48 protein-coding genes and 1 pseudogene are annotated in these 46,440 nt (G+C 70.6%); 35 read left to right on the plus strand and 14 right to left on the minus strand.

Annotation, left to right across the window (positions count from 1 at the left end):
* Nucleotides 1-112: 112 nt before the first annotated feature.
* From sufC to AB5T46_RS08075, 6 genes and pseudogenes are all read left to right on the plus strand, one after another.
* Nucleotides 113-862 (plus strand): annotated as a pseudogene (gene sufC, locus AB5T46_RS08050) (Fe-S cluster assembly ATPase SufC); the annotation flags it as partial.
* A gap of 163 nt (nucleotides 863-1,025) precedes the next feature.
* The gene (gene sufD / locus AB5T46_RS08055) at nucleotides 1,026-2,285 is read left to right on the plus strand and encodes a Fe-S cluster assembly protein SufD (protein WP_370563365.1); all 1,260 of its coding nucleotides are present in this window, start codon (nucleotides 1,026-1,028) and stop codon (nucleotides 2,283-2,285) included.
* Nucleotides 2,282-3,550 (plus strand): cysteine desulfurase, encoded by a 1,269-nt coding sequence (locus AB5T46_RS08060; protein WP_370563366.1) that lies wholly within the window; start codon nucleotides 2,282-2,284, stop codon nucleotides 3,548-3,550. Before sufD ends, AB5T46_RS08060 begins: the two co-directional genes overlap by 4 nt.
* A gap of 172 nt (nucleotides 3,551-3,722) precedes the next feature.
* On the plus strand, nucleotides 3,723-4,262 hold the full coding sequence (locus AB5T46_RS08065; protein ID WP_370563367.1) for a GNAT family N-acetyltransferase: 540 nt from the start codon (nucleotides 3,723-3,725) through the stop codon (nucleotides 4,260-4,262).
* Between the two features lie 118 nt (nucleotides 4,263-4,380).
* Nucleotides 4,381-4,650, plus strand: coding sequence for a hypothetical protein (locus AB5T46_RS08070; protein WP_370563368.1), 270 nt, complete (start codon nucleotides 4,381-4,383; stop codon nucleotides 4,648-4,650).
* Nucleotides 4,651-4,710: 60 nt separating this feature from the next.
* Nucleotides 4,711-5,040: a non-heme iron oxygenase ferredoxin subunit gene (locus AB5T46_RS08075; RefSeq protein ID WP_370563369.1), complete on the plus strand. Its 330-nt coding sequence runs from the start codon at nucleotides 4,711-4,713 to the stop codon at nucleotides 5,038-5,040.
* Nucleotides 5,041-5,400: 360 nt separating this feature from the next.
* Here the strand turns inward: AB5T46_RS08075 and AB5T46_RS08080 are convergent, their stop codons facing one another.
* Nucleotides 5,401-5,994, minus strand: a complete 594-nt coding sequence (locus AB5T46_RS08080; protein WP_370563370.1) for a HutD/Ves family protein — start codon at nucleotides 5,992-5,994, stop codon at nucleotides 5,401-5,403.
* 239 nt (nucleotides 5,995-6,233) lie between these two features.
* Nucleotides 6,234-6,575: a ComEA family DNA-binding protein gene (locus AB5T46_RS08085; RefSeq protein ID WP_370563371.1), complete on the minus strand. Its 342-nt coding sequence runs from the start codon at nucleotides 6,573-6,575 to the stop codon at nucleotides 6,234-6,236.
* 213 nt (nucleotides 6,576-6,788) lie between these two features.
* Here AB5T46_RS08085 and AB5T46_RS08090 point away from each other — a divergent pair, with 213 nt between their 5' ends.
* The 6 genes from AB5T46_RS08090 (at nucleotide 6,789) to AB5T46_RS08115 (ending at nucleotide 13,688) form a co-directional block, all read left to right on the plus strand.
* Entirely contained in the window at nucleotides 6,789-8,282 is a 1,494-nt protein-coding gene (locus AB5T46_RS08090; protein WP_370563372.1) for a M20 family metallopeptidase, read from the plus strand.
* Between the two features lie 23 nt (nucleotides 8,283-8,305).
* Nucleotides 8,306-8,665 carry a DUF6404 family protein gene (locus AB5T46_RS08095; protein ID WP_370563373.1) on the plus strand — a complete coding sequence of 120 codons (360 nt, stop codon included), beginning with the start codon at nucleotides 8,306-8,308 and terminating at the stop codon, nucleotides 8,663-8,665.
* 71 nt (nucleotides 8,666-8,736) lie between these two features.
* On the plus strand, nucleotides 8,737-9,003 hold the full coding sequence (locus AB5T46_RS08100) for a GlsB/YeaQ/YmgE family stress response membrane protein (RefSeq protein WP_370563374.1): 267 nt from the start codon (nucleotides 8,737-8,739) through the stop codon (nucleotides 9,001-9,003).
* A gap of 222 nt (nucleotides 9,004-9,225) precedes the next feature.
* Nucleotides 9,226-11,061 carry an assimilatory sulfite reductase (NADPH) flavoprotein subunit gene (locus tag AB5T46_RS08105; protein ID WP_370563375.1) on the plus strand — a complete coding sequence of 612 codons (1,836 nt, stop codon included), beginning with the start codon at nucleotides 9,226-9,228 and terminating at the stop codon, nucleotides 11,059-11,061.
* Between the two features lie 141 nt (nucleotides 11,062-11,202).
* Nucleotides 11,203-12,954 (plus strand): assimilatory sulfite reductase (NADPH) hemoprotein subunit, encoded by a 1,752-nt coding sequence (cysI, locus tag AB5T46_RS08110; protein ID WP_370563376.1) that lies wholly within the window; start codon nucleotides 11,203-11,205, stop codon nucleotides 12,952-12,954.
* On the plus strand, nucleotides 12,951-13,688 hold the full coding sequence (locus tag AB5T46_RS08115; RefSeq protein WP_370563377.1) for a phosphoadenylyl-sulfate reductase: 738 nt from the start codon (nucleotides 12,951-12,953) through the stop codon (nucleotides 13,686-13,688). Before cysI ends, AB5T46_RS08115 begins: the two co-directional genes overlap by 4 nt.
* Before the next feature lie 208 nt (nucleotides 13,689-13,896).
* Here the strand turns inward: AB5T46_RS08115 and AB5T46_RS08120 are convergent, their stop codons facing one another.
* On the minus strand, nucleotides 13,897-14,886 hold the full coding sequence (locus tag AB5T46_RS08120) for a LysR family transcriptional regulator (RefSeq protein ID WP_370563378.1): 990 nt from the start codon (nucleotides 14,884-14,886) through the stop codon (nucleotides 13,897-13,899).
* 250 nt (nucleotides 14,887-15,136) lie between these two features.
* Between AB5T46_RS08120 and cysG the strand changes: the two genes are divergently transcribed.
* Both cysG and cysK read left to right on the plus strand, forming a co-directional pair.
* Nucleotides 15,137-16,603 (plus strand): siroheme synthase CysG, encoded by a 1,467-nt coding sequence (gene cysG, locus AB5T46_RS08125; protein WP_370563379.1) that lies wholly within the window; start codon nucleotides 15,137-15,139, stop codon nucleotides 16,601-16,603.
* A gap of 221 nt (nucleotides 16,604-16,824) precedes the next feature.
* The gene (gene cysK, locus AB5T46_RS08130) at nucleotides 16,825-17,808 is read left to right on the plus strand and encodes a cysteine synthase A (RefSeq protein ID WP_370563380.1); all 984 of its coding nucleotides are present in this window, start codon (nucleotides 16,825-16,827) and stop codon (nucleotides 17,806-17,808) included.
* Between the two features lie 301 nt (nucleotides 17,809-18,109).
* On the opposite strand, the gene AB5T46_RS08135 is transcribed toward cysK, so the two are convergent.
* Complete coding sequence (locus AB5T46_RS08135) at nucleotides 18,110-19,510, minus strand: mannose-1-phosphate guanylyltransferase/mannose-6-phosphate isomerase (protein ID WP_370563381.1); 1,401 nt, start codon at nucleotides 19,508-19,510, stop codon at nucleotides 18,110-18,112.
* Between the two features lie 205 nt (nucleotides 19,511-19,715).
* Between AB5T46_RS08135 and murU the strand changes: the two genes are divergently transcribed.
* Nucleotides 19,716-20,462, plus strand: coding sequence for an N-acetylmuramate alpha-1-phosphate uridylyltransferase MurU (gene murU / locus AB5T46_RS08140; RefSeq protein WP_370563382.1), 747 nt, complete (start codon nucleotides 19,716-19,718; stop codon nucleotides 20,460-20,462).
* A 151-nt stretch (nucleotides 20,463-20,613) separates the two neighbouring features.
* Here murU and hda read toward each other — a convergent pair whose 3' ends face one another.
* The 3 genes from hda to AB5T46_RS08155 are packed head-to-tail and all read right to left on the minus strand — an operon-like array spanning nucleotide 20,614 to nucleotide 23,649.
* Nucleotides 20,614-21,375, minus strand: a complete 762-nt coding sequence (hda, locus tag AB5T46_RS08145) for a DnaA regulatory inactivator Hda (RefSeq protein WP_370563383.1) — start codon at nucleotides 21,373-21,375, stop codon at nucleotides 20,614-20,616.
* Complete coding sequence (locus AB5T46_RS08150; protein ID WP_370563384.1) at nucleotides 21,372-22,541, minus strand: AI-2E family transporter; 1,170 nt, start codon at nucleotides 22,539-22,541, stop codon at nucleotides 21,372-21,374. Before AB5T46_RS08150 ends, hda begins: the two co-directional genes overlap by 4 nt.
* A gap of 7 nt (nucleotides 22,542-22,548) precedes the next feature.
* Complete coding sequence (locus tag AB5T46_RS08155; RefSeq protein WP_370563385.1) at nucleotides 22,549-23,649, minus strand: DUF2066 domain-containing protein; 1,101 nt, start codon at nucleotides 23,647-23,649, stop codon at nucleotides 22,549-22,551.
* A 184-nt stretch (nucleotides 23,650-23,833) separates the two neighbouring features.
* Here AB5T46_RS08155 and purM point away from each other — a divergent pair, with 184 nt between their 5' ends.
* The 4 genes from purM to AB5T46_RS08175 are packed head-to-tail and all read left to right on the plus strand — an operon-like array spanning nucleotide 23,834 to nucleotide 27,051.
* A complete protein-coding gene (gene purM / locus AB5T46_RS08160; RefSeq protein WP_370563386.1) occupies nucleotides 23,834-24,874 on the plus strand; it encodes a phosphoribosylformylglycinamidine cyclo-ligase in 1,041 nt (346 codons plus the stop codon).
* A gap of 8 nt (nucleotides 24,875-24,882) precedes the next feature.
* Nucleotides 24,883-25,566: a phosphoribosylglycinamide formyltransferase gene (gene purN / locus AB5T46_RS08165; RefSeq protein WP_370563387.1), complete on the plus strand. Its 684-nt coding sequence runs from the start codon at nucleotides 24,883-24,885 to the stop codon at nucleotides 25,564-25,566.
* Complete coding sequence (locus tag AB5T46_RS08170) at nucleotides 25,490-26,326, plus strand: DUF3108 domain-containing protein (protein WP_370563388.1); 837 nt, start codon at nucleotides 25,490-25,492, stop codon at nucleotides 26,324-26,326. The genes purN and AB5T46_RS08170 overlap by 77 nt, the downstream gene beginning before the upstream one ends.
* A 2-nt stretch (nucleotides 26,327-26,328) precedes the next feature.
* Nucleotides 26,329-27,051, plus strand: coding sequence for a DUF3108 domain-containing protein (locus tag AB5T46_RS08175; RefSeq protein WP_370563389.1), 723 nt, complete (start codon nucleotides 26,329-26,331; stop codon nucleotides 27,049-27,051).
* Between the two features lie 62 nt (nucleotides 27,052-27,113).
* Here AB5T46_RS08175 and murA read toward each other — a convergent pair whose 3' ends face one another.
* Together murA and AB5T46_RS08185 are read right to left on the minus strand one after the other, a co-directional pair.
* Nucleotides 27,114-28,382: a UDP-N-acetylglucosamine 1-carboxyvinyltransferase gene (gene murA, locus AB5T46_RS08180; RefSeq protein ID WP_370563390.1), complete on the minus strand. Its 1,269-nt coding sequence runs from the start codon at nucleotides 28,380-28,382 to the stop codon at nucleotides 27,114-27,116.
* 69 nt (nucleotides 28,383-28,451) lie between these two features.
* Nucleotides 28,452-28,682 carry a BolA family protein gene (locus tag AB5T46_RS08185; RefSeq protein WP_370563391.1) on the minus strand — a complete coding sequence of 77 codons (231 nt, stop codon included), beginning with the start codon at nucleotides 28,680-28,682 and terminating at the stop codon, nucleotides 28,452-28,454.
* A gap of 125 nt (nucleotides 28,683-28,807) precedes the next feature.
* Between AB5T46_RS08185 and AB5T46_RS08190 the strand changes: the two genes are divergently transcribed.
* From AB5T46_RS08190 to AB5T46_RS08265, 16 genes are all read left to right on the plus strand, one after another.
* Nucleotides 28,808-29,806 (plus strand): KpsF/GutQ family sugar-phosphate isomerase, encoded by a 999-nt coding sequence (locus AB5T46_RS08190; RefSeq protein ID WP_370563392.1) that lies wholly within the window; start codon nucleotides 28,808-28,810, stop codon nucleotides 29,804-29,806.
* A gap of 42 nt (nucleotides 29,807-29,848) precedes the next feature.
* A complete protein-coding gene (locus AB5T46_RS08195; RefSeq protein WP_370563393.1) occupies nucleotides 29,849-30,394 on the plus strand; it encodes a KdsC family phosphatase in 546 nt (181 codons plus the stop codon).
* Nucleotides 30,391-30,951: an LPS export ABC transporter periplasmic protein LptC gene (gene lptC, locus AB5T46_RS08200; RefSeq protein ID WP_370563394.1), complete on the plus strand. Its 561-nt coding sequence runs from the start codon at nucleotides 30,391-30,393 to the stop codon at nucleotides 30,949-30,951. The genes AB5T46_RS08195 and lptC overlap by 4 nt, the downstream gene beginning before the upstream one ends.
* Nucleotides 30,932-31,450, plus strand: a complete 519-nt coding sequence (gene lptA, locus AB5T46_RS08205; protein ID WP_370563395.1) for a lipopolysaccharide transport periplasmic protein LptA — start codon at nucleotides 30,932-30,934, stop codon at nucleotides 31,448-31,450. The genes lptC and lptA overlap by 20 nt, the downstream gene beginning before the upstream one ends.
* The gene (lptB, locus tag AB5T46_RS08210; protein ID WP_370563396.1) at nucleotides 31,450-32,169 is read left to right on the plus strand and encodes an LPS export ABC transporter ATP-binding protein; all 720 of its coding nucleotides are present in this window, start codon (nucleotides 31,450-31,452) and stop codon (nucleotides 32,167-32,169) included. The genes lptA and lptB overlap by 1 nt, the downstream gene beginning before the upstream one ends.
* A gap of 93 nt (nucleotides 32,170-32,262) precedes the next feature.
* Nucleotides 32,263-33,675 (plus strand): RNA polymerase factor sigma-54, encoded by a 1,413-nt coding sequence (locus AB5T46_RS08215; RefSeq protein WP_370563397.1) that lies wholly within the window; start codon nucleotides 32,263-32,265, stop codon nucleotides 33,673-33,675.
* A gap of 135 nt (nucleotides 33,676-33,810) precedes the next feature.
* Nucleotides 33,811-34,137, plus strand: a complete 327-nt coding sequence (gene hpf, locus AB5T46_RS08220; RefSeq protein WP_370563398.1) for a ribosome hibernation-promoting factor, HPF/YfiA family — start codon at nucleotides 33,811-33,813, stop codon at nucleotides 34,135-34,137.
* Nucleotides 34,138-34,172: 35 nt separating this feature from the next.
* Nucleotides 34,173-34,631: a PTS sugar transporter subunit IIA gene (locus AB5T46_RS08225; protein ID WP_370563399.1), complete on the plus strand. Its 459-nt coding sequence runs from the start codon at nucleotides 34,173-34,175 to the stop codon at nucleotides 34,629-34,631.
* A gap of 28 nt (nucleotides 34,632-34,659) precedes the next feature.
* Nucleotides 34,660-35,619 (plus strand): HPr(Ser) kinase/phosphatase, encoded by a 960-nt coding sequence (gene hprK, locus AB5T46_RS08230; RefSeq protein ID WP_370563400.1) that lies wholly within the window; start codon nucleotides 34,660-34,662, stop codon nucleotides 35,617-35,619.
* A complete protein-coding gene (gene rapZ, locus AB5T46_RS08235) occupies nucleotides 35,616-36,491 on the plus strand; it encodes an RNase adapter RapZ (RefSeq protein ID WP_370563401.1) in 876 nt (291 codons plus the stop codon). The genes hprK and rapZ overlap by 4 nt, the downstream gene beginning before the upstream one ends.
* Before the next feature lie 139 nt (nucleotides 36,492-36,630).
* The gene (locus AB5T46_RS08240) at nucleotides 36,631-37,023 is read left to right on the plus strand and encodes a PTS sugar transporter subunit IIA (RefSeq protein ID WP_370563402.1); all 393 of its coding nucleotides are present in this window, start codon (nucleotides 36,631-36,633) and stop codon (nucleotides 37,021-37,023) included.
* A gap of 81 nt (nucleotides 37,024-37,104) precedes the next feature.
* Nucleotides 37,105-37,374, plus strand: a complete 270-nt coding sequence (locus tag AB5T46_RS08245; RefSeq protein WP_370563403.1) for an HPr family phosphocarrier protein — start codon at nucleotides 37,105-37,107, stop codon at nucleotides 37,372-37,374.
* Between the two features lie 290 nt (nucleotides 37,375-37,664).
* The gene (ptsP, locus tag AB5T46_RS08250) at nucleotides 37,665-39,383 is read left to right on the plus strand and encodes a phosphoenolpyruvate--protein phosphotransferase (RefSeq protein ID WP_370563404.1); all 1,719 of its coding nucleotides are present in this window, start codon (nucleotides 37,665-37,667) and stop codon (nucleotides 39,381-39,383) included.
* A 460-nt stretch (nucleotides 39,384-39,843) separates the two neighbouring features.
* The gene (gene mgtE, locus AB5T46_RS08255) at nucleotides 39,844-41,205 is read left to right on the plus strand and encodes a magnesium transporter (RefSeq protein WP_370563405.1); all 1,362 of its coding nucleotides are present in this window, start codon (nucleotides 39,844-39,846) and stop codon (nucleotides 41,203-41,205) included.
* 114 nt (nucleotides 41,206-41,319) lie between these two features.
* Nucleotides 41,320-42,141, plus strand: coding sequence for a carboxylesterase family protein (locus tag AB5T46_RS08260; RefSeq protein WP_370563406.1), 822 nt, complete (start codon nucleotides 41,320-41,322; stop codon nucleotides 42,139-42,141).
* A 114-nt stretch (nucleotides 42,142-42,255) separates the two neighbouring features.
* Nucleotides 42,256-42,387 (plus strand): hypothetical protein, encoded by a 132-nt coding sequence (locus AB5T46_RS08265; protein ID WP_370563407.1) that lies wholly within the window; start codon nucleotides 42,256-42,258, stop codon nucleotides 42,385-42,387.
* A 204-nt stretch (nucleotides 42,388-42,591) separates the two neighbouring features.
* On the opposite strand, the gene AB5T46_RS08270 is transcribed toward AB5T46_RS08265, so the two are convergent.
* From AB5T46_RS08270 to AB5T46_RS08290, 5 genes are all read right to left on the minus strand, one after another.
* Complete coding sequence (locus tag AB5T46_RS08270) at nucleotides 42,592-43,545, minus strand: aspartate carbamoyltransferase catalytic subunit (RefSeq protein ID WP_370563408.1); 954 nt, start codon at nucleotides 43,543-43,545, stop codon at nucleotides 42,592-42,594.
* Nucleotides 43,546-43,683: 138 nt separating this feature from the next.
* Nucleotides 43,684-44,142, minus strand: a complete 459-nt coding sequence (gene ruvX, locus AB5T46_RS08275; protein ID WP_370563409.1) for a Holliday junction resolvase RuvX — start codon at nucleotides 44,140-44,142, stop codon at nucleotides 43,684-43,686.
* The gene (locus AB5T46_RS08280; protein WP_370563410.1) at nucleotides 44,139-44,705 is read right to left on the minus strand and encodes a YqgE/AlgH family protein; all 567 of its coding nucleotides are present in this window, start codon (nucleotides 44,703-44,705) and stop codon (nucleotides 44,139-44,141) included. Before AB5T46_RS08280 ends, ruvX begins: the two co-directional genes overlap by 4 nt.
* 215 nt (nucleotides 44,706-44,920) lie before the next feature.
* A complete protein-coding gene (locus AB5T46_RS08285) occupies nucleotides 44,921-45,709 on the minus strand; it encodes a sterol desaturase family protein (RefSeq protein WP_370563411.1) in 789 nt (262 codons plus the stop codon).
* A 14-nt stretch (nucleotides 45,710-45,723) separates the two neighbouring features.
* Nucleotides 45,724-46,182 (minus strand): FKBP-type peptidyl-prolyl cis-trans isomerase, encoded by a 459-nt coding sequence (locus tag AB5T46_RS08290; protein ID WP_370563412.1) that lies wholly within the window; start codon nucleotides 46,180-46,182, stop codon nucleotides 45,724-45,726.
* Nucleotides 46,183-46,440 lie beyond the last annotated feature (258 nt).

Consider the following 46,440-nt stretch of genomic DNA (forward strand, 5'->3'; position numbering starts at 1 on the left):
TGCTCCTGCTTTTACTCACTCCTCACTCCTCTTCACTCACTCCTCGCTCCTCACCAGCCGCCACCAAAGCCCCCTTACACGCCCGAACACCAACCCTGAATCCCGAATCCCCATGCTCAAAATCGAAAACCTCCACGTCCGCGTCGGCGACAACGACATCCTCAAGGGCCTCTCGCTGGAAGTGCAGCCGGGCCAGGTGCACGCCATCATGGGGCCGAACGGCGCCGGCAAGTCCACGCTCGGCAACGTGCTGGCCGGGCGCGGCGGCTACGACATCGTCGAAGGCTCGGTGACCTACGACGGCCGGGACCTGCTGGCGCTGGAGCCGGAGGAACGCGCCGCCGCCGGCGTGTTCCTCGCCTTCCAGTACCCGGTGGAGATTCCGGGCGTGAACAACACCTATTTCCTGCGCAGCGCGCTCAACGCGCAGCGCAAGGTGCGCGGCGAGGACGAGCTGGACTCGATGCAGTTCCTCAAGCTGGTGCGCGAGAAGCTCGGCACCCTGCACCTCGACGACAGCCTGCTGCACCGCGGCGTCAACGAGGGTTTCTCGGGCGGCGAGAAGAAGCGCAACGAGATCTTCCAGCTTGCGGTGCTGGAGCCGAAGCTGGCGATCCTGGACGAAACCGACTCCGGACTCGACATCGACGCCCTGAAGAACGTCGCCGAGGGCGTCAACGCGCTGCGCTCCCCCGAGCGTGCGTTCCTGCTGATCACGCACTACCAGCGCCTGCTCGACTACATCCGGCCCGACATGGTGCACGTGCTCGCCGACGGCCGCATCGTCGAGAGCGGCGGGCCGGAGCTGGCACTGCAGCTGGAGGAGCACGGCTACGCCTGGGTCAAGGACCGCATCGCGCCGGGTGAGAAAGCGCGTTTGCAGACCACTGGTCTGCCCGCTGACGAACGCCCGACGGCTATGCCGGCGGGCCGGGGTGCGGCATGAACCTGCAGTCGCTCCCGTTTCACCCCGTGCTCCACCCCATCCCCGCGGGCGTTCCGTACCGGCATCCCGGAGTCGCGGCATGAGCACGCTGCTCGACTCGCTCGCCGCCGGGTTCGACGGCGACGCACGTCGTCGCGCAGCGCTCGACGCCGCGCTGCGCGACGGGCTGCCCGGCCCGCGCAGCGAAGCCTGGAAGTACACGCCGCTGCGGGCGCTCGAGCGGCGCGCGTTCGTCGCCGCCGAGGCCGTGCCGGACATCGATCCGGCGCTGCTGGCCGGAATTCCGTCGCCGCGGCTGGTGTTCGTCAACGGTCGTCACGCCGAAACGCTCTCCGATCTGGACGCACTGCCGGACGGACTGACACTGCGCCCCCGAGCCGGCGGGGCCGAGCCCGGCTCCAGCTTCGGCGATGCGTCCCGCTACGACCGCAGCGACGCCGTGTTCGCGCGGCTCGCCGTGGCCCTCGCCGATGACGGCGTCGCGCTGCGGGCCGCGGCCGGCGCGCGGATCGACGCGCCGATACACCTGGTCTTCATCGGCGCGCCGCAGGCGGATCGGGAGCTGGCCTGGCACCTGCGGCACGCGATCACGATCGGCGACGGCGCCTCGCTGCAGCTGGTCGAGCACCACCTCGCCGCCGGTGCGCACCGCCACCTCGACAATGCGCTGGTGGAAATCGACATCGGCGACGGCGGCCACCTGCTGCATGCACGCGTGCAGTCCGGGGCCGACGGCGCCACCGCGTTCCTGCGCACCGAGGCCACGCTGGCGGCATCGGCACGCTACGAGCGCGTCGACCTGGAACTGGGCGGCGCGCTGTCGCGGCACGAACTCAACGTGCGCCTGCAGGGCGCCGGCGCGCAGCTGACCGCCAACGGCGTGCTGCTGGCCACCGGCCGCCGCCACCTCGACACCCGGCTCGGCATCGAGCATCTGGCCCGCGACACCACCTGCGGACTGCTGTGGCGCGGCATCGGCGCCGGTCGCGGGCGCGCCGTGTTCCACGGCGGCATCACCATCCACGAGGGTGCAGACGGCAGCGACGCGCAGCTGTCCAACAAGAACCTGCTGCTCTCCGAAGGCGCGGAGATCGACACCCAGCCGGTGCTGGTGATCCACGCCGACGAAGTACAGGCCGCGCACGGCGCCACCGTCGGCCGGCTGGATGCCGAGGCGCTGTTCTACCTGCGTACGCGCGGCCTGCCGGAAGGCGATGCGCGCAGACTGCTGACCGCCGCGTTCGCGCGCGAACCGTTGTCCGCGGTCGCGGCATCCGCCGCCCGCGAGACGCTCGACAGCCATCTCGACCGCGCCCTGCTGGCGCTGGCGCCGGCATGAGCATGCCGCATGCCACCGATGCCGCCGCCCCGGGCCCGGGCGCGCAGGCCGGCGTCGACTGGGGCCGGGTACGCGCCGATTTCCCGTTGCTGTACCGCTCGGTGCACGACCACCCGCTGGTCTATTTCGACAACGCCAACACCTCGCAGAAGCCCTCGGCGGTGATCGAGGCGATGGACGGCTACTACCGCCGCTTCAACGCCAACGTCAGCCGCGCCGTGCACCAGCTCGGCAGCGAGGCCACCGAGGCGTACGAGGCCTCGCGCAAGAAGCTGGCGGGCCTGCTCAACGTGCGCGCCGACGAACTGGTGCTGTGCAGCGGCACCACCTTCGCCATCAACCTGGTCGCGTACTCCTGGGCGCTGCCGCGGCTCAAGCCCGGCGACGTCATCCTGGTCTCGCGCATGGAGCACCACGCCAACATCGTGCCCTGGCAGCTGGTCGCCGAACGCACCGGCGCCACGATCCGCGTCGCCGAGATCAACGACGACGGCACGCTCGACCTCGACGCGCTGTATGCAGCGATGACGCCGGAGGTGAAGCTGCTGGCGGTGGCGCACGTGTCCAACCTGCTCGGCACCGTCAACCCGGTGCGCGCGATCTGCCGCGAGGCCAGGAAGCGTGGCGTGGTCACCGTGGTCGACGGCTCGCAGGCGGTGCCGCACCGCCGGATCGACCTCGCCGCGATCGGCTGCGACTTCTACGCCTTCACCGGGCACAAGATGTGCGGCCCCACCGGCACCGGCGCGCTGTGGGCGCGACGCGAACACCTGCAGGCGATGCCGCCGTTCATCGGCGGCGGCGAGATGATCCGCGAGGTCAGCTTCGAGGGCACCGTGTTCAACGACCCGCCGCACAAGTTCGAGGCCGGCACGCCCAATATCGCCGGATTCGTCGGTCTCGGCGCCGCGGTCGATTACCTGCAGGCACTGGGCCTGGAACGGATCGAGGCGCGCGAGGCCGAACTGCTGGCGCATCTGAACGAGGAACTGGCCAGGGTCGACGGCCTGCGCATCTTCGGCCATGCGCCAGACAAGGCCGCGGTGGTGTCGTTCCTGGTCGAGGGCGCGCACGCGCACGACCTGGCCACTCTGCTCGATCTGGAAGGCGTGGCGATCCGCTCCGGTCAGCACTGTGCCCATCCGCTGCTGCAGTTCTACGGCGTCGCCGCCACCTGCCGCGCCTCGCTCGCGTTCTACAACACGCACGAGGAGATCGACGCCTTCGTCGCCGCGCTGCGCAAGGTGCGCGGGCTGCTGGGGTGACGGAGGACTTTCGGGACTCGGGACCCGATTTCGGCCGCTTTCGCTCGTCATCCCAGCGCAAGCTGGGATCCATTTGCGGCGGCCCGGCTGCTTAAGATCAAAAGAGATCCCAACTTGCGCTGGGATGACGATGTCTTACGCTTTCCCGATTCCCACAGCCTGACTTTCGCCCATGCCAACGACCTTCCGCGACGCCACGCCCGACGACGTCGACACCATCGTCACCCTGGTGACCTCCGCCTACCGCGGCGACACCAGCCGCACTGGCTGGACCACGGAGGCCGACCTGCTCGACGGCAACCGCATCGACCCGGGCCTGCTGCGCGCCGACATCGCACGTCCGCGCAGCCGGATCTTGCTGGCCGAGGCCATGCCCGACGGCGCTGCGGAACCGGCGCTGCTCGCCTGCGCGCATATCGCCGAGGACGACGGCGCCGGCTACTTCGGCATGTTCGCGGTGCGGCCCGACCTGCAGGGCGCCGGGCTCGGCCACACGCTGTTGACCGAAGCCGAGCGTATTGCGCGCGAGGACTGGCACCTGCCGGCGATGCGCATGACCGTGATCGACCTGCGCGATGCGCTGATCGCCTGGTACGAACGTCGCGGCTACCGCCGCACCGGCATCTACAAGCCGTTCCCCTACGGCGATGCCCGCTTCGGCGTTCCGAAGCGCGACGACCTGCGCTTCGAAGTGCTAGAGAAGGTGCTGTAGCAGCGGCTTCAGCCGCGATCCGGAAGAAGCGGCTCGGACGCGTATGAACGCGGATCAGAAAGCTGTCGCAGCCGCCGCTACAATTGCGCCAGGGTTCGAAACGTCGGCGGGAGGCCTCATGGACACCGATCTGGAAAGCATGTCCCGCGAACGGCTCGTCGCCGAGGTCAAGCGGCTGCGACAGGGCATCCGCGAGCATCGCGACAGCACGGGGCACGCGTTGTGCTGGCATCACCCGGCGCTGTGGGGATTGCTGCCCGAGAAGCTGGACCCGCAACTTGCCGTACCGGACTGGCCACAGTTCCTGCGCGGCTGCATCCACTACCGGCAGTCGCTCGACGAACAGCTGCCCGATGCCCCGAGAAGCGATGCACCCTACCGGGAATGATCCGCATGACCGTCCGTCCGTTCCAATCGAATCCCGCCGCGGGCGGGCTTGACGCTGCCGATGCATAGCCAGGATTGGGTCCGCGTCTGCGCGGCCTCGGAACTGTTGCCCGGCGAGATGCGGGTGGCCTGGGACGGCGACACGCCGATCCTGGTCTTCAACCACGACGGCACCTTCTACGCGCTGGAGGACCGCTGCAGCCACGAGGACTTCGAACTCTCGGCGGGCGCCTTCGACGCCAACGAGGCGACCATCGAATGTGCCCTGCACGGGGCGAAGTTCGATGTCCGCGACGGCAGTGTCCTGTGCGCGCCCGCCTATGCGCCGGTACCGAAGTTCCCGGTCCGGGTCGAAGACGGCGCCGTCTGGACCCGCGACGACCGCGGCTGAGGCCGGCTTTTCCGCATCTTTCCGGAATCGTTTCGGGGCACCGGACACCCAGAAGCATTCGCGCACGGCCACAGCATGCTTGCGGATGGCGGGCCGCAGGCGTCGTTCCGCAGCAGCCGTCTCGTCGGTTGCCAATTCATGGAATCTCCGCGGTAAGTGCCGGCGCCCGGAACTACTACATCCACGTCTTCCAGGCGGAAGTCCTGGCCGGTGCCGCAACGCACGTCGAAGGACCTCGAGTCAAATGGCGGAACCCAGCATCCGGTTTGCATAGCGCCGACATCCCGCCTGGCGTCTATAGCAATTGGATGCGGCCGTCGGCGCGATGTCTACCGAATCGCCACGGCCGTACGACGGCGCTCAGTCGCGTGCGCGCAGGCGCATCGCCAGCAGTTCGCCGCCGCCGTCGAGCAGGAAGCGCCGCCGTTCGGGCGCGGCCAGCAGCGCGGTGTCGCCCTGCGCCATCACCGGCAGCCCGGCATCGGAGTCGAAGCACGCCTGGCCGGCCAGCAGGTGCAGCGCCCAGCATTCGCGCCGGTCGGCGAAGAACAGCATCGGCCCGACCAGGGGACGGCGCCACAGCTGCGCCTGCACCGCATCGCGCCGCCACAGCAGGTTGAACACCTCCACGCGGCCGTCGAGCGGCTCGCCGGTCAGCGCGCGCTCTCCGGGATAACGCGCGCTGCCGCAGGGCGGCGACAGCAGCCGCTCTTCGCCGTCGTCGAAACGCAGCCGCAGGCCCGCGCCTGCCAGCAGCACCTGTTCGCGATCGACGTCGGGAAACGCCGAGAACGGCGCCGGCCGCTCGATCTCGGCGATCGACAGGCGCCACAGCCAGGCGTCGCCGTCCGGCCAGGCGACGATCCGCCGGGTCCAGCCCAGTCCGTTGCGCCAGCGCTCCCGCCGGTACTCGTTGGCGGGAATCACCTGCGCGCGCAGCCGCTCGAAAGTCATGCCGGCAGTGTAACGACCGGCGCCCGGTCGTCGGCGAACGGCTTGGCGGGCCGGATGGCGTGCGGCACGCGCCGAACCATCGTGTAGCAGCAATTCCCAAAAAAGCCGCCGCCCACCCGCGCATCATGCACGGGTGGACGGCGATTACGTCCCTGTAACGGCATCCTGCCGGATCCCCCGGAGCGTCCCTGCTCCTCCGCTGGCGACCGCGCGTCCCCTGCGCGCCCCCCAGTGGTGCTTCAGCGCTGCTGCGCGCCGCCCTTGGCCGGCGAGCTGGCGGCCGGCGCCGCCGTGGTCCGGCGCTGCGGCGCACTGCCCAGCTCGATGCGGTCGCGGTTGCGCTCCACGGTCTTCAGCCCGACGCCCTTGACCGTCGCCAGCTCCTCGACGCTCTTGAACACGCCATGCTCCTTGCGATGGGCGACGATCGCCTCGGCCTTGGACGGGCCGATGTTGACCAGCGCGCTCTCCAGCGTGGCGGCATCGGCGGTGTTGATGTTGACCCTGTCGCTGGCCAGCGCACCGCCCAGCATCAGCAGCGACAGCAGCAGGGAGGCGAAACCGGTCTTGAGTGCGTTCATGCTCGTAACTCCTTCGAATGGATGGGTGACTTCCTTGCCTCGCCGGGCGGCGCCGTGGCGCTCCGCCGGCGTGAACAGTCTCGACCACCGCCCGGGGCAGGCGTATCGCCGTTTCGGCCAATGCCAAGCCGGCTGATGCCGCGTCGCCGGGTAGGAAAAGTCCTACCGCGGCCGGAGCGCTAAAATGGATGCTTTCCCGTCACGGAGTGTGCGATGGACGCCAGCAGGGTCGACCGGTACGTCTCGGAGAAGTGGGACGACGACATCGTGCCGCAGCTCGTCGAATACATCCGCATCCCGAACAAGTCACCGATGTTCGATGCGGACTGGGTCGCGCACGGCTACATGGAAGACGCCGTCGAACTCATGCATGGCTGGGCGACGGCGCAACCGATCCCCGGCATGCAGGTGGAGGTGGTGCGCCTGGAAGGCCGTACCCCGCTGATCTTCATCGAGATCCCGGCTGCGCACGGCGGCAGCGACGACGACTGCGTGCTGCTCTACGGGCACCTGGACAAGCAGCCGGAGATGACCGGCTGGGACGACGACCTCGGCCCCTGGAAGCCGGTGCTCCGCGACCAGAAACTCTACGGCCGCGGCGGCGCCGACGACGGCTACGCGATCTACGGCTCGCTGGCCGCGATCCTCGCCCTGCACGAGCAGCAACTGCCGCATGCGCGCTGCGTGGTGCTGATCGAGGCCTGCGAGGAGTCGGGCAGCTACGACCTGCCGGCCTACGTCGACCACCTCGCCGAACGCATCGGCAAGCCGTCGCTGGTGGTGTGCCTGGATTCGGGCTGCGGCAACTACGACCAGTTGTGGTGCACCACCTCGCTGCGCGGCCTGGCCGGCGGCAACCTGACGGTCAAGGTGCTGGAGGAAGGCGTGCATTCCGGCGACGCCTCCGGCGTGGTGCCGTCCAGCTTCCGCCTGCTGCGGCAGCTGCTGTCGCGGATCGAGGACGGGACCACCGGCCGCATCCTGCTCGAGGGCCTGCACGCGGAGATCCCCCCCGAGCGGCAGCAGCAGGCGCGTCGCGCCGCCGAGGTGCTCGGCAACGCCGTCTACGACAAGTTCCCGCTGCTACCCGGCATGCGGCCGATGCACGACGACCTGGCGGAACTGGTGCTCAACCGCACCTGGCGCCCGGCACTGTCGGTGACCGGCGTCGGTGGCATCCCGGCGCTGGACTCGGCCGGCAACGTGCTGCGCCCGCACACCGCGGTGAAGCTGTCGCTGCGGCTGCCGCCGACGGTCGACGGCCGGCGCGCCGGCGCGCTGCTGCAGGAAGCATTGCTGCAAGACCCACCCAACGGCGCGAAGGTCACGTTGGACCTGGAGAAGGCCGCCACCGGCTGGAACGCGCCGGCGCTGTCGCCGTGGCTGGACCGCGCCATCGACGACGCCAGCCGTGCGTTCTACGGACAGCCGGCGATGTACATGGGCGAAGGCGGCTCGATTCCGTTCATGGGCATGCTGGGCGAGAAGTTTCCCGGTGCGCAGTTCATGATCACCGGCGTGCTCGGCCCGCATTCCAATGCGCACGGGCCCAACGAGTTCCTGCACATCCCGATGGGCAAGCGGGTGACGGCCTGCGTGGCGCGCGTGCTGCTCGATCACCACCGGGCCGGCGAGCGCGGCGAAACCGCCGGCGCGGCGGTCGCGGCCGACAGCGGCACCCGCCACGGCGATCACGGCTGCTGCTGAGCAGGCAGGGGGGATAGGCCGACGTGAGCATCGAACGCAAGCGCGAGGCGGCCCTGCGCCGCCTCGCCGAAACCGGAATCTGGCGCAGCAACTACAACCCGCCGGCGCTGCGGCTGCTGTGGTCGCTCGGCATCGATGTCCCGCCGCCGCATTTCGCAAGGTTCGGCGCAACCGCGCTGCTCGCCGGCGCATGGTTCGCCATTGCCTGGGGGCTGCTGATGTGGCTGCTGGTATGGACGCCACAGCGCATGCCGTGGGTCGTCGCGGCGATCACGGCGCTCGTCGCCGGCGCCCTGTTCGGCGTGGCGATGGCGGGCTACTACGCCTGGGGCCGACGCAAGCACGGATTGCCGCTCTGGAAGGATTTCGATCCGGACCCATGACGGCCGCCGCTCGCGAGCGGCCCCCCGTCATGCGCTAGGCTACCGCCGATCCATCGACAGAAAGGGGCGCCATGGAACCGTTCGGCAGCAGCAACTGGCTCTACATCATCCTGCTTGGCCTGGTCGTCGGGATCCTGGCGCGGCTGGTGACACCGGGCCGCCGGCGCCTGGGCATCATCCTGACCGCCCTGCTGGGGATCGGCGGCGCAGTCGTCGCCAGCTGGCTGGGCCAGCAACTGGGCTGGTACGCCGCCGGACAGCCCGCGGGCTTCATCGGCGCCCTGCTCGGCTCGATCCTGATCCTCGGGATCGTGCAACTGTTCCGCGGTGGTCGCTGACCGACTGTCCCCCGATCGCAATCCAGTACTACCCGGAGGCAACGGCCCGACTTGTAGGCAGACGACAAACTCTACGATGAGGCCATCGCCGTGCTTTCCAGTCGCGCCCGCCACGACGGCCGTAAATGACGGCCGGGCATGTGCGCATAACCGGACATCCTTTTCCATCGCCGATGCAGGCGCCTAGCCTCGTGGTCGTTCCCGCCTCCCCGGTCCGCGACGATGTCGTCTCCGCAAGCCCTGCCCGCGCCGCCGCTGTCGGCCGAACACGCCGATGCACTGCGCCGGCTCACCGACGGCCTGGACGGCGCCGGGCTGTGGTGGCTGTCCGGCTACGCGGCGGGCCTGGCGTCGCGCCCGGCGCCGCCGGCGGCGCAGGCGCCGGCCGCGCACGGCGAGACCGCGACCGGTCACCGCCTCACCATCGTCTACGGCAGCCAGACCGGCAACGCCCGACGCGTGGCCGAGCGGCTGGCGACCGATGCCGAGCGCAGCGGACTGGCGGTGCGGCTGCTGGGCGCCGATGCCTATCCGGCGCGCGAACTGAAGCACGAGCGCCACCTCTACCTCGTCATCAGCACCCAGGGCGACGGCGACCCGCCCGACGATGCCCGCGACCTGTACGCCTTCCTCACCGGCAAGCGTGCGCCGAAGCTGCCCCAGCTGCACTACGCGGTGCTCGGCCTGGGCGATTCCAGCTATCCGCAGTTCTGCGCCATCGGCCAGGCGCTGGACGCGCGCCTGGCCGAGCTGGGCGCGACCCGGATGCTCGAGCGCGGTGATGCCGACCTCGACATCGACACCGTCGCCGAGCCTTGGCGCCAGCAGGCGCTCGCCGCCGCCCGGGAGGCACTGAAGCCGAGCGCGACCGTCACCCCGCTACGACCGCCGTCCACGGCCGCACCCACCTGGGACCGCGACCGCCCGTACGCCGCCGAACTGCTGGTCGACCAGCGCATCACCGCCGCCGGCAGCGATCGCGATATCCACCATTTCGAGCTCTCGCTGGAGGACGCGGGCCTGCACTACGAGCCCGGCGATGCGCTCGGCGTGTGGCCGCGCAATGCGCCGGAACTGGTGGACGAGGTGTTGTCCACACTCGCCCTCGACGGCGATAAGGTCGTCGCCCATGGCGGCGACGAGCTGCCGCTGCGCGAATGGCTGGGCGCACGCCGCGAGCTGACCCGGCTGGCGCGACCGCTGCTCGCCGCGCACGCTGAGCGCGCCGGCGATGCCGCGCTCACCGCGCTGCTGGCGCCGGACCGGAACGCGGAACTGGCGCGCTGGACCGGGGACCGGCAGGTGATCGACCTGCTGCGCGAGGCACCCGCGGCCTGGCCTGCCGACACGCTGGTCGCCGCGCTGCGCCCGCTGACGCCGCGGCTGTATTCGATCGCCTCCAGCCGCAAGGCGGTCGGCGACGAGGCGCATCTCACCATCGCGCACGTCGACTATCTGCATCGCGGGGCGCGGCGTTTCGGCGTCGCCTCGCACTTTCTGGCCGCCGCCGGCGAAGGCGCATCGGTGCCGGTCTACCTGGAACGCAACGAACGCTTCCGCCTGCCGGCCGACCCGGCGCGCGACGTGATCATGATCGGCCCCGGCACCGGCGTCGCTCCGTTCCGCGGCTTCCTGCAGGAACGCGTGGCGATCGGCGCCAGTGGCCGCAACTGGCTGTTGTTCGGCAATCCGCACTTCCGCAGCGACTTCCTCTACCAGCTGGAATGGCAGCGGGCGCTGAAGTCCGGGCAGCTGCATCGCATCGACCTGGCGTTCTCGCGCGACCGCGTGGGCGCACGGATCGCGACACCGGAATCTGTGGCCGCGCCGCGCAAGACGTACGTGCAAGACCGCATCCGCGAACGCGGCCGCGAACTGTATGCCTGGCTGGAAGACGGCGCGCACCTCTACGTCTGCGGCGCGATCGCCATGGGCAAGGACGTGCACGCGACGCTGCTGGAAGTGATCGCCACCCATGGCGGCCGCGATCCCGAGGCCGCGAACGATTACCTCAACGGCCTGCAGCAGGAGGGCCGCTATGCACGCGATGTCTATTAGGGCCGGGAGTGGGGATTCTGGATTCGGGATTCGTGAAGCACTCGAACCCGTAGAGCCGAGCTTGCTCGGCTGCGCGCCCCCCGGAACCGAAGAAGCAGCGGAGCAAGCTCCGCTCTACGAAGCGGATTGCGATACCACGCCATGAGCGCACACTCCGTCGAAGACATCAAGGCCGAGAGCGCCCGCCTGCGCGGCTCCCTGCTGGACAGCCTGGCCGATCCGGTCACCGGTGCGCTGCGCGAGGCCGACCAGACACTGATCAAGTACCACGGCAGCTATCAGCAGGACGATCGCGACGTCCGCGAGCAGCGCCGCCAGGCGATGCTCGAGCCCGCCTACGCCTTCATGATCCGCACCCGCACTCCCGGCGGGGTGGTCACGCCGGCGCAGTGGCTGCAACTCGACGCCATTGCCAGCACCTATGCCGAGCGCGGCCTGCGCATCACCACCCGGCAGGCGTTCCAGCTGCACGGCGTGATCAAGACCGAGCTCAAGGCGACGATGCAGGCGATCAACGCCGCGCTGATCGACACCCTGGCCGCCTGCGGCGACGTCAACCGCAACGTCGCGGTGGCCGCCAACCCGCACCTGTCGCCGGCGCACGCGGCGGTGCAGGCGCAGGCCGCAGCGTTGTCGGAACACCTGCTGCCCAACACCCGCGCCTACTACGAGATCTGGCTCGACGAGGAGCGCGTCGCCTCCAGCGGCGGCGAGGAGGAGCCGATCTACGGCGATCGCTACCTGCCGCGCAAGTTCAAGATCGGCTTCGCAATTCCGCCGGTCAACGACGTCGACGTATTCGCCCAGGACCTCGGCTTCATTGCCATCCTCGACGAGGCCGGCGCGCTGCTCGGCTACGACGTGAGCGTCGGTGGCGGCATGGGCGCCAGCCACGGCGATCCGGAGACCTATCCGCGCCTGGGCAGCGTGATCGGTTTCATCGGACCGGACCAGGTGACCGCAGTCGCCGAAGCCGTGGTCACCGCGCAGCGCGACCACGGCAACCGCGAGGTGCGCAAGCGTGCGCGGCTCAAGTACACCATCGACGATCGCGGTCTCGACTGGTTCAAGTCCGAGGTCGAACGGCGCGCCGGCATCACCTTCCCGCCGGCGCGACCGTTCGCTTTTTCGCACAACGGCGACCGCTTCGGCTGGAGCGAGGGCGAGGACGGGCGCCTGCACCTGGGCCTGCGTATCCCGGCGGGACGGATCTACGACGGCCGCCTCGACGGCCGCGGCGACGCGGTCCGCCACCTCAGCGGTCTGCGGGCGCTCGCGCGGCAGCTGCAGGACGAAGGCGACGGCGCCGAGTTCCGGATGACGCCGAACCAGAACCTGGTGCTGGCGCGGATCCCGCCGGCGCTGCGCGCGCGCGTGGATGCGCTGTGCGCGGAGTTCGGCCTCGACGGCTGGCGCCATGCCAGTCCGCTGCGGCGCAACGCGCTCGCCTGCGTGGCCTTCCCGACCTGCGGCCTGGCGATGGCCGAGGCCGAGCGCTACCTGCCGGAGCTGCTGGACAAGGTGCAGGCGCTGCTCGAACGGCATGGTATCGGCGATGCGCCGATCCACCTGCGCATCAGCGGCTGCCCCAACGGCTGCTCGCGGCCATACCTGGGCGAGATCGCCCTGGTAGGCCGCGCCCCCGGCCGCTACAACCTGATGCTGGGCGCCGACCACCGCGGCCAGCGGCTCAACACGCTGTACCGCGACAACATCGACGAGCCGGCGATCCTCGAAGCGCTCGATCCGCTGTTCGCCGCCTATGCGCGCGAACGCGGCGAGGGCGAGGGCTTCGGCGACTTCCTGGTCCGCAGCGGCGCGGTCGCCATTCCCGAGCGCGACGTCCGCCGCGCCATTCCCGTCACGTCCACCTCGCTGGAGGCGTCCGCATGAGCCCGCCCGATCCGATCACCGCCGCCGAGTCCACCCAGGCCCTGGCCGAACTCAACCGCTGGCTGTCGCGGCGCAGTGCGCCCGAACGCATCTCCTGGGCGCTGGAGAACACCGCCGGCACGCACGCGCTGTCGTCGAGCTTCGGTGCGCAGTCGGCGGTGTCGCTGCACATGGCCACCCGGCAGCAGCCCGGCATGCCGGTGATCCTGGTCGATACCGGCTACCTGTTCCCGGAGACCTATCGATTCGTCGATGAGTTGACCGGGCGCCTCGGCCTCAACCTGAAGGTGTATCGCCCGCACCTCGGCGCCGCCTGGGCGGAGGCACGCATAGGACGGCTCTGGGAACAGGGCGTGGATGGCATCGACCGCTACAACCGCCTGCACAAGGTCGAGCCGATGCAGCATGCGTTGCGCGAGCTCGGCGTGCGCACCTGGATCGCGGGGCTGCGGCGGCAGCAGGCGAGCACCCGCGCCGGCGTCGATTTCCTGGAGCTGCGCGACGGCCGCTGGAAACTGCACCCGATCGCCGACTGGAGCGACCGCGACGTCTGGATCTACCTGCAGAAAAACGACCTGCCCTATCACCCGCTCTGGCACGAGGGCTATGTCTCGATCGGCGACGTCCACACCACCCGCAAGCTGGAGCCGGGCATGCGCATCGAGGACACGCGCTTCTTCGGCTTGAAGCGCGAATGCGGCCTGCACTTCGATGAACCCGGCATGGCAGCCTGAGCGGCAGCCGAATCGCGAGGCTCCCGTAGGAGCGCGCCATGCGCGCGATGCCGCGGGCGTCTCCGGTCTCGGTCGTCGGCGGTTCCACCGCGAGCCGGAAGGCGCGCGGGTGGACGGAATCGCGTGGCGGCGCAATGCCCGCGGCATCGCGCGCATGGCGCGCTCCTACGAAGCGAAGCCGAGCGCATCGACGGGCACCTGCGTGTCCTCACACAGAGATCGGCTGGCTCAGCTCGGTCCAGGTGGGCGGCACCGGCCAATGCGGTTCCTGGTTGCCCTCGAGCACCCGGCGCAGGTCGCGGCGGTCGATCTGCGGCGCCAGCGCATGCAGCAGCGCCAGCGCGTACTCGCGCAGCACGCGGCCACGCGGGATCACCGCCCAGGTGATGCATTCGGGCAACGCTTCCGGCGCCGGCAGCAGGCGCAGGTCCTCGTCCTCGCGCACGCCGATCGCCATTTCCGCCAGCAGCCCGGCACCGAGCCCCGCGCGCACGTAGGTCTTGATCAGGTTGGCATCGCGCGCGGTCATCGCCACCTGCGGCTCGACGCCCTCGGAGGCGAAGGTGCGCTGCAGCGAGGAGTCGGCCCGGGTCGAGGACTCGTAGCTGATCAGCGGATGGCGGGCCAGCTCGGCCAGGGTCGGCGCGCGGTCCAGTCCGGCCAGCGGGTGCGTGCGCGGCACCAGCAGCACGCGCCGCCAGCGGTATAGCGGTATGGCCACGCCGCCGTCGTGCGGCGCCGGCCCTGCGGTGCTGATCAGGGCCAGGTCGGCCCCATCCTGGGCGAGCTTCTGCAGCACCTCGGCATCGCCGGCTGCCTGCAGGTCGACGTTGACCTGCGGAAACCTGCGCTTGATCTCCGCGATCACCGGCGGCAGCACGTAGCGCGCCTGGGTATGGGTGGTCGCCAGCAGCAGGCGGCCGCTGTGTTCGCCGCGCTCGTTGGCGGCGTAGCTGCGGATGTTGCCTGCCTCCTCGAGGATGCGACGCGCATGCTGCAGCACCTGCTCGCCGGCCGGGGCGATGCCTTCCAGGCTGCGTGCCTTGCGCACGAACAGCTGGAAGCCGAGCTCGTCCTCCAGCTGCTTGAGCTGCTTGGACAGGCCCGGCTGGGTGGCGTGCACGCGCTCGGCGGCGAGCGTGATGTTGAGCCCGGCGTCGGCGATGGCGACCAGATAACGTAGCTGGGTAAGGGTCATGGCGGGTTCCCGGACGGACGCAACGCCCGCAGGCACTAGAGCGTGTCATGCACTTTGATAGCGCCTTCCCGCTCTAAATATCTTTCAATCATGATGAAAGGATTTTCGAGCATATCCGCTGCCCGCTTGGATTGTCCACGAACGGGCCGCCGCCGCTTATGCCGAAATCGCATGTCGCCAGACCGGCAGGCCATTTCCGTCCGCGATGCACGCTCGCTAGCTTCCATGAGACCTGTCGCGAAGCCGAGCCATGTTCACCGAAACCGTTCCGCCACTGTACCCGCTGTTCGCCGATCTGCGCGGGCGCAGCGTGCTGGTGGTCGGCGGCGGCGCCGTTGCCCGGCGCAAGGCCGAGGCGCTGCTGCAGGCCGGCGCGCGGGTCATCGTGAATGCGCCGGCGCTGGAACCGGACCTCGCCGCCTGGGCCGGCAACGGCAGGATCACGCATCGCGCCGGCCGCTTCCGTCGCGAATGGCTGCGCGGCGCCTGGCTCGCGATCGCCGCCACCGACGATCCCGCGGTCAACCGCGAGGTCGCGGAAGCCGCCGAGGCGCAGCGCGTGTGGGTCAACGTGGTCGACGACGTGGAACTGTCACGTTTCCAGGTGCCGGCCCGGGTCGAGCGCGGTCCGCTGCAGATCGCCGTCTCCAGCGGCGGCGGCGCGCCGATGCTGGCACGCCTGGTGCGTGAACGGCTGGAGGCGCAGTTCGACGAATCCTTCGGCGCACTGGCGACGCTGCTGGCGCGCCGGCGCGCGCGCATCCGTGCGCGCTGGCCGGACATCGGCGCGCGGCGCCGTGCGTTCGCGCGGCTGCTGGCGGGGCCGCTGCAAGGCCTGCTGCGTCGGCGGCGCCATCTCGAAGCCGAGCGCCTGCTCGAGGCCGAACTGCGGACGGGCGACGACGGCGGATCGGCAGCCACCGGTTCGGTCGCGCTGGTCGGCGCCGGCCCCGGCGATCCCGGCCTGCTCACCCTGCGTGCCTTGCGCGTGCTCAACGAGGCCGACGTGATCCTGCACGATCGCCTGGTGAGCGCCGAAGTGCTGGCACTGGCGCGCCGCGACGCGGAGCGCATCACGGTCGGCAAGCAGGCCGGCGGCGATCGCCATACCACCCAGGCGCGGATCCACGCGCTGATGGTCGAACACGCACGGGCCGGCAAGCGCGTGGTGCGGCTGAAGGGCGGCGATCCGTTCGTGTTCGGACGCGGCGGCGAGGAACTCGAGAGCCTGCGCGCACACGGCATCGACTACGAGGTCGTTCCCGGCATCACCGCCGCGCTGGCCTGCGCCGCCTACGCCGGCGTCCCGCTCACCCATCGCGATCACGCGCAGTCGGCGCGCCTGGTCACCGCGCATTGCAAGGCCTCGCTCGACACCCTGGACTGGGCGGCGCTGGCGCAGGAGCGCCAGACGCTGGCGGTGTACATGGGCGTGGCGATGCTCGACACGCTGCGCGCACGGCTGCTCGCGCACGGCCGCGATCCGCGGACCCCGTTCGCGCTGGTCGAGAACGGTTCGCGGCCGGAACAGCGCGTGATCACGGGCACGCTGCGCGAACTGCCGGCACTCGCCGAACGCCATGCGGTCCGTGCGCCCGCCCTGTTGATCCTCGGCGAGGTGGCGGCGTTCGCGCAGTCCCTGCACTGGTTCGGCGCGGCGCCGCTGGGAACAGCGGTGGCTGGCGGATCCCCCGGTGTACTGGACGAAGCGGCGTGACTGCGGACCGCCTTCGTCGTCCTAGATGCCTTGCCCCCCTTTGAAAAAAGGGCTGGGGGATTTGCTCTTCGCAGTGCGCAGCAAAAAGCAAATCGCTGCGCGATTCCCGGCCCCCGCGCAACGCGCGGGGGCGCTCAAGCCCCCTTTTTCGAAGGGGGAGAACAACGGGCGGCAGAGTCTCCTGTGCCGTCCTCGAAGATTCCTTTAAGCAGGCCACCATCATGACCATCTACGACAGCATCCTCGATACCATCGGCCACACCCCCGTCGTCAAGCTGCACCGGCTGCCGCCCGCGCACGTCTCGCTCTACGCCAAGGTCGAATCGTTCAACCCCGGCGGTTCGGTCAAGGACCGGCTGGCGCTGGCGATCGTGCTCGACGCCGAGCGCAGCGGCGCGCTCAAGCCCGGGCAGACCATCGTCGAGGCGACCTCCGGCAACACCGGCGTGGCCCTGGCGATGGTCGCCGCCGCGCGCGGCTATCCGTTCGTCGCGGTGATGACGGAGACCTTCTCGGTCGAGCGCCGCAAGCTGATGCGCGCTTACGGCGCGAAGGTCATCCTGACCCCCGCCGCCGAGCGCGGCAGCGGCATGGTGCGCAAGGCCGCCGAACTGGCGGAGACGTACGGCTGGTTCCTGGCGCGACAGTTCGAGAACCCGGCCAATCCGGCCTACCACCGCCAGACCACCGCCGCGGAAATCCTGCGCGACTTCGCCGGCCGCCGGCTGGACTACTTCGTCAGCGGCTGGGGCACCGGCGGCACCCTGACCGGCGTCGGCCAGGTGCTGAAGGTCGCGCGGCCGGAGGCGCGCATCGTCACCTCGGAGCCTGCCGGCGCCTCGCTGCTGGGCGGCAAGGACTGGCAGCCGCACAAGATCCAGGGCTGGACGCCGGACTTCGTCCCGGCGGTGCTTGATCGCGGCATCGCCGACGAAATCCGACCGGTCGACGACGTCGTCGCCCGCGACACCGCGCGCCGGCTCGCCGCCGAGGAGGGCCTGTTCGTCGGCATCTCGGCCGGCGCCACCGTCGCCGCGGCGCTGCAGGTGGCCGAAACCGCCCCGGAGGGTTCGGTGATCCTGGCCACCCTGCCCGACACCGGCGAGCGCTACCTGTCGACCTTCCTGTTCGAGGGCGTCAACGAAGGCTCCGACGACGACTGGCTCGCCTCCCTGCAGGCAGAAACCAAGGCCGTGGCGGCGTAGACCCTGCGGGACGACCGGTTTTCCCAGGGTCGATGGCTGCGACGGCTCCGGATGAGCCGGCGATGCACACGAGAAGCGCCCCGGCAGCATCCGGGGCCGGCGCAGCGTCCCGGTGCGGGACCGTCGACGCCATGGATGGCGTCAACGAGCCTCCATGGACGGATTCACGGCGTGTCCCGCACCGGGGCGCCGTGCCGGCCCGCCCGCGATGCATCCGCCGCTCTTCACCCGTCGCGCACCGTCCTTCCGCGATTCCGGCGACCGCGCCACCTCACTCGCCGAAGAAGCAACGGCGCCGCCCCTAAGAGCGCCCGTACACGTCCTCATAGCGGACGATGTCGTCCTCGCCCAGGTAGCCGCCGGACTGCACCTCGATCAGCTCGAGCGTCTCCGCGCCAGGATTCTCCAGCCGGTGCTTCGCGCCGAGCGGGATGTAGGTGGACTGGTTGGCGTGCAGCTCGAATACATCGTTGTCGCGGGTGACGCGCGCGGTGCCGCGCACCACGATCCAGTGCTCGGCGCGATGCCTGTGCGACTGCAGCGACAGCCGACCGCCCGGCTTGACCTTGATCCGCTTGACCTGGAAGCCGTCGTCGGCATCGATCGAATCGTAGCTGCCCCAAGGCCGGTGCACCTCGCGATGCAGCACCGCATGGCTGCGCTGGTCGGACTTCAGCCGCGCCACCACGTCCTTGACCTGCTGCACCTTGTCCTTGCGCGCCACCAGCACCGCGTCGTCGGTCTCCACCACCACCAGGTCGTCGACGCCGACCAGCGCGACCAGCCGCCGCGCATAGGCGTAGCTGTTGCGGCTGTCGACCGCGATCACGTCGCCGTGGTGGGCGTTGCCGTCGGCGTCCTGTTCGCTGACCTCCCACAGCGCCGACCAGGAGCCGACGTCGTTCCAGCCGATGTCGACCGGCAGCACCTTGGCATGACCGGTCTTCTCCATCACCGCGTAGTCGATCGAATCCGACGGGGAGCCGGCGAACGCTTCGCGATCGAGCCGCACGAAGTCGCCGTCGCGCGTTGCCGCATCGAAGGCCGCGCGCACCGCCGCCAGGATGTCCGGCCGGAACCGCTCCAGTTCCCGCAGGTAGCCCGATGCCCGGAACAGGAACATGCCGCTGTTCCAGTAATAATCGCCACTGTCGAGATAGCCGCGTGCGGTCTCGGCGTCGGGCTTCTCGACGAAGCGCAGCACGTCGCGCACCCCCTTGCCGGGCGCGGCCTGGATGTAGCCGAACCCGGTTTCCGGCGTGTCGGCGACGATGCCGAACGTCACCAGCGCCCCCGATTCGGCGGCCGGCATCGCCTGCTGCACCGCCGCGCGGAAAGCACCGGGATCGCGCACGACGTGATCCGATGGCAGCACCAGCAGCACCGGATCGTCGCCACCGGCCATCGCCTGGAGCGCCGCGGCGGCGATCGCCGGCGCGGTATTGCGCCCCGTCGGCTCGAGCACGATGGCGGGGGTCGGCGCGCCGGCCTGCCGCAACTGCTCGGCGGCGAGGAAGCGGTGCTCCTCGTTGGCGACCACGATCGGCGCGGCGCCGCCCAGCGGCGCCACCCGCGCCCAGGTCTCCTGCAGCATCGTGTCCTCGCCTGCCAGCGGCAGGAACTGCTTGGGATAGGCCTCGCGCGAGAGCGGCCACAATCGCGTGCCGGAGCCACCGGACAACAGCACCACCTGCAGGGTCATCGCGACGCCTCGCTGAAACAGGCCCGGGAGTTTACCCTGTGGCGCACGAGCGGCCGCCGCCGCGTGGAGAATGCATGCAGATCATCGATGCGATCCGGGCCGCGGCCGATTCCCATGTAGAGCGGAGCTTGCTCCGCTGCGCCGCTCTCCGGACCCGGACTCCGCCCGCCTGGCCGGCATCCGCCGCCGCCGCAGGCCGTCGCGCATGAAGGCGCTGATCCTGGCCGCCGGCCTCGGCGAACGCATGCGGCCGCTGACCGACACCACGCCGAAGCCGTTGCTCGCGGCCGGCGGCAAGCCGCTGATCGCCTGGCACCTGGAACGCCTCGCCGCCGCCGGCGTACGCGAGGTGGTGATCAACACGTCGTGGCTGGCGAAACGGTTCCCGAAGGCGCTCGGCGACGGCTCGCGATGGCACCTGCGGATCCGCTACTCGCACGAGGGCGATACCCCGCTGGAAACCGGCGGCGGCATGTGGCACGCGCTGCCGCTGCTCGGCAATACGCCGTTCATCGCGGTCAACGGCGACATCTGGACCGACTTCGACTTCACGCGGCTGCCACAGCGGCCGGCCGGCGACGCGCACCTGGTGCTGGTCGACAATCCGCCGCACCACGCGCGCGGCGATTTCGCCCTCGCCGACGACGGCGACGTGCTCGACAGCGGCGAGGGCCGGCTCACCTTCGCCGGGATCGGCGTCTACCGCGCCTCGCTGTTCGACGACTGGCGTCGCACCATCGGCGATGCACCGGGCGCCGACGCCGATCCGCCGCGCTTCAAGCTGGCACCGCTGCTGCGCGCGGCGATGGCCGAGGGCCAGGTCACCGGCGAGCACCATCGCGGGCATTGGACGGACGTCGGTACGCCGCAGCGGCTGGCCGAATTGGACGCGGCGCTCGGCGGATCCGACCGCGAATCCGCGGTCGCCTTCCCCACCGACCCGGCGCCGTAGAGCCGAGCTTGCTCGGCTTTATGGCGGGGTCGGGAGGGCATCGTAGAGCGGAGCTTGCTCCGCTGCACTCGTGTCCGGAGCCGCCGCCTCCCGGCCGGAGAGCAGCCGAGCAAGCTCGGCTCTACGTGCGCAGATACCTCGCGAGCTCGTTCTAGAACTCTCGCTTCCCGTCTCCCGCTTCGCCCCGTTCGCCTCCCAGCACCTGCCGCAGGAACGGCACCGTCAACCGTCGCTGCGCGGCGAGCGAGGCACGGTCGAGCCGGTCGAGCAGTGCGGTCAGGCTCGCCAGGTCGCGATCGACGCGCTTGAGCAGCCAATCGATCGCGGCATCGTCGAACATCAATCCGCGCCGCTGCGCGCGCACGCGCAGCACCTCGCGGCGCCCGGCGTCGTCGAGCGGCGCCAGCACGATGCGCACGCATTGCGACAGGCGCGAGCGCAGGTCCGGCAACGTCAGGGGCAATTCCGCGGGCAGCGTGCGGGCCGCGTACAGCACGGCCTTGCCGGCATCGTGCGCGCGGTTGTGGAAATCGAACAGCGCGAGCTCGTCGTCACGGCGGCCGGCCACCGCATCGAGCCCGTCCAGCGCGATCAGGTCATAGTCGTGTAGCGACTGCAGCGCCTCCTGCAGGCGACCGGAGGCGCTGGCCAGCGGCAGGTAGGCCGCGCGCCGGCCGTGCGCCTCGGCTGCGGCGCAGGTCGCCAGCGCCAGGTGGGTCTTGCCGGTGCCCGCCGCGCCCGACAGGTAGCACCAGTCGGCACCGGCAGCCGCGGCCAGTGCGCGCAACAGCGGCAGTACCGCTTCGGAAGCGGAAGCCGGGACGAACGCTTCGAAGCGCTGGTCGGGCGGACAGCGCAGCGCCAGCGGCAATTGCCCGCCGTCGCGGCCGGGACCGTCGCGCCGCGGGCTCACGCCTGCGGCGGCTCGCTGCGCCCGTCCTCGCCTTCCCCGCCCCCGACGACCGGCTCGCCGATCACCAGCCCGGTGGCCGAGCCGGCGTACAGCCGGCTCTCGCGGTAGCGCTCCTGCGCGAAGGTGATCAGCACGTTGGCGACGGCCGCGACCGGCAGCGCCAGCAGCATGCCCACGAACCCGAACAGCTGCCCGCCCGCCATCACCGCGAAGATCACCGCCACCGGGTGCAGGCCGATGCGGTCGCCGACCAGGCGCGGGGTCAGCACATAGCTTTCGAGCAGCTGCCCGGCGGTGAACACCACCGAACCGAGGATCAGCAGCTGCCAGTCGATGCCCTGCTCCTGGACCAGCGCCGCCAGGATCATCAGCACCGCGCCGGTCGCGGCGCCCAGGTACGGCACGAAGCTGATCAGCCCGGCGATCAGGCCCACCAGGATCCCGAGCCGGAGCCCGATCGCCTGCAGCCCCACGGCGTAGAACGCGCCTTGCGCCAGCATCACCAGGAACTGTCCGCGCAGGAAGCCCCCGAGCACGTCGTTGGACTCGCGCGCCAGCCGCGCCACCGTGGCCAGGTGATTGCGCGGCACCAGCGCGGCGACGCGCTCGACCAGGCGATCCCAGTCGCGCAGGAAGTAGAACGTGAGGATCGGCAGCAGCACCAGGTTGACGATCCAGGTGAGGAAGGCGAAACCGGAGCGCTGCACGTAGCTGAAGAAGGTGGCGGCGAAACCGCCGGCCTGCTGCCAGTGCTCGCGCGCCAGCTCGATCAGGCGCTGCGGGTCCAGCCACGACGAAATCTCCACCCCGGTGCGCTGTTCCACCCACGGGATCGCGGTCAGCATGAACCAGTCGCGATAGCTCGGCAGGGTATCGATCAGGGTGACGACCTGCTCCTCGATCATCGGCACCAGGATCAGCAGCGCCAGCGCCAGCAGCAGCACCATCAACGCGAACACCAGCGTCACCGCCACCGCGCGCGAACGGCCGCTGCGCTCGATCCGGTCGACCAGCGGATCGCCCAGCCAGCCGAGCAGCGCCGCCAGCACGAACGGGGTCAGGATCGGCCCGAGCGCCAGCAGCAGCCAGAAGATCACGGCCAGCACCAGGCCCCACTGCAACCGCTTGAGGAACAGGGCGATCGCCGCGCCGGCAGGTTCGCTCATGGCGCCGTCACCGCACCAGCCGGAAGACCGGGGTGCCGGTGTCCAGCGGCGCCTCGACCTCCATCAGCACCTGGTCGTCGGCGAGCCGGCGGAACCCCGGCAGTCCGGTCAGCAGCTCGAGTTCGAACTCGATGCCGTCGGCGGTCGCGCGCACCGGCGTGATCCGGCGCACCACCGACAGGCCCTGCAGATGGCCCGACAGGCGGATGAAGTCGTCGCTGCTGCCGATGCCGACGAAGACGACGCGATAGCTGCCGCTCGGCCCGGCTTCGCTGGCGCGTGCGTAGCGCTTGACCAGCGCATCGGCGGCACCGTCGGCGCCGGCTGCCATGGCGATGCGCGCACTGGCGTCCTCGCTCGACCATTGCGACAGCACCCGGCCGTTGTCGACGAAGGTCCAGTCGGCCTTCCAGCCGCCCTCATCCCGATAAAGCTTGCCGATCAGCTGCATCGGCGGGCTGTAGCGCGCCGACAACCGCGCCACGGCGCCGCTGTCGCCGCGCCAGATGGCGCCGACCGCGGCCTGCTCGGCGGCGCTGCCGCGCGGCAGCCCGAGGCGGTAGCCGCGCTGCTGCGCGCGGCTCAGGATCGGCCGCACCACGTTGTTCTGCTTGAGATTGACCAGGCGCGCGCCCTTGCCGTCGTCGATCGCCAGCCACAGCACCGGCTTGGGCCGCGGTTCCGGCCAGATCGACAGCCCCAGTGCGGCGGCCACGGCGTCCACCGAATCCTTGTCGAAGCGCACCACCAGGGTGGTCTGGAAGGTCGGCGCGCCGCTGGCGGAGACGCCCTCGTCCTGGCGGTAGTCGTAGCCCTCCACGTAGTCCTCGGCGCGACGCAGCTCCTGCGCCACGCCGGGGCGGCTGGCCGCGGTGCGATCGCCGGACAGCTTGGCCAGCACCTGCGCCAGCGCACGGCCGAAGCCGGTCTTGCGCTCCGCCTCGCGCTGGCCGTTGACCTGGACCTCGGCCTCGTACATGCCCTGCGCCTGGGCGGTGTCGCCCTCCACGCGCTGGGCCGCCGCCTGACCGGCGGCGAGCAGCCCGCCCGCCAGGAGCCAGCCCATGCACCACGCGACCCATTTGGTTGGCTTGCTGGCTTGCGGCATTCCTCGTCCTTCGCGCTGCGACAACGGCGGAATGGTGCCACAAAGAGCGAGAAACGAGTGGAGAGGAACGAGAAACGAGAGCGGCGGTTCCGGGCTGTCGCGTGCTTCTTTCCTTATCTCTCCACTCGTTCCCCTGCTCCTCCGCAGGCTAGAATCGTGTTTTTGCCCCTGCAGGCCCGCGTCCGTGACCGCCCCCACTCCGCTCACCTACCGCGACGCCGGCGTCGACATCGATGCCGGCAACGCGCTCGTCGACAGGATCAAGCCGCTGGTCAAGCGCACCTTCCGCCCCGAGGTGATGGGCGGGCTCGGCGGCTTCGGCGCCCTGTTCGACCTCTCCGGCCGCTACCGCGAGCCGGTGCTGGTGTCCGGCACCGACGGCGTCGGCACCAAGCTCAAGCTGGCGCAGCAGCTCGGCCGCCACGACACCATCGGCATCGACCTGGTGGCGATGTGCGTCAACGACATCCTGGTGCAGGGTGCCGAGCCGCTGTTCTTCCTCGACTATTTCGCCACCGGCAAGCTCGACATCGACACCGCCGCCGCCGTGGTCGGCGGCATCGCGCGCGGCTGCGAGCTCGCCGGCTGCGCCCTGATCGGCGGCGAGACCGCCGAGATGCCCGACATGTACGCACCGGGCGAATACGATCTGGCCGGCTTCGGCGTCGGCGCAGTGGAGAAATCGGCGCTGCTCGACGGCGCCGCGGTGCGCGCCGGAGACCTGCTGGTCGGCATCGGCTCCAGCGGCCCGCATTCCAACGGCTACTCGCTGATCCGGCGCATCTTCGACCGCGCCGGACGACCGGCCGATCTCGATCTCGACGGCACCCGCCTGATCGACGCGCTGATGGCGCCGACCACCCTGTACGTCAAGCCGGTGCTGGCGCTGCTGCGCGAACACGGCGCGGCCGTCCACGCCATGGCCCACATCACCGGCGGCGGCCTGACCGAGAACATCGTCCGCGTGATCCCCGACGGCCTCGGCCTGGACATCAACGCCTCCGCCTGGCCGCTGCCGCCGGTATTCGACTGGCTGCAGCGCGAGGGCGCGGTGGCGCGCGAGGAGATGTGGCGCACCTTCAACTGCGGCATCGGTTTCGTGCTGGTCGTGCCGCCGGAGCGGGCGGCGGCGATCGGGGCGGCGCTCGACAGCCGGTCGCTGCCGCACTGGCGCATCGGCGAGGTGATCGCGGCTTCCGGCGACGACCGCGTCCGCATCGGCTGATACCGCGCTTGTCCGGACTTTCCGCTCCCGAAACCGGACGCCGGCGCATCGCCGTCCTCGCCTCCGGCCGTGGCAGCAACCTGCAGGCGCTGATCGACGCGATCTCCGCAGGAACGCTGCAGGCCGAGCTGGTCGGGGTGTTCTCCGACCGCGCCGAGGCCGGCGCGCTGCAGCGCGCGCGCGCTGCAGGCATCGACCCTGTCGCACTCGATCCGAAGGCCTTCGCCTCGCGCAGCGCCTTCGACGCCGAACTGTTCGCGCGCATCGATGCCGCCCGTCCCGACCTGATCGTGTGCGCCGGCTACATGCGGCTGCTCGACGCGCGGATGGTCGATGCCCGTCCCGGCCGCATGATCAATATCCATCCGTCGCTGCTTCCCGCGTTCAAGGGCCTGCGCACGCATCGGCGCGCGCTCGCGGCCGGCGCGCGCGAGCACGGCGCCAGCGTGCACTTCGTCACCGCGGACCTGGACGGCGGACCGGTGGTCGCGCAGGCGCGCGTGCCGGTGCAGGCGGGCGACGACGAGACCGCGCTGGCGGCGCGGGTGCTGGCGCGCGAGCATCCGCTGCTGCTCGAGACCGTGCGCTGGCTGGTCGCGGGCCGGATCGCCCTGCATGAACACCATGTTCATCTCGACGGCCGCGCACTCGCCGCACCGCTTCAGCTGGCAGCCAACAACCGCTTTGCATGATGGCGCCCCTATGAATGCCGTTTCCCTCATCGCCGCGCTGCTGCTGTCCGTGGGATTGCCTCCCCTGCCTTCCCTGCCTCCCCTGCCCTCCGCGCAGGCCGAGACGCTGGAGCCGTTCGTCGCCACCTACGACGCCTGGTACGAGGGCAAGCCCGCCGGCGACGCGACCATGCGTCTGGCCCGCCTCGACGGTCCGCAGTGGCAGCTGGACCTCGACATCCACGGCCGCCGCGGCCTGGTCGGCTTCGCCCGCCTCAACATCGGACAGAGCACCGTGTTCAACACCGAAGCCGCCGGCGACCGCTACCGCCCGCTCAGCCAGAGCACGGTGCGCAAGGCGCTGTTCTTCGGCCGCAAGATCACCGGCACCTACGACTGGGTAGCGGGCGCGGCGCAATGGACCGGCGACGTCAGCAAGCGCCGCCGCGATCCGGTGCCGCTGCGCGAGGGCGACATGAGCGCGCTGCTGATCAACCTGGCCATCATCCGCGATGCCGTACCCGGCAAGACCCTGCAATACCGCTTCGTCGACAACGGCCGCGCCCGCGATCACGTCTACCGGGTCTCTGAGGAACCGGAGATCATCGAGGTCGGCGAGCTGAGCTACAGCGCCTTGCGCGTTTCACGGGTCGAGGACGACGACGACGAGACCATCGTCTGGGTCGCCGACGGCGTGCCGACGCCGGTACGCATCCTGCAGCGCGACGAGGACGGGGACGGCGTCGACCTGCGCCTGATCGAATACCAAGGAGCCGAGTGAGCATGAGCATTCAATCCCGCACCCAGACCCTTTCGATGACGCACCGGCTGCTGGCGATGGCGGCGCTCGGCCTCGCCAGCACCGCCTGCTGGGCGCTGGAGCCGTTCTCCGCCGACTACCGGGCCAACTACATGGGCATGCAGGGCGACGGCAGGATGACCCTGGCGGCCGTCGGCGAAGGCCGCTGGAAATACAGCCTCGACGTCACCGGCATGGGCGCGCGGCTGTCGCAGAGCACCACGTTCGAGGAAAACGGCGGTCAATGGCGGCCGCTGAGCAGCACCGATTCCCAGGGCGGCGAGACCGGCCTGGCGGCGATGCTGGTGAAGAAGCGCAACATCGAGGCCAGCTACGACTGGAGCAAGGGCGAGGCGCGCTGGAGCGGCGACGTCGACGCCGACGAAACCGGCCCGGTGAAGCTGCGCCCCGGCGACATGGACGGCATGCTGATGAACCTGGCGCTCGTGCGCGACGTGGCCGCCGGCAAGCCGCTGGAGTACCGCCTGGTCGAGGACGGGCGCGCCAAGCCGCAGAAGTTCAGGATCGACGGCAAGGAAACCATCGACGTCGCCGGCCGGTCGCAGGAAGCCACCCGCGTGATCCGCGAGGACGGCAGCCGCAAGATCACCGCCTGGATCGTCGAGGGCATGCCGGTGCCGGCGCGGATCCTGCAACAGCGCAACGGCAGCGACCATATCGACCTGCAGTTGCAGGCGATCCGGTAGAGCGGGGAACGAGTGGAGAGGAACGAGGAACGAGTAAAAGCCGGCGCCGCACTCGTTTCTCGTTACTCGTTCCTCGTTACTCGCTTTATGTCCGCGCCCAGCGCCGAGAGCTTGCGCTCCAGGCGCTCGTAGCCGCGATCCAGGTGGTAGATCCGGTCGATGACGGTCTCGCCCTCGGCCACCAGGCCGGCCAGCACCAGCGAGGCGGAGGCCCGCAGGTCGGTCGCCATCACCGGCGCGCCGCTCAGCCGCTCCACGCCGGTCACCGTGGCGCGATGGCCGTCGATGTCGATGTCGGCGCCGAGCCGCAGCAGCTCGTTGACGTGCATGAAGCGGTTCTCGAAGATCGTCTCGTCGATCGTGCCGGTACCTTCGGCGATGCAGTTCATCGCCATCAGCTGCGCCTGCATGTCGGTCGGGAATCCCGGATGCGGCGCGGTGACCAGGTCGACCGCCCGCGGCCGCCGGCCGCGCATGTCGGCGCGGATGCGGTCGCCGTCCACGTCGATCGACACGCCGGCTTCGCGCAGCTTGTCCAGCACGGCGGCCACGGTATCGGCGCGCGTGCGGGTCGCGGTGACGCAGCCGCCGGTCATCGCCGCGGCGACCAGGAAGGTGCCGGTCTCGATGCGGTCCGGCAGCACCTCGTGGATACCGCCACGCAGCCGTTCCACGCCGCGCACCACGATCCGCGACGTGCCCGCGCCCTCGATGTCGGCGCCGAGCGCCACCAGGCAGTCGGCCAGGTCGACGATCTCCGGCTCGCACGCGGCGTTGTCGATGACCGTGGTGCCGTCGGCAAGCGTGGCCGCCGCCAGCGCGTTCTCGGTGGCGCCGACGCTGACCAGCGGGAAATCGATGCGGCCGCCGCGCAGGCGACCCGCGCGCGCCTTGATGTAGCCGTGCTCCACCTCGATCTCGGCGCCCAGCGCCTGCATCGCGCCGATGTGCAGGTCGACCGGGCGCGAGCCGATCGCGCAACCGCCCGGCAGCGAGACCTCGGCGGCGCCGTGCCTGGCCAGCAGCGGCCCGAGCACCAGCACCGAGGCGCGCATCGTCCGCACCAGCTCGTACGGCGCGACGTGGTTGCGCACGCTGCGCGGATCGATCGCGAAGCGGCCGCGTTCGACATCATGGCGCACGCCCGCGCCCAGCTCTGCCAGCAGCTTGGCGGTGGTGAGCACGTCGTGCAGGTTGGGGACGTTGCCGATCTCGACCGGGCCGTCCGCCAGCAGGCTGGCGAACAGGATCGGGAGCACGGCGTTCTTGGCGCCGGAGATGGCGACTTCGCCATCGAGCGGGCGTCCGCCGGTGACTACGATCTTCTGCATGGCATGGAGCCGATGGCCGGGGCCCGGGGCGAAGAGCGAACCTCGTTCTTCCTGCCCCGGTCCGCGGCCTCAGCCGTGCTCCTCCGGTGTCAGCGTGCGCAGCGCCAGGGCATGGATCTCGCCGCCCATCAGCTCGCCCAGGGTGGCGTAGACCATGCGGTGCCGCGCCAGCGGCAGCTTGCCGGCAAAGGCGTCGGAGACCACCAGCGCCTCGAAATGCACGCCGTCCTCGCCCTGCACCTCCACCCGTGCCCCGGGCAGGCCCTGTTCGACCAGATTGCGGATCGTCTGTGCGTCCAACCGGAAAAACTCCTGCTTAAGCGCGCCTGAGCCCCGAATCCGTGCCAATGGTCGGTCGCGGGCCCTCGGCGCGGGAAAGGCATAAAATGTGCGGATTAGCCTAACGGAAAGGCCTGCGCTTAGAAATGGCCGCAAACGGAACACAGACCGACCACGCCCCGGAGTTCGCCGCCAGCGGCCGTCGCGTGATCGAAATCGAGACCCGCGGCCTGGAAGCCGTCGCCGCACGCATCGACGGCGCCTTCAGCGCTGCCTGCCGGCTGGTGCTCGATTGCACCGGTCGCGTGGTCTGCACCGGCATGGGCAAGTCCGGGCACATCGCGCGCAAGATCGCCGCGACCCTCGCTTCCACCGGCACCCCTGCGTTCTACGTGCACCCGGGCGAGGCCGGCCACGGCGACCTGGGCATGGTCACCGACGCCGACGTGGTGCTGGCGCTGTCCTACTCCGGCGAGTCCGACGAGATCCTGATGCTGCTGCCGGTGTTCCGGCGCCAAGGCAATCCGCTGATCGCCATGACCGGACGCCCGCAATCGACCATGGCGCGCGAGGCCGACGTGCATCTCGACATCAGCGTGCCGGAGGAAGCCTGCCCACTCGACCTGGCGCCCACCACCAGCACCACCGCCACCCTGGCGATGGGCGATGCGCTGGCGGTCGCGCTGCTGGAGGCGCGCGGCTTCACCGCCGACGATTTCGCCCGCTCGCACCCGGCCGGCGCGCTCGGCCGGCGCCTGTTGCTGCACATCGCCGACGTCATGCACACCGGCGACGACATCCCCCGCGTGGACAAGGACGCCAGCCTCGGCGACGTGCTGCTGGAGATGAGCCGCAAGCGCCTGGGCATGACCGCGGTGGTCGATGTCGACGATCGCCTGCTCGGACTGTTCACCGACGGCGACCTGCGCCGGACGCTGGCCGACGAGGGCGTCGACGTGCGCGCGACCCGGATCGTCGACGTCATGACCCGCACCCCGATCACCATCGACAGCGATGCGCTGGCGGTCGAGGCCGCGCGGCTGATGGAGACGCACAAGATCAACGCCCTGCTGGTCGTCGACGGCGCACGCCGCGTGGTCGGCGCACTCAACATTCATGACCTGTTGCGCGCCCGCGTCGTCTGATCCGGGTTCCCCTACGCACGCCACCACTCGCCGACCCAGCCGATGCCCGATCTCCCCGACTATCCAGACGCCCTGCTCGCACGCGCCGCCAGGATCCGCCTGGCGTGCTTCGACGTCGACGGCACGCTGACCGACGGCCGGCTGCTGTTCGACGCCGAAGGCGGCGAGATGAAGGCCTTCCACGTCCACGACGGCCAGGGCCTGGCGCTGCTGCGCAAGGCCGGCATCACGGTCGCGCTGGTCACCGCCCGCGCCAGCGCCGCGGTCGAGCGCCGCGCCGCCGAACTCGGGGTGCAGGCGCATTGCGCGGTCGGCGACAAGCGGGCGAAGGTGGAGGAGATCCGTGTACTTCTGGGCATCGGCCGCGACGAGGTCGCCTTCATGGGCGACGACCTGCCGGATCTCGCGCCAATGCGCGTCGCCGGCCTGGCCGCCGCGCCGGCCAATGCACATCCTTGGACCGCCGCGCATGCGCACTGGCTGACCAATGCGCGCGGTGGCGAGGGCGCGGCGCGCGAGCTCTGCGATCTGCTGCTGACCGCGCAGGGCCGGGTCGAAGCGCTGATCGCCGCGATGGCGCCGGCATGAACTGGCGTCTCGCCCTCACCATGGTGCTGCTGGTCGCCGCCGTCGTCTCCGGCTGGTCGGCCTGGCGGCAACGCGCCGGCGACACCGCGGCCGCGGCCGCCCAGGCGCGCTCCGATTACGTGCTGCACGACTTCGAATTGACCGCGCTCAGCACCGAAGGCATCGAATCCTTCACCCTGCGCGCACCACTGCTCGAGCAGCATCCGGAAGATCGCACCATCGCACTGGAAACGCCGCTGTTCCTGCTCCCCGACCGCGACGGGCGGTACTGGGAGGCGCGCTCGAAGACCGGCCTGGTCAGCGCCGAACACGACGAGGTGCAGCTGCGCGGCGATGTTCGGGTGACCAGCCCCGAGAGCGACCCCCGTCCGGTGACGATGAACACCGAGCAACTGAACCTATACCCCGAGACCGATATCGCCCGCAGCGACGTTCTGGTGACCGTGGAGCAGCCCGGCTCTACAATCCAGGGCCGCGGTCTGGAAGTCGATCTCGCCAGCAAGCGGTACACGTTCAAATCCCAGGTGAAACAACGCTATGTCCCCACGCGCCGCTAGTGCCCCGCTGGTCCTTGCCCTCGCCTTCGCGCTGGCGCCATCGGCGGCGGACGCGCGCAAATCCGACCGCAACAAGCCGATGGACATCGATGCCGGCCACCAGGTGGGCATGCTGGACGACAGCGCACCGACGGTACTGTCGCGGGGCGTGGCCATCACCCAGGGCACGCTCGACATCCGCGCCGACCGCGCCGACATCCACTCGCGCAATGGCGACATCTCCCGTGCGGTCCTGACCGGGGCACCGGCAGTGCTGAAGCAGCAGATGGACGACGGCTCGCCGATGACCGCGCGTGCCAGGAAGATCGATTACGACATGGCGACCGAGATCGTGACCCTGACCGGCGACGCCTTCGTCGACCAGCCGCGCGGTTCCATGAAGAGCCAGCGCATCGTCTACAACATGCAGAGCGGGCGCGTGGAGAGTGGCGGCAATGACGCCGGCCGCGTGCAGATGCGCATCCAGCCCCGCAACCAGACCCCGCAGGACGGCGGCTGATGCTGGTCGCCGAAGGATTGCGCAAGCGCTACCGCGCACGCGAGGTCGTGCGCGATTTCGGGCTCACCCTGGACGCCGGCGAGGTGGTGGGCCTGCTCGGCCCCAACGGCGCCGGCAAGACCACCTGCTTCTACATGATCGTCGGCCTGGTGCCGGCCGATGCCGGCCGCATCGAGCTGGACGGCCGCGACATCACCGGCGATCCGATGTATCGGCGCGCCCGCCTCGGCGTCGGCTACCTGCCGCAGGAACCCTCGGTGTTCCGCAAGCTCAGCGTGGCCGACAACATCCGCCTGGTGCTGGAACTGCGCGGGGACCTGGGCCGCCAGGGCCGCGAAACCGAACTCGAGAGCCTGCTCGACGAGCTGCAGGTGTCCCACGTCGTCGACCAGCTCGGCGCCAGCCTGTCCGGCGGCGAGCGCCGCCGGGTCGAGATCGCCCGCGCGCTGGCGGCACGGCCGCGGCTGATGCTGCTCGACGAGCCCTTCGCCGGCGTCGACCCGATCTCGGTCGGCGAGATCCAGCGCATCATCCGCCACCTCAAGGATCGCGGGATCGGGGTGCTGATCACGGACCACAACGTGCGCGAGACCTTGGGCATTTGCGACCGCGCGTATATCCTCAACGAAGGCGGCGTGCTCGCGCAGGGGGCTCCGGACGCGCTGCTGGCCAATCCCGACGTGCGTCGGGTCTACCTGGGCGAGTCCTTCCGCCTGTAGCCCCGCCGTGCGTCGCTCGTCACGGATGCGTCGGGCCGGTCCGCCGCGGACCTGTCCGGGCCCGGCTCCGCCGGCCGTTTTCTCGTTGGGAAGATGAAGCCACGCCTGCAGACATCGCTGGGACAGCACCTGGTCCTGACTCCGCAACTGCGGCAGGCGCTGCATCTATTGCAGCTCTCGGCGCTGGAACTGGAGGCCGAGATCGTCAGCGCCGTGGAGAGCAATCCGCTGCTCGACTGGCGCGAGAACGCACCGATCCAGACGCCCGCCGCCGATGCCGCGGGCACCGGGAACGACGCGACCGCGAACGACGCCGGGGAATCCACGCGCTGGGACGTCGAGGAGTCGTGGTACGGCGGCAGCGGAGCGGCGCCGGCAGGCGACGACGACAGCGATCCCACCGAGCGCCTGGTGCACACCGAGAGCCTGCGCGAGCACCTGTCGTGGCAGCTGCACCTGAGCCATCTGTCGCGACGCGACCGCGGCATCGGCGAGGCGCTGATCGACGCCATCGACGACGACGGCTACCTGCGGGCCCCGTTCGACGAGATCGCGCTGACCCTGCAGCCGGAACTGCAGTGCAGCGGCGACGAGATCCTCGCGGTGCTGCGCCAGATCCAGCGCATGGACCCGGCCGGCGTCGGCGCCCGCGACCTGCGCGAATGCCTGCTGCTGCAGCTCGACGTCCTGCCCGCCGACGCGCCGGGCCGCGCCCTCGCCGGCCGCATCGTCTCCGAGCTGATCGAGGACCTGCCGCGGATCGGCGTCGACGGACTGGCCGAGGCCCTGTCCTGCGACGCCTGCGAGGCCAGCACCGCCCTGCAGCTGCTGCGCTCGCTCGATCCGCACCCCGGTGCCCAGATCGGCGGCGTGGCCAGCGACACCTATGTCGCGCCGGACTGCGCGATCGAGCGCCACCAGGGCGTCTGGAAGGTGACCCTGGTGGGTGGGCCGCACTCGCGGCTGACCATCCATCGCGGCTACGAACGCATGATCCAGCACGCCAGCGAGGCCGATGCCGGCTACCTGCGCGGGCGCCTGCAGGAAGCCCGCTGGCTGCTCAAGAACGTGCAGGCCCGCGGCGAGACCCTGCTCAAGGTGGCGCGCTGCCTGGCGCGGCAACAGTCGGGATTCCTGGAATTCGGGCCGCAGGCCCTGCGCCCGCTGACCCTGCGCGAGGTCGCGGCCGAGATCGGCATGCACGAATCGACGGTTTCGCGCGCGATCGCCCGCAAATACGTCCATACCCCGCGCGGCACCCTGCCGCTGCGCCAGTTCTTCGCCTCCGGCGTGGGCACCGACGGCGGCGGCCAGGCCTCGAGTACCGCGATCCAGCAGATGATCCGCAGCCTGGTGGACGCCGAGAACCCGCACAAGCCGCTGTCCGACGCGCGCCTGGCCGAGGCCCTGAAGGCGGCCGGCGTCGCCGTGGCCCGGCGCACCGTGACCAAGTACCGGGAAGCGCTGAACATCCCCTCCTCGCACGATCGCGTGCGCCTGGGCTGAACTGCGGGCCGCCGCCGCGGTCGAACCCTGCGGACATCGCGCCTGCCGCCCGGCTTGGGGTAACCTGTCCCCGACGCAGCGGCCGGCACCCGCGCGATGCAGTCCTCATCCCAAGACGCCCAAGGAGGTCCGCCGATGCGCATCGAAACCCACGGCCACCAGATCGAGGTCACGCCCGCCCTGCGCGATTACGTCGACACCAAGCTGCAGCGGCTGTCGCGTCACTTCGAACGCCCTTTCGACGTGCGCACCCAGCTCAGCCTCGACAAGCCCCACCACAAGGCGGAAGCCACCGTGGCGCTGCCCGGCCGGACCCTGCACGCCGATGCCAGCGCGATCGACATGTACGCCGCGATCGACCTGCTGGCCGACAAGCTCGACCGCCTGCTGGTCAAGCACAAGGACCGCATGGTCGACCACCATCGCGGCGAGCACCCCGTGCGCGCAGGCAGCTTCGGCTGAGATATCGGCGCGATCGCCCGAGACGCTTCACTGCAATGCCCTGCACCGACCTCCTCGCCGTTGACCGGATCGTGATCCTGTCCGAGCCGGTATCGCGCGACGCGTTGCTCGATGTCGTCGCCGGCCTGCTGGGCGCAGGCCCGGCGGATGCGGCCTTGGTCGCCGCCTGCCTGCACGAGCGCGAGCGCCTGTGCAGCACCGGGATCGGGCACGGCGTGGCGGTCCCGCACGCCCGCGGCGGGCGGGTGCCGCTGGGCGCCTTCGTGCGGCTGGCGCATCCGGTCGCGTTCGATGCCTGCGACGGCGATCCGGTCGACCTGGTGTTCGCGATGCGCGTGCCCGAAGACCATGCCGAGCCGCACCTGCAGATCCTCGCCGATCTCGCCGGCTGTTTCGCTGACGCCGCCTTCCGCGAGCGGCTGCGCGCCGCCGCGGACGTGACCGCCGTGCGTGCGCTGCTGCTCGGCGACGCGCGACGGCGGCGCGCGGCATGAGCGCGGCCGGACGCGGGGGACCGGAAGCGTGAACGCCAGCATCAGCGCGCAGGACCTGTTCGACCACCAGCAGGAGCGGCTGGACCTGCGCTGGCTGGCCGGGCAGCAGGGCCAGACGCGGGTGCTGGAGGCGGTGGAAACGGTGGCGCGGCGGCCGTCGCTGGCCGGTTACCTCAACATCATCTATCCCAACAAGGTGCAGATCCTGGGCAGCGAGGAGCTGGCCTGGCTGGATGCGCTCGACGCGCGCCAGCGCTGGGAGACGATCGAGAAGATCATGCAGTTCCGTCCGCTGGCGCTGGTGGTCAGCAAGAACCAGAACTGCCCCGAGGACCTGCGCCAGATGGCCGAGGAGTCCGGCATCCCGCTGTGGACCTCGCCGCGGCGCGGGCACGAGCTGCTCAACCACCTGCAGTACCACCTGGCGCGCGCGCTGGCGCCGCGGGTCACCCTGCACGGCGTGTTCATGGAGATCTACTCGATCGGCGTGCTGATCACCGGGGAGTCCGGCTCGGGCAAGAGCGAGCTGGCGCTGGAGCTGATCACCCGCGGCCATCGCCTGGTCGCCGACGACGCGCCGGAGTTCACCCAGATCGCTCCCGACGTGCTCGACGGCACCTGCCCGGAGCTGCTGCAGGACCTGCTGGAGCTGCGCGGCCTGGGCGTGCTCAACATCCGCGAGATGTTCGGCGACACAGCGGTCAAGCGCAACAAGTACCTGCGCCTGATCGTGCACCTGGCCAAGCCGAACTACGACGCGCCGCGCACCGACAACGGCGGCATGGAACGGCTGACCGGCGACCTCGGCTCGCGCCCGGTGCTCGACCTGGAAGTGCCGATGATCACCCTGCCGGTGATGCCCGGCCGCAACCTGGCGGTGCTGACCGAGGCCGCCACCCGCACCCACGTGCTGCGCGCCAAGGGCCTGGACCCGGCGGCCGCCTTCCTCGCCCGGCACTCGTACTTCCTCGAGCGGGGCGCGCCATGACCACGGTCGCTCCACCAACGCTGCTGATCGTCACCGGCATGTCCGGCAGCGGCAAGTCCGTGGCGCTGAACACGTTCGAGGACCTCGGCTTCTACTGCACCGACAACCTGCCCGCCGACCTCTTGCCGCATTTCGTGCGCAGCCTCGGCAGCGGCGACGGCTCGCCGCAGAAGCTCGCGGTCGGCATCGACGTGCGCAACCGCCATCGCGACCTGGCCAACATTCCCTCCTGGCTGTCAGCGGTGGCGGAACTCGGCTTCGACCCCAAACTGGTGTTCTTCGACACTGCCGACACGGTGCTGCTCAAGCGCTACGCCGACACCCGTCGTCGCCATCCGCTCAGCCACGTCGGCCTGGCGCTGGCCGACGCGATCGCGCTCGAACGGCAGGTACTCAAGCCGCTGCGCTCGCTCGCCGACCACGTGATCGACACCAGCGAACTCAATGTCCACCAGCTGCGCAGGCGGGTGATCACCGAACTCGGGCTCGGCCTCGACAGCTCGCCGTCGCTGCTGTTCGAGTCGTTCGCCTATCGCCGCGGCGTACCGCCCGACGCCGACTTCGTGTTCGACACCCGCGGCCTGCCCAACCCGCACTGGGATCCGCGCCTGCGCCCGCTGTCGGGGCGCGATGCCGCAGTGCGCGAAAACCTGGACGAGCAGCCCGACGTCGCCGAGTACTTCGCGCAGGTCGCCGGCTTTCTCGACCACTGGCTGCCGCGCATGCGTTCGGACACGCGCAGTTACGTCACCGTCGCCTTCGGCTGCAGCGGCGGTCGCCACCGCTCGGTCTACCTGGCCGAGAAGATGGCCGGGCACGCGCGCGAGCACGGCTGGGAGGACGTGGCGACGTTCCACCGCGAACTGGACTAGGGCCGTAGGAGCGCGCGCATGGCGCGCTCCTACGGAGTTGTCGCAAGCGCATCGGTGATGCGGCTCCCGCCGCCGGTCGCGACGGTCCGTTCCGCGCGGCCGCTTCCTGCCCGTCACCCGGCTCTGCTAAGTTGTCGGCATGGCCGTCGGACTCCTGCTCGTGACCCATGAAGGCATCGGCACCGCCCTGATCGCGGTGGCGCGGGGCATGCTGCGCAACCTGCCGCTGAAGGCGGAGGCGTTCGAGGTGCCGTTCGAGGCCGATCCGGACGCGATCCTGCCGCAGGCCAGCGCCGCGATGCGCCGGGTCGACGACGGCCAGGGGGTGCTGATCCTGACCGATCTCTACGGCGCCACGCCGAGCAACCTGGCGGCGAGGCTGGCACGGCTGGGCACGCCGGCGCGCCGGGTGTCGGCGCTCAACCTGCCGATGCTGCTGCGGGTGATGAACTACGCCGAGCTGGACCTGGACGAGCTGCCGGCAGTCGCCGCAGCGGGCGCGCGCAACGGGGTGATCCATGACGACGCCTGAATCCCGCGCGACCATGACCGACGCCGCGCGCGCATCGGGAACGGATGCCCGGCGACGGACCGGAAGCGACGGAGACCGGACATGATCGAACGCGAACTGGTGGTCTCCAACCGCCTCGGCCTGCACGCACGCGCCACCGCCAAGCTGGTGCAGGTGCTGTCGGCATTTCGCTGCAGCGCCACCCTCAACGCCAAGGGCCGCGAGGTCAACGCCAAGAGCATCATGGGCGTGATGCTGCTGGCCGCCGGTCCCGGCACGCCGGTGGTGCTGCGGGTCGAGGGCGAGGACGAGGCCGCCGCGGTCGAGGCGGTGACGGCGCTGTTCGAACGACGGTTCGACGAGGACAGTTAGGGCCTGTTAATGCTTATGGAGCATGCCGCATTGCTTCTCAATGGCCGCCAGGTGGTGTTGCGCCGCGCAGCGCCTTGCTGCCTGCAAGGTCAAGCGGCGCGGCGCCGCCTGGCGGCCATTGGGAAGCAACCCGAAGAGCCTGCCCCGGACTTGATCCGGGGGCCGGGCCTGCGGACGCGCAGGGCGGCGGCGTCACTCGGTTGCGTATCGACATACGCGCCCTCGTTCTTCCTTGCCCCGCACGCCCGTAGGCCCGGCGCGGCATGCGCCATAAGCGTTAACAGGCCCTGATGCGCCGGACGTTCTCCGGTCACGGCGCGTCCCGGGGCAATGCCCTCGGCCGTGCCCGGATCCGCCTGCCGCACGCCCTGGAAGTCTCCGAAGAACATATCCGCGCCGATGCCGTCGAGGCGGAACTCGCACGCCTGCACGAGGCGATCGCACAGGTCCGCGGCGAACTGCGCGGCCTGCGCGAACGGCTGCACGGTGCGCTCGCGCACGAAGTCGGCGAGTTCCTCGACCTGCACGCGCTGCTGCTCGACGACCCGGAACTGCTGCAGGGGCTCGACGAGCTGATCCGCCAGGGCCGCTACAGCGCCGATTACGCGCTGCGCCTGCACCGCGACCGCCTGGCCGCCGTGTTCCAGGGCATGGACGACGCCTATTTCCGCAGCCGCATCGAGGACCTCGATCATGTCGTCGGGCGCCTGCATGCGGCGCTGCACAGCCACGAGGCCGAGCTGCAGGGCGTCGCCGGCGAGATCCTGGTCACCGACAACGTCGCGCCCTCGGAACTGGCGCAACTGCAGTCGCAGGGCGTGCTGGCGGTGATCACCGCCGGCGGCAGCATGCTCTCGCACAGCGCCATCCTCGCCCGCAGCCTGCACCTGCCGCTGGTGGTCGGCGCGCCCGAGGCGCTGCAACAGATCAACGACGGCGACGTGGTCGCCGTGGACGGCGCCGGCGGCCACGTGGTGGTGGAGCCGAACGCGGCCGACCTGCGCGCCTATCGTGGCCGCGTGCGCGAGGAGCGGCGCGAACGCAAGCAGCTCCACCGCCTGCGCCGCGAACCGACGCGCACCGTGGACGGCGTCGACATCAGGCTCTACGCCAATGCCGAGTCGCGCGAGGACGTGGCCGAATCGCATGCGCTCGGCGCTGCCGGCATCGGCCTGTACCGCACCGAATTCCTGTTCCTGCAGCGCGAGGGCCTGCCCGACGAGGAAGAGCAGTTCCACGCCTACCGCGATGCCGTGCTCGGCATGACCGGGCGCATGGTGACGATCCGCACGCTCGACCTCGGCGCCGACAAGAGCGACCGCAGCGGCCTGACGCTGCCGCGGGAACCGAACCCGGCAATGGGCTGCCGCGGCGTGCGCCTGTCGCTGGCCAACGAGGATGTGTTCGTCAGCCAGCTGCGCGCGATCCTGCGCGCGTCCGGCTACGGCCCGCTGCGGATCCTGGTGCCGATGGTCACCGAGCGTGCCGAAATCCTGGCCGTCGCCGGCCTGATCACGCGTGTCGCGCGCGACCTGCGCAGCGAGGGCCACGAGATCGCGGAGCACATCCCGCTGGGGGCGATGATCGAGGTGCCGGCCGCGGCGATCGCGCTGCCGACCTTCATCGGCGCGGTGGACTTCATCTCGGTGGGCACCAACGACCTGACCCAATACCTGCTGGCGGCCGACCGCAACAACGAGGCGCTGGGCGAGCTCTACCATCCGCTGCACCCGGCGATGATGCGCCTGCTGCGCAACGTGATCCGCACCGCCAAGGCGCGCCGCAAGCCGGTGGCGGTCTGCGGCGAGATGGCCGGGGATCCCGCCTTCACCGCACTGCTGCTGGCGCTGGGCCTGGAGGAACTGAGCCTGCACCCGGGCACGCTGCTGGAAGTACGGCGCGCGATCCGCGCGCTCGACCTCGGCCACCTGCGCGCGCAGGCGCCTGCCCTGCTGCGCGCGCGCGACCGCGCCGGGATCGAGAAGTGGCTGGCCGCGGCACAACCGTAGCCGCCAGACTCACGGCATCCGCCCGCTCCTCCGTAGAGCGGAGCTTGCTCCGCTACGGCGGCTCCGGAGCCATCGCCCTCGTAGAGCCGAGCTTGCGCGGCTACGCGGGCTCCGGAGCCATCGCCCTCGCAGAGCCGAGCTTGCTCGGCTACGTGGGCTCCGGAGCCATCGCCCTCGTAGAGCCGAGCTTGCTCGGCTACGTGGGCTCCGGAGCCATCGCCCTCGTAGAGCCGAGCTTGCTCGGCTACGCGGGCTCCGGAGCCATCGCCCTCGTAGAGCCGAGCTTGCTCGGCTACGCGGGCTCCGGAGCCGAGAGCAGCGGAGCAAGCTCCGCTCTACGGGGGGGCGGTGACGCGCAATCCGAGGTGTGGGCATATTCGGGCGCAGCAGCGATAATGCGCGCATGAACACCTGACCCTGTCGCGCCTCTGGGGGCACGACGCGCCAACGGAAGACCCGCATGGCCGAAGCCGCCCGCCACGACAAGACCGCGCGCCAGTTGCGTCTGCTCTCCGACGCGCTCGACAGCGGCCGTCTCGGCCCGGTGCGGCGCCTGGTCAACACGCTGTCGCCCGCCGAGATCGGCAACCTGCTCGAATCGCTGCCGCACGCCAAGCGCATGGTGCTGTGGGGCCTGGTCGATCCCGAGGACGACGGCGAGGTGCTGCTCCACGTCGGCGACGAGGTGCGCGAGAGCCTGATTGCGGACATGGATCCGGACGAGCTCGTCGCCGCCGTCGAGGACCTCGACATCGACGACCTCGCCGACCTGGTCGAGGACCTGCCGGACACGGTCATCGACGAGGTGCTCAAGTCGATGGCGCGCGAGAACCGCGAACGCCTCGAACAGGTGCTCTCCTACGAGGAGGACACCGCCGGCCGCCTGATGAACCCGGACGTGGTGACGGTGCGCGCCGACACCTCGGTCGACGTGGTGCTGCGCTACCTGCGCCTGCGCGGCGAGCTGCCCGAGCACACCGATCACCTGTACGTGGTCAACCGCCGCCACCAGCTGCTGGGCTGGGTGGCGCTGCAGGACCTGGTGACCTGCGAGCCGAACACGCCCCTCAACCACCTGATCGACGACGGCCTGACCGCGCTCCACGTCAACCAGTCCGCGCAGGAGGTGGCGCGCCAGTTCTCCGACCACGACTGGGTCTCGGCGCCGGTGGTCGACGACGGCAACTTCCTGCTCGGCCGCATCACCATCGACGACGTGGTCGACATCATCCGCGAACAGGCCGAACACCAGGCGCTGAGCGCCGCCGGCCTGGACGAGGAGGAGGACCTGTTCTCGCCGATCCGGCGCGCCGTGCGCGGACGCGTGGTGTGGCTGGGCATCAACCTGCTGACGGCGTTCATGGCCGCGTTCGTGATCGGCCGCTTCGAGGCGACGATCGAGCAGGTCGTCGCGCTGGCGGTGCTGATGCCGATCGTCGCCGGCATCGGCGGCAACGCCGGCGTGCAGGTGCTGACCTTGATGGTGCGCGGCCTGGCGCTGGGCCAGGTGGGTGCCAGCAACGCCGGCATCCTGCTGTGGAAGGAGTCGCGCGTGGCACTGATCAATGGGCTGTTGATCGGCGCGCTGGTGGGGACGGTCGCCTACTTCTGGTTCCACGACTGGCTGCTGTCGCTGGTCATCGCCGCGGCGCTGGTGATCAACGTCGGGTCCGCCGCGCTCGCCGGCGTGCTGCTGCCGTTGTTGCTGCGGCGGATGCGGATCGATCCGGCGGTCGCCGGCACGGTGGTGGTCACCGCGGTCACCGACATCATGGGCTTCTTCAGCTTCCTGGGCCTGGCGACGGTCATCCTGCTGCGCTGACGCGGCGCCACAGGCGGTCCCGGCGGCGTTATCGTGTCATTGCGACCGACGGCCGGCGTCGCAACCGGTAAACGCCCCCCGCCCGGCCGGGCCCGAACGAACATGGTGACTCCAATGACCCTGGATTCCCCCGGCGACCGCGCCGGCGCCGCCCTCGCCGCCCTGTTGGCGGCATCCGCGCTGATCGCCCCACTCGCGGCCTACGCCGACGACCCGGCGCCCGACCGCGGGCGCTTTCTCGAGCGCGCGGTGAAGGTCGGCGGACAGCGCCACGCCTACCGGGTCTTCGTGCCCGCGCGCAGCGCCGGCGGCGAGCGGCCGCCGGTGATCCTGTTCCTGCACGGCTCCGGCGAGCGCGGCAGCGACGGCGACAAGCCGACCCAGGTCGGGCTCGGGCCGCACGTCCGGCGCCATGCCGAGGACTTCCCCGCGATCGTGGTGTTCCCGCAGGCGCCCGCGGACACGGAATGGAGCGACAGCGCCGCGATCGCCTGGGCGGCGCTGGATGCGGCGACCGCCGAATTCGGCGGCGACCGCGACCGCACCTACCTGACCGGGATCTCGATGGGCGGCTACGGCACCTGGGAGCTGGCGTTGGCCCAGCCGCGGCGCTTCGCCGCGATCGCGCCGGTGTGCGGCGGCCTGGTCGCGCCGCCACAGCGTCCGTCCCTGCAGGTCGAGGCCGTGACCGGCGAAGCCGATCCGTACACCGCCGCGGCGCAGCGCCTGCGCGATATCCCCGTCTGGATCTTCCATGGCGCGCTGGACGACGTGGTGCTGCCGGAGCAGTCGCGGCGCATGGCCGCGGCACTGAAAGCCGCCGGTGCGACGGATGCGCGCTACACAGAATTCCCGGACGCCTACCACAACAGCTGGGATCCGGCCTATGCGACGCCGGAGCTCTGGCAATGGATGTTCGCCCAGCGGCGGCATTGAACGCGGTCGGACGACCTCCGCCGTAGGAGCGCCCCATGGGCGCGATACCGCGGGCATCTCGCCGCCACTGGATCCGACCACCGGTGCGCCTTCCGGCTCGCGACGGGAGCGCCGATGATGGCCGAGACCGGAAACGCCGCCGGCATCGCGCGCATGGCGCGCTCCTACGAGATGCCGCGGGCATTTCGCCGCCACGCGATTTCGTCCACCGGCATGCCTTCCGGCTCGCGACGGGAGCGCCGATGATGGCGAGCCCGGAAACGCCGCCGGCATCGCGCGCATGGCGCGCTCCTACGAGGGGCGGTGGCAATGGTCGCGCGGCGCAGCGGTCATGCGCGCGATGCCGGCATGTTCCGAGGCGCCGAACGTGGCCGGGGCCCACGCGTCACGCGACATCGCGCGCACGGCGCGTTCCACCGGGCCAGCCATCGTCGGCCCGGCGCATTCCATTCAACGCCCGGCGAGCAGCGTCTCCAGCACGGCCATGCGCACCGCCACGCCGTTGGCCACCTGCCGCAGGATCAGCGATTGCGGCCCGTCGGCGACCTCGTCGTCGATCTCGACGCCGCGATTCATCGGCCCGGGATGCAGCACCGCGGCCTCGGGCGCAGCGCGGCGCAGGCGTGCCGCGGTCAGGCCGTAGGCGTCGTGGTAGGCCCGCAGCGACGGCACCAGCCCCTCGTCCATGCGCTCACGCTGCAGGCGCAGCATCATCACCGCGTCGACGCCCGCGAGCGCGGCGTCGAAATCGTGGCCGACGGTGCACCCGGCCAGGGTGTCGTCGTCGGGCAGCAGCGCGGCCGGTCCGCAGACGCGGATCTCCGACGAGCCGCTGCTGCCGACCCCCAGCGCACGCAGCGCGTGCAGGTCCGAACGGGCGACGCGCGAATGCTTCACGTCGCCGACGATCAGGATCTTCAGCTGCGCAAAGTCCGCGCCCCGGGCCTGGCGCAGGGTCAGCATGTCGAGCAGGCCCTGGGTGGGATGCGCCTGGCGGCCGTCGCCGGCATTGACCAGGACGGTGCCGAGCCCGGCCGCGGCGGCGAGCGCCGCCACCGCGCCGTTCTCGTGGTGGCGGACCACGAACGCGTCGACGCCCATCGCCTCGATGGTCTTCAGCGTGTCGCGGCCGCTCTCGCCCTTGGTGGTGGACGAGGTGGACGCGTCGAAGTTGAGCACGTCGGCGCCGAGCCGTTGCGCCGCGCGCTGGAAGCTCATGCGCGTGCGGGTCGACGGCTCGAAGAACAGCGTGCAGACCGCCCGTCCCGCCAGCGCCCTACTCCCGATGTCGCCGTCGACGATCGCCTGGGCGCGATCGAGCAGCCGCAGCAACATCTCGCGCGGCAGGTGCTCGAGGGTCAGCAGGTGGCGCAGGCGGCCTTCCGGGTCGGTTTGCGAAATCATGCGCTGGATGGACGCCCTTTGATCGTGAACTGCTTCTTTAACCGGCTCCGTAGAGCGGAGCTTGCTCCGCTACGCGGGCTCCGGAGCCGGGACCAGCGGAGCAAGCTCCGCTCTACGGGAGGGGTATGCGGGTGGATTCTAGGATACCGGCGTGGCGTCCCCCGGCGCCGCCAGCCAACGTTCGACGATGATCGCCGCCGCCACCGCATCGAGCGCCGCGGCGTCGCGGCGTCGGCGGCGGCCCTCGGCGCGATCCACGGCGAACCGCTGGGCGGCCTCGACCGAGCTTGCGCGCTCGTCCATCAGCACCACCGGCACGCGGTAGCGGGCATGCAGCTCGTGGGCGAAGTGCCTGGCACGCCGGCGAATCGGCTGGTCGCCGCCGTCGAGCGTCATCGGATCACCCACCACCATGACGTCCGGCCGCCACTCGTCGCGCAAGCGGTCGATGCTGCGCCAGTCCGGCATGTCGTCGTGCACGTCGATCACCGCCAGCGCGCGCGCGCCGTGGCCGAAACCGCTGCCCACCGCCACCCCGATGCGGCGCGCGCCGACATCGAAGCCGAGCACGGTGCCGTCGGCGCGAATGGCGCTCATGCGTGGCCCGCATAGTCGGCCAACCGCTGCATGTCGACGCCGATGCGGCCGGCGGCGGCCTGACAGCGCGCCTCCAGCGGCAGCGCGAACAGCAGTTCGGCATCGGCCGGCGCGGTCAGCCAGCTGTTCTCGGTCAGCTCCTGCTCGAGCTGTCCCGCGCCCCAGCCGGCGCAGCCCAGCGCCACCGCGACCCGCGCCGGGCCCTCGCCACGGGCGATAACTTCCAGCACGTCGCGCGAGGTGGTCACGTACAGGTCGTCGGCGATCGCCAGGCTGGAATCCCAGCCATGGCTGCCGTCGTGGATCACGAAACCGCGCTCCGGATGCACAGGACCGCCGGCCAGGACCGGCTGCGCCCGCAGCAGCGCGTCGTCGCTGTCGATCCCCATCTGCTCGAAGACCTCGCCCAGCGTGTATTCCGACGCCCGGTTGACCACCACGCCCATGGCGCCTTCCGCGTCGTGCTGGCAGATCAGCGCGAGCGAACCGGCGAAGTTCGGATCGGTCAGCGCCGGCAGCGCGATCAGCAGCTGGCTGGCGAGCGGGGTCGGATCGACGGGCATGGCGGCATTCTAGCGGGAAGCCGCGCCAGGCCGCCCTTTCCGTTGCGATGAAATCAGGCCCGTCGCCACGGGCGGTGTAAATGAACAGCCGGCGCATGGGCTCTCGGTCCGTCCTGATGGGCTCGGCTATTCCTTGGCACCGCCCGTGGCGACGGGCCATTCCCCACCGCAGCGGAACGAACTGCCTGGCGCGGCATCGCGCGCATGGCGCGCTCCTACGGGTGCCGCGATGCGCGGGCGGCGAAAGCCTCCAGTTGCGCCCTTGCCGCGTCATCCGGCAGGCGCGTGCCGCACCAGCGGTCCATGAAGTTGAACAGGAAACCGTAGTTGCCGTGATAGCAGGCGTGATGCAGGTGGTGGCGGCGGCTGGCGGCCAGCCAGTGGTCCGGCCCCACGCCGGGCGCGTAGTCGTAGTTGCTGTGCCCCAGGTTGTTCAGCAGCAGGCTCAGCACCGGCAGCGACAGCAGCGCCGCGAAGCTGAAGTCGTGCAGCAGCATCGGCAGCAGGATCACGTTGCCCAGCAGCGCCGCCTCCAGCGGATGGAAGCTGTAGGTCGCGAACGGCGTGGTCACCAGCGAGCGATGGTGCTGTTGGTGGTAGCGGCGCAGCGGTCGCGTATGCAGCAGGCGGTGATTGACGTAGAAGTGGATGTCGTTCCAGACCAGCAGCACCGCGGCCTCGGCGAGGACCCGCAGCGGTCCCGGATCCTGCGCCAGCCGCGCCCAGCCCTGCTGCAGGAACCACCACGGCAGCAGGCTGCCGAGGCCGAAGATCGCGACCGACACCAGCGACGAGGCGATCTCGCCGCGCATCTGGCCGGGCCTGAGCGGGCGCGGATCGATGCGGCGGCCGAGCCCCACCGCCGGCAGCAGGTATCGCGTCGACAGCCAGTTGCCGCCGCAGAACAAACCATAGATCGCGGCGAAGAACGCCAGTCCGGCGACGATCGCGCCGCCTGAGGAGAGTGCGCCGAAGGCATTGCCCAGGGCGACGGTGCCCTCCATCGCCCGTTCGCCGCTCAGCGGAGGCCGAACTGCAGTTCGTCGGGAGTCGCCAGGCGCACGTCGACCACTTCCACCTCGGCCACGAACGGCCGCCCGGCCAGCGGGTTGTTGCCGTCGACGGTGATGGTGTCGCCCTCGACCGCGGTCACCATCACCTGCAGCGGACCGCGCGCGGTCTGCGCTTCCAGCTTGCGGCCGGCCACCGGCTCGCTCTCGCCGGTGAACGTGCTGCGCGGGAGGGTCTGCACCAGTTCCGGGTGGCGTGGCCCGAAGCCGTGCTCCGGCGGGATGGTGACCTCGAACCTGTCGCCGGCGCTCCTGCCCTCCAGCGCCTGCTCCAGGCCGCCTACGATCGCATTGGTGCCGTGGATGTAGGCCAGCGGGTCGTGCCCGTGCGTCGTGGTGATCTGCTGCCCGTGCTCGTCCTTGAGGGTGAAATGGATCGTGCCGACCCGTCGGTTCGCGATTTCCATGGCTTCGTCAGGTAATGGGACCGTGGCCATCTTCGCGCGGCTGTGAATCGCGGCGCAAGTTCGGGGGGCCGGAATTGGTTGGGCTGGGGGCCGGAATCGAGACTCGGAGTTCGGATCCGGGCATTCCGGGCTTCGGCTCCGCAAATGCTTCCCCGGCACGGCAGCCATGTCCGCAACCGCATCATGTTCCTGTGGGAGTGGGGGGGGGGGGGGGGAGGGCCCCCCCCCCCAAAAAAAGGGGGGAAGAGAGAAAGGGGA

The sequence above is a fragment of the Luteimonas salinilitoris genome (assembly GCF_041300785.1).
Classification (GTDB): Bacteria; Pseudomonadota; Gammaproteobacteria; order Xanthomonadales; family Xanthomonadaceae; genus Luteimonas; species Luteimonas salinilitoris.

Bases quoted from the DNA above. Each gene is read 5' to 3' on its own strand.
- AB5T46_RS08270 (WP_370563408.1), bottom strand. From the start codon at position 43,545: ATGATTTCGCAAACCGACCCGGAAGGCCGCCTGCGCCACCTGCTGACC.
- AB5T46_RS08070 (WP_370563368.1), top strand. From the start codon at position 4,381: ATGGACACCGATCTGGAAAGCATGTCCCGCGAACGGCTCGTCGCCGAG.
- lptB (WP_370563396.1), top strand. From the start codon at position 31,450: ATGCTGGTCGCCGAAGGATTGCGCAAGCGCTACCGCGCACGCGAGGTC.
- AB5T46_RS08115 (WP_370563377.1), top strand. From the start codon at position 12,951: ATGAGCCCGCCCGATCCGATCACCGCCGCCGAGTCCACCCAGGCCCTG.
- ruvX (WP_370563409.1), bottom strand. From the start codon at position 44,142: ATGAGCGCCATTCGCGCCGACGGCACCGTGCTCGGCTTCGATGTCGGC.
- AB5T46_RS08105 (WP_370563375.1), top strand. From the start codon at position 9,226: ATGTCGTCTCCGCAAGCCCTGCCCGCGCCGCCGCTGTCGGCCGAACAC.
- AB5T46_RS08240 (WP_370563402.1), top strand. From the start codon at position 36,631: ATGGCCGTCGGACTCCTGCTCGTGACCCATGAAGGCATCGGCACCGCC.
- AB5T46_RS08215 (WP_370563397.1), top strand. From the start codon at position 32,263: ATGAAGCCACGCCTGCAGACATCGCTGGGACAGCACCTGGTCCTGACT.
- sufD (WP_370563365.1), top strand. From the start codon at position 1,026: ATGAGCACGCTGCTCGACTCGCTCGCCGCCGGGTTCGACGGCGACGCA.
- cysI (WP_370563376.1), top strand. From the start codon at position 11,203: ATGAGCGCACACTCCGTCGAAGACATCAAGGCCGAGAGCGCCCGCCTG.
- AB5T46_RS08100 (WP_370563374.1), top strand. From the start codon at position 8,737: ATGGAACCGTTCGGCAGCAGCAACTGGCTCTACATCATCCTGCTTGGC.
- AB5T46_RS08190 (WP_370563392.1), top strand. From the start codon at position 28,808: ATGGCCGCAAACGGAACACAGACCGACCACGCCCCGGAGTTCGCCGCC.
- cysG (WP_370563379.1), top strand. From the start codon at position 15,137: ATGTTCACCGAAACCGTTCCGCCACTGTACCCGCTGTTCGCCGATCTG.
- murU (WP_370563382.1), top strand. From the start codon at position 19,716: ATGAAGGCGCTGATCCTGGCCGCCGGCCTCGGCGAACGCATGCGGCCG.
- AB5T46_RS08280 (WP_370563410.1), bottom strand. From the start codon at position 44,705: ATGCCCGTCGATCCGACCCCGCTCGCCAGCCAGCTGCTGATCGCGCTG.
- AB5T46_RS08260 (WP_370563406.1), top strand. From the start codon at position 41,320: ATGACCCTGGATTCCCCCGGCGACCGCGCCGGCGCCGCCCTCGCCGCC.
- AB5T46_RS08175 (WP_370563389.1), top strand. From the start codon at position 26,329: ATGAGCATTCAATCCCGCACCCAGACCCTTTCGATGACGCACCGGCTG.
- ptsP (WP_370563404.1), top strand. From the start codon at position 37,665: ATGCGCCGGACGTTCTCCGGTCACGGCGCGTCCCGGGGCAATGCCCTC.
- hpf (WP_370563398.1), top strand. From the start codon at position 33,811: ATGCGCATCGAAACCCACGGCCACCAGATCGAGGTCACGCCCGCCCTG.
- AB5T46_RS08170 (WP_370563388.1), top strand. From the start codon at position 25,490: ATGAACACCATGTTCATCTCGACGGCCGCGCACTCGCCGCACCGCTTC.
- AB5T46_RS08060 (WP_370563366.1), top strand. From the start codon at position 2,282: ATGAGCATGCCGCATGCCACCGATGCCGCCGCCCCGGGCCCGGGCGCG.
- mgtE (WP_370563405.1), top strand. From the start codon at position 39,844: ATGGCCGAAGCCGCCCGCCACGACAAGACCGCGCGCCAGTTGCGTCTG.
- AB5T46_RS08155 (WP_370563385.1), bottom strand. From the start codon at position 23,649: ATGCCGCAAGCCAGCAAGCCAACCAAATGGGTCGCGTGGTGCATGGGC.
- AB5T46_RS08065 (WP_370563367.1), top strand. From the start codon at position 3,723: ATGCCAACGACCTTCCGCGACGCCACGCCCGACGACGTCGACACCATC.
- AB5T46_RS08080 (WP_370563370.1), bottom strand. From the start codon at position 5,994: ATGACTTTCGAGCGGCTGCGCGCGCAGGTGATTCCCGCCAACGAGTAC.
- AB5T46_RS08245 (WP_370563403.1), top strand. From the start codon at position 37,105: ATGATCGAACGCGAACTGGTGGTCTCCAACCGCCTCGGCCTGCACGCA.
- AB5T46_RS08150 (WP_370563384.1), bottom strand. From the start codon at position 22,541: ATGAGCGAACCTGCCGGCGCGGCGATCGCCCTGTTCCTCAAGCGGTTG.
- AB5T46_RS08085 (WP_370563371.1), bottom strand. From the start codon at position 6,575: ATGAACGCACTCAAGACCGGTTTCGCCTCCCTGCTGCTGTCGCTGCTG.
- AB5T46_RS08285 (WP_370563411.1), bottom strand. From the start codon at position 45,709: ATGGAGGGCACCGTCGCCCTGGGCAATGCCTTCGGCGCACTCTCCTCA.
- rapZ (WP_370563401.1), top strand. From the start codon at position 35,616: ATGACCACGGTCGCTCCACCAACGCTGCTGATCGTCACCGGCATGTCC.
- AB5T46_RS08225 (WP_370563399.1), top strand. From the start codon at position 34,173: ATGCCCTGCACCGACCTCCTCGCCGTTGACCGGATCGTGATCCTGTCC.
- AB5T46_RS08120 (WP_370563378.1), bottom strand. From the start codon at position 14,886: ATGACCCTTACCCAGCTACGTTATCTGGTCGCCATCGCCGACGCCGGG.
- lptC (WP_370563394.1), top strand. From the start codon at position 30,391: ATGAACTGGCGTCTCGCCCTCACCATGGTGCTGCTGGTCGCCGCCGTC.
- AB5T46_RS08075 (WP_370563369.1), top strand. From the start codon at position 4,711: ATGCATAGCCAGGATTGGGTCCGCGTCTGCGCGGCCTCGGAACTGTTG.
- lptA (WP_370563395.1), top strand. From the start codon at position 30,932: ATGTCCCCACGCGCCGCTAGTGCCCCGCTGGTCCTTGCCCTCGCCTTC.
- cysK (WP_370563380.1), top strand. From the start codon at position 16,825: ATGACCATCTACGACAGCATCCTCGATACCATCGGCCACACCCCCGTC.
- AB5T46_RS08135 (WP_370563381.1), bottom strand. From the start codon at position 19,510: ATGACCCTGCAGGTGGTGCTGTTGTCCGGTGGCTCCGGCACGCGATTG.
- AB5T46_RS08090 (WP_370563372.1), top strand. From the start codon at position 6,789: ATGGACGCCAGCAGGGTCGACCGGTACGTCTCGGAGAAGTGGGACGAC.
- AB5T46_RS08290 (WP_370563412.1), bottom strand. From the start codon at position 46,182: ATGGAAATCGCGAACCGACGGGTCGGCACGATCCATTTCACCCTCAAG.
- AB5T46_RS08195 (WP_370563393.1), top strand. From the start codon at position 29,849: ATGCCCGATCTCCCCGACTATCCAGACGCCCTGCTCGCACGCGCCGCC.
- murA (WP_370563390.1), bottom strand. From the start codon at position 28,382: ATGCAGAAGATCGTAGTCACCGGCGGACGCCCGCTCGATGGCGAAGTC.
- AB5T46_RS08265 (WP_370563407.1), top strand. From the start codon at position 42,256: ATGATGGCCGAGACCGGAAACGCCGCCGGCATCGCGCGCATGGCGCGC.